This window comes from Pseudomonas sp. NFACC37-1 (assembly GCF_900101575.1).
GTDB lineage: Bacteria > Pseudomonadota > Gammaproteobacteria > Pseudomonadales > Pseudomonadaceae > Aquipseudomonas > Aquipseudomonas fluorescens_AA.
In genome coordinates this window covers 343,582-401,252 of sequence record NZ_FMUZ01000001.1, presented here as the reverse complement: position 1 = coordinate 401,252, position 57,671 = coordinate 343,582, and the positions used below count along the sequence as shown (strand labels likewise).

Here is a 57,671-nt window from a genome sequence, read left to right as displayed (position 1 = left end):
GCGTCGACGGCCAAATGGCCATCAGCCTTGCAGGGCTCTGGATCCAGGCTTTTAGGCGGGCGTTTCAGCAGCTTTACAGTCTTGATGGCAAGAACATGAAGCGGGGTTGAGTCCGGGTTTCGTGCGCGTGCACTGTTTCATAAGTGAAACAATTCAAGCGGCGGTCAGGCTTCAAGCAGTTGGGTAACGGCTGCAAACACTTGCTGCCGGCGTTGCCCCCAGTCGCCCTGAATGACCTGGAAGGGTTGCCGATGTCGCCTCAGCCAAGTCTCGATCGCTTGGAAAAATGCCAGCCGTTCTGTCAGCTCGGGCTGGCAACGCAAACCGTCGCCAGTCCATTCGACCTGCTCTGGGCTTAACAACAGGTGCAGATCGTAATGCCGGGCCAGCAGCGCCGGTTCGAGCCACTCCGGGCAATCGCCGAACAGGGTCTGGCTCCAGAGGATGTTACTCAACAGGTGAGTGTCGAGGATCAGCAGCGCCGGCCGATGGGCACGGGCCTGGTCCTCCCAGGCCAGTTGGCCGGAAGCGATGTCGGTGATGTCGGCCAGGCAGGTATCGCGCTGGGTCTGCTCCATGAAATGGCGCACGTATTCATCCACCCGCATTCCACCGAAGTGTTCCTGCAATTGCGCCGCCAGCCAGCTCTTGCCGCTGGATTCCGGGCCGGTCAGGACCACCACCTTCATGCGCGCAGGGCCGGGTCGGCGCGCCATTCGCGCCAGCCTTGTACGGCCAGCAGGGTGAACAGGGCGTAGAGTGCGGCGGTCAGGTGCAAGCCCTTGTAGATGAACAGACCCACGAAGATCACGTCCAGGGCGATCCACAGCGGCCAGCATTGCACGCGTTTTTGCGCCATCCACCACTGGGCCACGAGGCTGAACCCCGTGAGCGCGGCGTCGAGCCAGGGCTGGGCGGCGTCCGTCCAGTGGGCCATGGCGGCCCCCAACAGCACGCTGCCCGCCGCGCCGAGGGCCAGGCCGAGCAACACCGATGGCCCACCGAGGCGGCTGACCTGGCGCCCATCATGATTGCCCCCGGCACGGGTCCATTGCCACCAGCCGTAGAGTTGCAGCACCGCGTAGACAACCTGCAGCAGCATGTCCGAGTACAACTTCACCTCGAAAAAAATCCAGCTGTACAGCAGCACCATGACCAGGCCGATCGGCCAGCACCAGGGGTTCTGCTTGACGGTCAACCAGACGGCGATCACGCCGAGGGCTGCGGCAAACAGTTCAAGCCCGGACATGGCGGTTCCTTGGAAAAGAGGAGAGGGCGGCGATTGTAAACGCTATGGCGTGGAGAGCTCCAATAGCAATGTTGAATGGATTGCCGCCATCGCGGGCAAGGGATTTGTGGTGCACACCCAACCTGAGACCAGCACAACACCCATGTGGGAGCGGGCTTGCTCGCGAATGCTATCTGTCAGTTATACACCTGCCGACTGAGACACCGCATTCGCGAGCAAGCCCGCTCCCACAGGGATCATCTACCGATCTTTAGACCCGGAATTGCTTGAGCAAGCCGTTCAATTGTTCACTCAGTGCCTTGAGGCGGCTGCTTGCCTGGCTGGATTGTTCGGCGGCCATGGCGGTGCTGTGGGACAGTCCGGCGGCCTGGGTGACGTTTTGGTTGATGTCTTCCACCACATGGGCCTGTTGCAGGGTGGCGCTGGCGATGGAGGCGTTCAGGCTGTTGAGGTTGCGCAGGGCCTGGCCGATGGCGTTGAGGCTGGCACCGGCGAGGCCGGCCTGTTCGATGGTCAGTTGCGAGGCACGGCTGCTGTCGCCGATGACTTTCACGGCGGCTTCGGAATGAGTTTGCAGGCGCTCGATCATCGCCTGGATCTCGGCGGTGGATTTCTGTGTACGTTGGGCCAGCAACCGCACTTCATCGGCAACCACCGCAAAGCCTCGGCCTTGCTCGCCGGCACGGGCGGCCTCGATCGCGGCGTTGAGGGCCAACAGGTTGGTTTGTTCGGCGATGGAGCGAATCACCTCCAGCACGCTGCCGATCTGGGTGCTTTCACTGGCCAGGGTGCGAATCACTTCCACGGCTTGATCGATCGTCTGGGACAGGCGGTCGATCTGCTGCAAGCTGCCATCAATGTTGACCTGGCCTTGCTGGGCCTGGGATTCGGCGTCGCGCATCTCACTGGCCGCGTGCTCGGCATTCTTGGCCACATCCTGCACGCCATAGGTCACTTCATTGATCGCGGTGGCCACCAGTTCCATTTGTTGGGACTGCTGTTGGCTGCGTTCCTGGGCTTGAGCCGCGTCGTTGCCCAACTCGCTGGAAGATTGCCCCAGTGCAGTGGCCGACTCCTGCAACTGGCTCACCACCTGGCGCAATTTGGCGGTAAAGGCGTTGAAGTGCCGGGCCAGTTGAGTGACTTCGTCCTGGCCGTGGGTGTTGAGGGTGCGGGTCAGGTCGCTCTCGCCGCTGGCGATATCGGCCATGGCGTTTACCGTTTCCTGCAACGGACCGACGATGCTGCGTACGATCAGGGTCAACAGCAGGCCCATGACCAGGGTGATCGCCAACCCAATCAACGAAGCCTTGATCAACTGGGACCGGAATTCTGCCTGGACGTCGTCCACGTACACACCGGAACCGATGATCCAGCCCCACGGTTCGAACAATTTGACGTAGGAGGTCTTGCCGACGGGCGCTTCGGCGCCCGGCTTGGGCCAGAGATAATCGATGATCCCTGCTCCCTTGGCCTTGGCGATGGCGACCATCTCGTTGAACAGCGCAAAACCGTTCGGGTCGCGGATCGTCGAGAGATTCTGGCCTTCGAGCTTCGGGTTGGTCGGGTGCATGACCATGACCGGCGTCAGATCGTTGATCCAGAAATAGTCGCTCTGATCATAGCGCAGGCCTCGTACCGCGCTGAGGGCTTGCTTCTGCGCCGCCTCGCGGGTCAGGGTCCCAGCGGTTTCCAGGCCATGGTAGTAGCTCAGTACACCACTGGCGGTCTGCACCACATGCTGGGTCTTCTGCACCTTGGCCTGATACAGGTCCGTGTGGATCTGCTTGAGCATGAAGGCACCGAGCGTGAATAACATCACGATGGCCACGATCAGGATGAGCCACAAGCGTCGGCTGATCGACACACTGCGCAAGCTATTCATACGCTGTCACTCCGGTTTTTTATTCTTGTCATTAACGACGGCCGGCACTTTAGCGCCCGGCGGCTATCCATGATTGATCTGGGTCATAACGCGGCAGCGCTATCAGGGCTTGTCTGATAGGATTTCGGCCCCGCAGCGCAAAACCTGAGCCTGTTCTGATTTTTCATTGGGTTTTTTTGAAAGGTCGCGGTTATCGTGCAGCCGCTGCGTGTACCTGCATGACACTTGAATATTGATAAGACCTGCATGAACAGCGTCTTTTTTGGGGGATGAATGGATTTGTGGACTGCCTTTTCGGCACTGATTCTTGGCGTAGTGGAAGGCTTGACGGAATTTCTGCCGATTTCCAGCACGGGGCACCAGATCATTGTCGCCGACTTGCTCGAGTTCGGTGGCGAACGAGCGATGGCATTCAACATCATCATCCAGCTTGGCGCGATCCTCGCGGTGGTCTGGGAGTTTCGGCGCAAGATCTTCGACGTGGTGCTGGGCCTGCCGACGCAACCCGGCGCCCGCCGGTTCACCGCCAACCTGCTGATCGCCTTCCTGCCTGCCGTGGTCTTGGGCGTGCTGTTTGCAGACTGGATTCACCACTATCTGTTCAACCCGATCACCGTAGCCGCCGCGCTGGTGGTGGGCGGTGTGGTGATGCTCTGGGCCGAGAAGCGCCAGCACCAGGTGCATGCCGAAACGGTGGACGATATCTCCTGGAAGGATGCGTTGAAGGTCGGCTTGGCCCAGTGCATTGCGATGATCCCGGGCACCTCCCGTTCCGGTGCGACCATCATTGGCGGCTTGCTGTTTGGCCTGTCGCGTAAAACCGCTACCGAGTTCTCGTTCTTCCTGGCGATGCCCACCATGGTCGGCGCAGCCGTCTACTCGGGTTACAAGTACCGCGAGCTGTTCGTCCCGGCGGATTTCCCGGTGTTCGCCATTGGTTTTGTCACGGCGTTCATTTTCGCCATGATCGCGGTCAAGGGCCTGTTGCGGTTCATCGCCAGTCACAGCTATGCCGTGTTCGCTTGGTATCGCATCGCCTTTGGCCTGTTGATCCTGGCCACCTGGCAGTTCGGCTGGGTGGACTGGACCGCCGCCAAGCCATGAACGATTCAGGCGCCCGTAAACGCGCAGGGGGCAATGCCGGCGGCGCCGTGCAGCACCTGCGGCTCAAGCTGATGGTCTTTGCGCTGCTTTGCGCCTTGCCGCTGTGCGGTTCGCTGCTGTTCGGGCTGCGGGCGGTGTCGTGGGTGCCGATGGCAGCCTACGGGGTCGTCAGTGTGGTGGCGTTCCTGCTGTACTGGAGCGACAAGCGCAAGGCGCGCGCCGAGGCCTGGCGCACCCCGGAGAACGTGCTGCATGCACTGGAGCTGGCCGGTGGTTGGCCTGGAGCCTTGCTGGCCCAGCAGCTGTTTCGCCACAAGACCCGCAAAGTCTCGTTCCAAGTGGTGTTCTGGTTCATCGTGCTGTTGCACCAGGTGTTCTGGATCGACCAGTTGTTCCTGGGCGGTTATCTGTTGGCGTAGTCCTGGACAGTTCAAACCTGTGGGAGCGAGCTCGCTCGCGATGGCGGTGGTTCAGTCGCGCCGCCACTACAGCAACAACCCAACCTGGGTACGCTTCGGTAACTTGCCGACCACCAATTGGTGCGAGCGTTGCAGCAGGCCACGCAGCTCTTCGGCCCCCAGCGGGTAGGGCACCTGCATGATGACCCACTGGGCCCGTGCCAGGTAAGGCGCGGGGTGGATGCCTGGCCGGTCGCAGTGACCCAGGAACAGATCCTTGTCGACCTTGAACGCCAACGAGTCGCCCCGCAGGCCCTGGAGGGCGAACATCTTGTTCCCGGCGATGGAAAACACCCGCACGCCGCCCCATTTGTAGTCTTCCCTGGCACCGGGCAAGCCCAGGCAGAACTGCGCGACATCCTCTTCGCTCAAACTCATAGCGTTCTATCTCCACAGCCCTCGAAGGCTTCCACCAAATGATCGATCCAGGCGCGCACCGCTGGCAACATGCCGCGCCGATGGGGGTAGACCGCCTGTAGCCAGCCGTCGGGCAACGACCATCCCGGCAGCAGTTCCACCAGTGTGCCGTCCCGCAATTCCTGCTCGCAATACATGCTTGGCAATAAAGTGAAGCCGAGGCCGGCGAGGGTGCAGGCCCGACGCACAATGAAGTCATCGATGCCCAGGCGGGCCTCCAGGCTCAGTTCCACACGCTGTCCATCGCTCTTGACCAGGCGCAGATGCACCAGGCGATCGGCTTCCAAGGCCCCCAGCACCGGCAACGCCTCCAGATCGTTCGGGGTCTCGATCCGCCGTCCTTCGACGAAGGCCGGGCTGGCCACCAGCATCAGTCGTGCCCGGCGCAAACGCCGGGTCATCAACAGCGGGTCTTCGTCCCCCAGGTCGCGCACGCGCAACGCCACGTCGATGCCTTCGCCGATCAAGTCCACACGGCGGTTGAGCAGGGTCATGTCCAGTTGCACCAAGGGATATTTCACCAGGAAGGTTTCGATTACCACCGGCAGGAACTGGTGGGCCAGGCCCACCGGGCTGGACACCCGCAATCGGCCGCGGGGCTCGCTGGACATGCTCGCCACCGCTTCGTCGGCCATCTCGGCCTCCAGCAACATGGCCTGGCAATGGCGCAGATAACGTTCGCCGACCGCCGTCAATTTCAACTGGCGGGTGGTGCGCTGGAGCAGCCGGGCGCCCAGGCGCTCTTCCAGCTCGGCGATACGCCGCGACAGTCGCGACTTGGGAATGCCCAGCAAGCGCCCGGCTGCCGCGAAACCACCGGCTTCGACGACTTTGGCGAAATAGTACAAGTCATTGAGGTCTTGCATGATGAACTCGATTGTCCTGTCAGTAGGACAAACTATCGCATTTATGCTGACTTATCGATCATTGGCTTCATCGATAGGATGGTCGTCAATTGATCGCCTGGTTGCGGTCCTCATTTGGAGAGCATTGATATGAAACTGCTGCACATCGATTCGAGCATCCTCGGTGACAACTCCGCTTCCCGCCAATTGAGCCGTGAAGTGGTTGAAGCCTGGAAAGCCGCCGAGCCAGGTATCACCGTCACTTACCGTGACCTGGCCGCCGACGCCATCAGCCATTTTTCCGCCCAGACGCTGGTTGCCGCCGGTACCAGCGCTGAACTGCGTGACGCGGCCCTGAAGCATGAAGCGGATCTCAGCGCGTCGGCGATGGCCGAGTTCTTGGCCGCTGATGCGGTGGTCATCGCCGCTCCGATGTACAACTTCAGCATTCCGACCCAACTCAAGGCCTGGATTGACCGCATTGCCGTCGCCGGCCAGACGTTCCGCTACACCGAAGCCGGTCCAGAAGGCTTGTGTGGCGGCAAGAAACTGGTGATCGTCTCCACTGCGGGCGGCTTGCATGCCGGCCAACCGAGCGGCGTGGGTCACGAGGAATATCTCAAGCTGATGTTCGGTTTCCTTGGCATCACCGATATCGAATTCGTCCGTGCCGAAGGTCTGGCCTACGGTGACGACATGCGGACCAAAGCCATGGGCGAAGCCTCGTTGCAGATCGGTCAGCAGTTCGCCGCTGCGTAAAACCTGCGTAAAGGCAGCAAGCGCTTCGGGCAACCTTCGCAAAACCCTGTATTCTCGTCGTCATTGGATGGCTGGGATGCAGGGTTTTGCTGCATTCGGCGCCGAGGATTGTGGCGCAGGTTATGCACGGCCAAGTGTGCGAGCGACGGGGCCTTCCCGGGCGCTGGTGAAGGTGGAAGATTCGATGACACGTTTTGGTGCAGCGCTGCTGCTTTGCTGGTTAGCCAGTCTCGGTTCCGTGCAGGCCGCTCCAGGGCCGCATCCGCATTGGAGCGCGGGTTTCCATGAGTTGAGCTTTCTCGATCCGCTGGATCAGCAGCCGATGCACGCCATCGCCTTCTATCCGTCCACCGACCGGGAACAATCCAGCCTGCTGGGTGGCTACCAGATCGATGCCGCGCCGGACGCCCAGATCGCCATCGGCCGCTTCCCGCTATTGATGTTGTCCCATGGCAACACCGGCACGCCGTTGGCCCTGCATGACCTGGCCACCTCGCTGGCGCGCAAGGGGTTTGTCGTGGTGGCGGTGATTCATCCTGGCGACAATGCCCAGGATCACAGCCGGCTTGGTACCCTGAGCAACCTGTACGGGCGGCCGATCCAGATTTCCGAAGCCATCACCGCAACGCTCAATGATCCGATGCTGTCGCCGTTCGTCAACGCCGGGCAGGTCGGGGTGATCGGTTACTCGGCCGGTGGCGAAACCGCGCTGATCCTGTCCGGTGCGACGCCGGACCTCAATCGTCTGCGCCGCTACTGCGCGGAACGGCCGGACGATCATGACGCCTGTAACACCCAGGGCGAACTGATCGCCGACCGCGATGACCTGCAACCCGTGGCCGACCCCAGGGTCCGGGCGCTGCTGCTGATGGCGCCGTTGAGCCTGAAATTCGGTCGTCATACATTGGCCGATGTCCATGTGCCGGTGCTGCTGTACAGCGGCGATGGCGACAAATTGGTGGCTTTCGACAAGAATGCCGCCGCCTTGGCCCGCAAGCTGCCCACCGCACCGGATTTCAAGACCTTGGCCGGCGCGGGCCACTTTGTCTTCCTGGCACCGTGCACCGACGAGCAGATCGCCGCGATGCCCGCGCTCTGCACGGATGCCGACGGTGTCGATCGTAAGGACATCCACCGCACCATGATTTCCGAGGCCGGCCGCTTCTTCGGCGAGGCGCTGGGCAAGCCGACCCGGGCAGGGCTGAAGACGGCCGATCAATAAAGGGCGTTTGTCGCTCGGCGACGCAGCAGCAGGGTCAGACCCAGTCCGCTGACTGACAGCAAGGCGGCGCAGAAGAAGATCGACGAATAGCCCAGGTTCAATGCCACCGCGCCCATCAACGGGCCGGCAATCGCCAGTGCCAGGTCAAAGAACACCGCGTAGGCGCTCAGGCCCGCGCCACGACTGGTGTTGGGCACTTGCTTGATGGCCTCCACCCCGAGCGCGGGATACACCAGCGACAACCCGAAACCGGCCAATCCGGCACCGACCAGGGCGAACGGGGTGGACGGCGCCAGCCACAGCAATGCCAGTCCGAGGGTTTCGATGCTCATGCAGGCTATGGCCGAGTTGAAGCCACCGAAGCGGGCAATGCTGGAAATGAACAGTAACCGCGCGAGGATGAAGCAGACGCCGAATACCGTCAGGCACCACGCCGCGCCGGTCCAGCCGCGGCTGATGTAAAACAGTGTGATGAACGTGGTGAGCGTGCCGTAGCCGATCGACGCCAGGCTCAGGCCCGCTCCGTACGGCGCAATGCGCGCAAACACCGCCCAGAAAGGCAAGCGCTCGCCGCGAATGACCGGCACCGACGGCTTGTCGCGAATCATCAACAGCGCAGCGCCCGCCAGCAACGACAACGCAATACCCAGGCTGGCGAAACCCAGCTCACCGACCATCACCACCCCCAACGGCGCGCCAATAGCGATGGCCCCGTACGAAGCGATGCCGTTCCAGGAAATCGAGCGGGCCGTGTGTTCCACCCCCACCTGGCCCATGCACCAACTGATGGTGCCCACGCCAATCAGCCCCTGGGCCACGCCGAGCAGCAAGCGGCCGGCGATCAGAATCAACAGGCTGGGTAGCGCAAAGCTTTGCAGCAAGGTCGAGATCAGCGTCAGCACGCCACTGAGCACAATCCCCGACAGCCCGTAGACGATCGCCCGCTTGGTACCGACGCTGTCCGACAAGCGCCCGGCCATGGGGCGGCTGAGCAAGGTCGCCAGATACTGTGAACCGATGGTCAGGCCGGCCACCACCGCGCTGAAGCCTAACTGTTCATGGACATAACCGGGCAGTACGGCAATCGGCAGGCCGATGCAGAGGAAGGCGATGAAGGTGTAGAACACGATGGAGACGATCTGCAGGGTGATCGACAGGGAACTGGGGGCAGAGGCGGGCGTGGGCATGGGGCTCGTTCGCGGGCAGCGGTAAGAGAGCCTCATCATGGCGCGAGGTGGGAATAAAAGAAAGCAGGCTAACTAAATGTGTTGGGGAGACTGGGTGTTCAGGCGGGATTGATGGGGTATGTGCTGCCGCCATCGCGAGCAAGCTCGCTCCCACAGGTTTTTACCCCGCTGAAATACAAAAAAAGCCCCGTCACAGTGGACAGGGCTTTTTACTTGCCGCTTGAAGCTTGCAACTCGGAGCGGGCCTTAGAACACCACACCCTGACTGCGCAGGTAGTCGTCATAGGTGCCGCTGAAGTCGACCACGCCATCGGCGCTCAGTTCGATGATGCGGGTGGCCAGGGACGATACGAACTCCCGGTCATGGCTGACGAAGATCAAGGTGCCCGGGTAGTTTTCCAGCGCCAGGTTCAGTGCTTCGATGGATTCCATGTCCAAGTGGTTGGTCGGTTCGTCCATGACCAACACGTTTGGCTTCTGCAGGATCAACTTGCCGAACAGCATGCGGCCCTGTTCACCACCGGAAATGACCTTGACCGACTTGAGGATCTCGTCGTTGGAGAACAGCATGCGGCCCAAGGTGCCACGCACCAGTTGTTCGCCGCCCTGGGTCCATTGGCCCATCCAGTCGAACAGGTTGACGTCGTCTTCGAAGTCATGGGCGTGATCCTGTGCGTAGTAGCCCAGTTCCGCGGCGTCGGTCCATTTCACGGTACCGGCATCCGGTTCCAGTTCATTGACCAGGGTGCGCAGCAAGGTGGTCTTGCCGATACCGTTCGGGCCAATGATCGCCACGCGCTCACCGGCTTCGACGGTGAAGCTGAAGTCCTTGAACAGCGGCTTGCCGTCGAAGCCCTTGGCCATGCGTTCGACAATGACCGCCTGGCGGTGCAGTTTCTTGGTCTGCTCGAAACGGATGAACGGGCTGACGCGGCTCGATGGCTTGACCTCGGCCAGTTGGATCTTGTCGATCTGCTTGGCGCGGGAGGTGGCTTGCTTGGCTTTCGAGGCGTTGGCCGAGAAACGGCTGACGAACGATTGCAATTCGGAAATCTGCGCTTTCTTCTTGGCGTTGTCCGACAGCAGTTGCTCGCGGGACTGGGTCGCCACGGTCATGTACTCGTCGTAGTTGCCCGGGAACAGGCGCAGCTCGCCGTAGTCCAGGTCCGCCATGTGGGTGCAGACACTGTTCAGGAAGTGACGGTCGTGAGAGATGATGATCATCAGGCTCGAACGCTGGGTCAGCACGTTTTCCAGCCAGCGGATGGTGTTGATATCCAGGTGGTTGGTCGGCTCGTCGAGCAGCAGCACTTCCGGGTCGGAGAACAGCGCCTGGGCCAGCAGCACACGCAGTTTCCAGCCTGGCGACACTTCGCTCATCGGGCCGAAATGCTGCTCGATGCCAATCCCCAGGCCCAACAGCAGTTCACCGGCGCGGGATTCGGCGGTGTAGCCGTCCATCTCGGCAAATTCGGTTTCCAGCTCGGCCACGGCCATGCCGTCTTCTTCGGTCATTTCCGGCAGCGAATAGATGCGGTCGCGCTCGGCCTTGACCTTCCACAGCTCTTCGTGACCCATGATCACGGTGTCGATCACGGTGAATTCTTCGTAGGCGAACTGATCCTGGCGAAGTTTACCCAGGCGTACGTTCGGCTCGAGCATGACCTGGCCGCCGGACGGCTCGAGGTCGCCGCCGAGGATTTTCATGAAGGTCGACTTGCCGCAACCGTTGGCACCGATCAGGCCGTAGCGGTTACCCGCGCCGAACTTGACAGAGACGTTTTCGAACAGTGGCTTGGCGCCGAACTGCATCGTGATGTTAGCTGTAGAGATCAAAGGTTTATCCTGCGGAACATTCAGAGTAGCTAAGGGTGCGGCAGTACCTGTTCAGTACCTGTTTGCGCACGTTCCGACCGCGCAAAGGCGTCGTGGTCGCAAGCGCAAGGGTCCATCCGGCATAAGAGGACAGCAGCATACGGAGCGCCTGGTCCGGGTAGATGTACGCCGAAGCCGCGGTTTGCGGTATCGGCCAAAGGGGGCGCGTGATAATTGGCGGCGATTGTACTGATCTGGCCGCATAAACGATAGGGGATTGCCCGGGCAAGACAGTTTTTCACAACTTTGGGATAACTTTTGCTTACAACCTGTGGCTAAAATGCCATCTCACCCGATGCCATCTCCTTTGCCACTTGGCTGGCCTGGAGCCGCAACCTGTTCACTCCTGCATGTGACGGACTTTCGTGAAGCTCATCATTGTCGCGATCTACCTCCTCTCCATTGGCTACGTTCACCTGCGCGGACGCGTGCGGCATAAGATCGGGCGCCAGTTGAGCGATCATTCGTCTTTTCTTGCGCCGATCAATTGCCTGCTTTACCTATGCTCGAAACTGCCGAACAGGCCTTTCCTGAGCCCGGTGCAGTTCCCCGACCTGAGCCCGTTGCAGGCCCATTGGGAAGAGATCCGGGCCGAAGGCCAGAGCCTGCTGCGCGCCGGGGAGATCAAACGCTCAAATCAGTATGACGACGTGGGCTTCAACTCGTTCTTCAAGACCGGCTGGAAGCGTTTCTACCTGAAGTGGTACGGCGACAGCCATCCCTCGGCCATGAAGCTGTGCCCACGCACCACGGAACTGGTGCAAAGCATCGGTTCGATCAAGGCGGCGATGTTTGCCGAGTTGCCGCCGGGGTCGAAGCTGGTCCGCCACCGCGACCCTTACGCCGGGTCCTATCGGTATCACCTGGGCCTGGAAACCCCCAACGATGCTGGCTGCTACATCAATGTCGATGGCGAGCCTTATCATTGGCGTGATGGCGAAGCGGTGATTTTCGACGAAACGTTCATCCATTACGCGGAGAACACCACCGCCCATAATCGCATTATCCTGTTCTGCGACGTGGAGCGGCCGATGAGGTTTCGCTGGGCCACCGCCTTCAACCGCTGGTTCAGCCGTACCGTGATGGCGGCCGCCGGTGCGCCCAACGACGCGGGCGACAGGACGGGCGGCCTGAACCGTGCGTTCTCCAGGCTCTACAAGATCCGGTTGCAAGGCAAGGCCCTGAAGAAGCGCAACCGCACGCTGTATTACCTGCAGAAGTGGGCTTTTTTCGGTGGTTTACTAGCGATCTTCGTCTGGATTTGAACCCTGGATTGGGCCTCATGCCTCGGGTTTTTGCGCATCCAGTTGCTCCCACATCCTGGCGGTAATCCGCTGGCGGTGGTTATAGCCCTCCCAAGGATCGGCGCCCAAGCTTTTGGCCCGTTCCAGCGCGGTATACATGTCCCATTGCTGGGCGTTGCGCAGGGTCGACAGCTCGGCCCGGGCGATCGGCACCGAGACCGGCAGGCCTGGCCTGGCACGTACCGAATAGGCGGCTACTGTGCTGGCTCCACGGGCGTTGCGCAGGTAATCGACGAATATTTTCCCGACGCGGTTCTTCGGTCCCATGGTGGCGGTGATGCGCTCGGGCATTTGCCGGGTCAGGAACTGAGAGATGGCTTTGGCGAACGCCTTGGTGGTGTCCCAGCCTTCATTTCTCGCCAATGGTACGATCACATGCATGCCTTTGCCACCGCTGGTCTTGAGGAAGGCCTGCAAGCCCAGTTCGTCGAGCACCGCCAAGGTCATGCGGGTCGCCTCGATCATGGCGCTCCAGGGCAGTGACGGGTCCGGGTCCAAATCCAGGACAAACAAGTCAGGCGTCTCGATCCGGTCGTGGGTCGCGGCCCACGTGTGCAATTCCACCGTCCCCATCTGCGCCGCGCCGACCAGCGCGTGGATATCATCGATCTCCATCAGGGCGGCATGGCCCGGGTCCAGTTGCGGATCCAGCTGCTTGATGTGGGGAATCTCCAGGCGATCGGCGTGTTTTTGAAAGAACAGTTCTTCGCCGATACCGTCCGGTGCCCGCAGCAGCGCGACCGGGCGCAACTTGAGGTGCGGCAGGATCCAAGGGGCGATGTCCAGGTAATACTGCGCCAGCTCGGCCTTTTGCACGCCGCTGACACTGTCGATGACCCGCTCGGGGTGGGTGATCGTCACCCCGTCGACTCTGGCGGTGCCGGCTTTTTTGCGACGCTGGGGTTTTGGCGTGGAGGGCTTTATCGGCAGGGGCTGCTCCCGAACCACTGTGCTGGCGAGCGTATGGGACGGCAACCCAAGGAAAATAGCCTGCCGCACCTGGTTATCGCGGGTCCACTCGGTGAATTCCACTTCACAGGTCAGGGTCGGCTCGACCCATTGCACGCCGCGTCCCTGGGTACCGTTGAGTGGCTCAGCCAGTGGCGAGGTCTCGCGCTGCTGGGTACACAGTTGCTCATGCAATTGCTTGATTTGTACCTGGCTGAACCCTGTGCCGACCCGGCCGGCATACACCAGCCCCGTTGCTCCGTTGACGGCCAGCAGCAGCGCGCCGAAACCGCTGCGCTTGCCTTGGGGGCGGGTGAATCCGACGATGACGAAGGCTTGGCGCAACCGGCACTTGAGTTTTACCCAGTCGGCGCTCCGGCGGGACATATAAGGGCTGCCCAGGCGCTTGCCGACCACGCTGTCCAGTGAGAGCGCAATGGCGCTTTCGAACATGTCGTGCTGGCTGGCGGAAAACGACTCGGAAAAGCGCAGGCGCTTGCTGGCGTTGTTGCCGAGGGCTTTTTTCAGTGCAGCACGGCGTTCTTCCACTGGCGCCTGGCGCAGGTCGACGCCATTGAGAAAGGGCGCATCGAACAGGAAATACACCATGTCGACGGTGCGGCTGATTTCGAAGGCCTCGCGCAGGGCGGCGAAATCGCTGTGGCCGGTTTCATCGAGCAGGACCAGTTCGCCGTCCAGCCAACTGTCCCCCAGGTCCAACCCGGCCAAGGCGTCGGCATGCAGCTTCAGCCGATCGGTCCAGTCCTGGTGATTGCGGTTGTATAACCGCACTTCACCGTGTTCGATGCGGGTCAGCAGGCGATAACCGTGGAACTGGACTTCGTAGCGCCATTCACCGGTAGGCGGCTCCTCCACGGGCGTGGCCAGCTGCGGCGACAGGCGCTCGGGCAGGCGGGTGCCCGGGGCTGACTTGCCCCCTCGGCCAGGGTTGCGGGGCGTCGTTGCGTCCGACTCGGCATTGGACAAACGAGCAGATTCACTCTCGGCGTTGGCCATGACAGATTCCCTTGTATTGCACACGCCAGGGTTTTAGCCCCGGGAGGCCTTGGTGGCTTTTTTGGCAGGAGCGGATTTACCGGTTTTCGCGGATTTTGCCGGGGGCTTCCCGGCGGATTTGTCGCTGGCCTTGCCCTTGCCGCCCAGGCTGCGCTTGAGCAACTCGGTCAGGTCGATGACATCGGCGGTCTTGCGTTGTTCTTCGCCCGGATCGGTCTCCACGGCTTCGAGGCGGCCTTCGTTGGCCTTTTTCTCCACCAGTTCCATGATCTTGTCTGCGAAACTGTCCCGGTATTCTTGCGGCTCCCAGTCGGCGCTCATGTCCTCCACGAGACGCTTGGCCATTTCCAGCTCGCCCTTGGCCAGGGTCGGGTTCGTGACCTCGTCGCCCAATTCCAGGATATCCAGCTCGCGCACCTCCGCGGGCCAGCGCAGCAGCACCAGCACCAGAGCCGACTCAAGGGGCATGAGGGCGGCCAGGTGCTGGCGGGTATGCAGCACGACGTAGGCCAGGGCCACCTTGTTGGTCTTGACCAGGGTTTCGCGCAGCAGGGCGTAGACTTTGCCGCCACGCTTGTCGGGGGCGAGAAAGTAGGGCGTGTCGATGTTTTGCAGGGGGATCTCCTCGCTGTCGACAAAGGAAAAGATCTCGATGGTCTGGGTGGACTTGGGGTGGGCGGAGCGGATTTCCTCTTCGCTGAGCAGCACGTACTGGCCTTTCTGGTACTGGACGCCCTTGACGATGTCTTCCTTGGTCACTTCCTTGCCCGTGGTCTTGTTGATCCGCTTGTAGCCCACCGGGTCCATGCTGCGTTTGTCCAGCCAGTCGAAATCCACACCCTGGGAAGAGGTGGCCGACACCAGCGCGACGGGGATGTGGACCAGCCCGAAACTGATTGCGCCTTTCCAGATTGCCCGAGCCATGGTGGTGTTTTCCTTGCCGGTGGATGTCTCTCTGGTGACCTTCGCGCCTCGGGAAAAGTTTCCACAGTGGGGCGAGCAAGCTTGCTCCCAGCTGTGTTCGGAGACGCTTCGTTACATCTTCACCGGGATATTTCGCTTAACAAGGGCGAACCTGCGGCGTAGCGTGCTTTCGATATGCCTGAACCCAAGAGGTGTCCCAATGAACAGGCTGATGCTCGTCATCATGACGCTATTACTGACTGCCGCTGCCCAGGCCGCCACGCCCAGCGCAGGCCCAACGGTCCTGGCCCAGAACCTGCCGGGCAATAACAATCCTTACAACAGCCCGACACGCCGGGCCAATCCCAACAGCATGCAGGGCACCCGGCCCAACGTGCCGACGATTCATAACAATCCGACAGTGCCAATACCACGGCCACCGACCCTGGAAAATGGCGGCATCGGCAATGGCTACCCCCGTTCCGGCCAGCCGTCGGGTTCGCCGCGACCCACCATCGAGTCTCCTGCGCCACCGCGCAACAGCCAGAATGGCAACCGCTAGGCGCTGGCGCCCGTTGTTCTCTTTCAACACCGCAGAAGGAAATGTGCATGTTGCGTAAAACACTCCTGGCCGCATTCTGCGCCAGCGCTGTCCTGGCCCTTGCCAACCCGGCCAATGCCGCGCCAACCCAGTCATTCAAGAGTGAGGAGGGCACGCTGGAAGTGACCACCGTGGTCAAGGGGCTGGAGCACCCTTGGTCCGTTGCATTCCTGCCTGGCCAACAGGGCATGTTGGTGACGGAGCGAGGGGGCAACCTGCGCGTGGTCAGCCCCGACGGCCAATTGTCCGCCCCCTTGAGCGGCGTGCCAGAAGTGTGGGCCAAGGGCCAGGGCGGCTTGCTGGACGTGGTGCTGTCGCCGGACTTCAAGCAGGATCGCACCGTCTACCTGTCCTATGCCGAAGCGGGTGCAGACGGCAAGGCCGGCACCGCCGTGGGGCGGGGGCAACTGGCCGAAGACCTCAAGAGCCTGAAGAACTTCGACGTGGTCTTCCGCCAGCAACCCAAGCTGTCCACGGGCAACCACTTTGGCTCGCGACTGGTCTTCGACCGCGACGGCTATCTGTTCATTACCCTGGGGGAAAACAACGACCGGCCCACCGCTCAGGACCTGGACAAACTGCAAGGCAAGGTCGTGCGCATCTACCCCGATGGCAAGGTGCCCGACGACAACCCTTTCGTCGGCCAGAAAGGCGTGCGTCCCGAGATCTGGTCCTACGGCATGCGTAACCCCCAGGGCGCAGCCCTCAATCCTTGGAGTGGCACCCTCTGGGAAAACGAACATGGGCCCCGGGGCGGCGATGAATTGAACATCATCGAGCGCGGCAAGAACTATGGCTGGCCACTGGCGACCCACGGCATCAATTACTCCGGCGCCCCGATTCCCGAGGCCCAGGGCAAGACCGTCGAAGGCGCCCTTGACCCTCACCACGTCTGGCAGGTCTCACCGGGGCTCAGCGGTATGGCGTTCTACGACCATGGGCGCTTCAAGGCCTGGCAACACAATGTGTTCATCGGCGCCTTGGTGTCGGGGGAGCTGATCCGCCTGCAATTGCAAGACGACAAGGTCGTCCATGAAGAGCGCCTGTTGGGCGAGCTCAAGGCGCGAATCCGTGATGTTCGCCAGGGGCCGGATGGGTACCTCTATGTGTTGACGGATGAGGACGACGGAGCCTTGTACAAAGTCGGCCTCAAGTGACACAACGCCATGTAGGAGCTGTCGAGTGCAACGAGGCTGCGATCTTTCCCCAGACACTTGAGTCTCCAGCGAAAGATCAAAAGATCGCAGGCTTCGCCAGCTCCTACGTATTTGCCATTGACTTGCCGCCAACGCACCGCTAATTTCCAGGCATGAACTCAACCGTACTGCGCAGCCAGCCAAGCATTATTACCGCCATTCCTTATTTGGCGGGCTAGCTGACGGCTGCACCGAACCCGCCCTCGAGGCGGTTTTTTTCTTTCTGTCTCCTGGGCTCCGAGCGAACCAGGAGATCGTCATGACCGCTGCCCACACCGAGCAAACCCTGCTTGAGCACTATGTAAAGAAAATCCTCGCCGCGCCGGTCTACGAACTGGCCGTGCGCACGCCACTGCAAGCGGCGCCAGCACTGTCCGAGGCCCTGGGCAACCGGATCCTGCTCAAGCGCGAAGACTTGCAACCGACTTTTTCCTTCAAGATCCGCGGTGCCTACAACAAGCTCGTGCACCTGACCCCGGAGCAGCGGGCCCGGGGCGTCATCACCGCGTCAGCCGGCAATCACGCCCAGGGCGTCGCGCTGGCGGCACGGGAGCTGGGTATTTCGGCCAGCATCGTCATGCCCGTGACCACCCCCCAACTGAAAGTGCTGGGCGTGCGCAATCGCGGCGCCGAGGCCTTGCTATATGGGGACAGTTTTCCGTTTGCCTTGGCCCATGCGCTGGAATTGGCCGAGCAGACCGGGCGGGAGTTCGTCTCGCCATTCGACGATCCGGAGGTGATTGCCGGGCAAGGCACCGTCGCCATGGAAATCCTGCGCCAGCATCCCGGCCGGCTGGACGCGATTTTCGTTCCGGTCGGAGGCGGGGGGCTGATCGCCGGGATCGCGGCCTACGTCAAGTACCTGCGCCCGGAAGTTCGCATCATTGGCGTCGAGTCGCAGCACTCGGCCTGTCTCCAGGCTGCACTGATCGCCGGGGAGCGGGTGATCTTGCCCGAGGTGGGAACCTTCGCCGATGGCGTGGCCGTTGCGCAGATCGGCGCCCATGGCCTGGACATCTGCCGTTTCTGCGTCGATGAGGTGATGACCGTGACCAACGACCAGTTGTGCGTCGCGATCAAGGACATCTATGACGACACCCGTTCGATCACCGAGCCGTCAGGGGCCTTGGCGGTGGCGGGCATCAAGCAATACGTGGCGCGCACGGGCGCGCGTGGCGAGACCTTGGTAGCGATCGATTCGGGGGCCAACATCAATTTCGACAGTTTGCGCCACGTGGCGGAGCGGGCGGCGGTGGGAGCTCTTTGAGTTTTTACGCTACGTCACACTTTTTTCATGCCAGGCGACGGATGCCCGCTTTCTCCTTCGCAATAGGGGCTAATCTAGGTTGCGAACAGGATAAAAGTGATTGCAGTTTGCATGGAAAAAACCACCTTTCCTTGCACTTTGCACGAGCCCTCTGGCGCGGGACGAAGCTAAACGCTTGATTCATATCAATCTGGAAGGTCGTCAATACAGGCATATTTTTTGCGGGATGGTTCAGGAGTTCGCTTGACGAGCTTGTTAACTGAAAATGCCAAGAAAGAGAACGGCACGGTATTCATAGTCCCAGTCCGCAGGGAAGAAAACGGACGAAGATACCGCCGTCGTGAACATAAATTGGCCGCCTCAACAGGAGAGAGTCGCCATGTTTTTATCTGCCCTCGAAATGCGAAACATCATTGAAAGCAGCTTGCTGCCCAAGCGCTCGCAATGCACGTTGTCACCTGAGCTGACGATGACGATCAAGATCTTCGATGACCACAGGACCGATCATGTGGCCTTGCTCAAAACGAACATCGATGCCAGGAAACTCACCGGGTGCCGAGCCATCAACGATCTGATTGCCGAGTTGCGTACGGAGCTTGACCACAACCCTGCCGCAGGCAATCACTTTCATCAGCAACACCATCGAATGACCGGGCGCTGATTACGGCCTTGTCATTTTCCCTCTGACGCTCGGGTCCGGTGATGTCCGAACCCGGCGTCCAGCTTTTCTGTTATAACGCGCAAGTCAGGCCAGTTGCTGCCGATAGGGCAGGTCCGGCCCGGTTTTGCCGCACGTCAGTGCTGCGGCGCGAATGGCGAACTCAAGCATGGCGCTGACCTGCTCGCGGGTCAGTGTCTGCAGGCCCTCGATCGAATCCAGTTGTTGCTCAGTCAGCCACGCAATCAGCGCGGCCTGGAAGGTGTCGCCTGCACCCACGGTGTCGGCGATCTTCACCGGGCACGCGGGCAGCGACCATGTGCCGTGCTGGCGACTGAAGACCGTCGCTCCCTGGCCGCCACGGGTCAGGAAGACCACTTGGCAACGGTGCTTCAGCCAACCTTCGATGACCGCCTGGGGCTCGATCCCTGGGTAGAGCAGGCCCAGATCCTCGTCACTGACCTTGATCAGGTCTGCGTATTGCACCAGTGCCGCAATCCGCGAGCGCCACAATTCTATATCCGGTTGCGGGTTGAGCCGCACGTTCGGGTCGAGACTGATCAGGCGCCGGCCACTTTCCCGTTGCACCAGGGCCAGGAGCGTGTCGGCAATGGGCTGGACCACCAGTGAGAACGAGCCGACATGCAAACCACGCACTTCAGGGCCCAGCTCCGGTAGATGGGCCAGGCTCAGTTGCCGGTCGGCACCCCCTTCGCCGCGAAAGCTGTAGTGGGGCGAACCATTGGCGCCTACGGCAACCATCGCCAGGGTGGTCGGCGCGTCGAAGTCCAGCAGGTATCGGGTGCTGACACCTTCGTTGAGCAGCACCTGCTGCAAGCGACGGCCCAGGTAGTCGGTGGACAATCCGGTAAACAGCGCCGACTCAATACCCAGGCGGCGCAACCCCACCGCCACGTTGAACGGCGAGCCACCGGCAATCGCCTTGTAGTTCACTTGCGAGGCAGGGCCATCCGCCTCGGTTTCACTGAAAAAATCAAACAGCGCTTCACCACACACCAGATACATAGTTGCCCGCTCTCAAAGGGTTGCGACGTGTTGTCGGTAACGTTCATAGGCCTGCTGGGACGCCGTGACATGGGCGGCGATTGGCCGGGTTTCGCTGGCCGGGTCGAGCTTGACGCAGCGCTCGCACAGTTCGACGAGGCTGTCTTGCGCGCCTGAATGGCACCACGCCGCCTGGATCGCCGCACCCAACGCCGCCGCTTCGCTTTGTTCAGTGCAAATGACCGTGGTGTCCATGATGTCGGCGACGATCTGCCGCCACACCGGGCTCTTCGAGCCGCCGCCGATCAGGCGAATGCTCTGGGCCTTGAGCCCGTTGGCCCGCAACAGGTCCAAACCGTAGCGCAAACCGAAGGTCGTGCCTTCGACCACGGCGCGGCACAGGTTGGCCCGGGTCAGGTTGGTGGTGGTCAGGCCCAGCAGGCTAGCGGTGGCATGGGGCAGGGCAGGCACCCGCTCGCCGTTGAGGAACGGCAGCATGCAGACACCCTCGGCACCAATCGGGGCCTGGACGACCAGGGCGTTGAAGGCGTCGATGTCCAGGCCCAGCAACTCGCGAATCGCCCCGGTGGCGTTGGTCAGGTTCATGGTGCAAATCAATGGCAGCCAGCCACCGCTGGAGGAGCAGAACGTCGCCACTGACGGTTGCGGGCTGACCGCGGGTTCGGCGGCAAAGGCATAGACCGTGCCGGAGGAACCGAGACTCATGGTGATCACGCCGGGCTGGATATTGCCGGTGCCGATGGCGCCCATCATGTTGTCGCCGCCCCCACTGGCCACCACCGCGTCGGGGTTGATGCCCAGGTGCGCGGCAATGGCCGGCAGGATGCGTCCGACGGGCTGATGGGCCTCGATCAGCTCCGGCAGCGCCGCTTGCAAGTGCGCGCTGGGATCGATGTATTGCAACAACTGCACGTCCCATTGGCGGGTGCGCACGTTGAAATAGCCAGTCCCCGAGGCATCGCCGTATTCGCTGCAATGGCGGCCGGTGAGCCAGTAGTTGAGGAAGTCGTGGGGCAGCAGGACGCTGGCGATGCGTTCGAACACCTGGGGATGCTGCTCCCGCGTCCAGAGCAATTTGGAAACCGTGTAGCCCGGCGCGATCACCACGCCGAGGCGTTCGAGGCTACCGTCTTCACCACCCAGGTGCGCCAGGAGCCGATCGTTTTCCGGCGTCGTCTCGGTGTCGCACCAGAGCTTGGCCGGGCGCAAGACCTGGCCCTGGTCGTCAAGCAGCACCAGGCCGTGCTGCTGGCCGGACACGCCGACGCCGAGGATCGCCTGGCCATCGACCCCGGCGGCGGCCAAGGCTTGATGAGTCGCCTGGGTGAATGCATCGAGCCATTGCTGGGTGTCTTGTTCACGACGACCGTTGGCCCCGCTGATCATGCTGTGGGCAGCCGCGCCCTGGCCGAGTACCTGACCGCTGATCGCATCCAGGATCAACGCCTTGGTGCCTTGGGTGCCACAGTCGATGCCCAGGAACAGTTGTTGGTTTGCCATAGAAATCCTTGATATCAATGAACCGTCAGCACAGAACTGTTTGGACCGGGACATGGTGGACTGTGGCGAGGGGATTTATCCCCGCTGGGCTGCGAAGCAGCCCTGACACTGACGACTCGGTGTGTCAGATTCACTGAGTTGTTCGTGTCTTGGGGACGCTTCGCGTCCCAGCGGGGATAAATCCCCTCGCCACAAAAAGCGACCGCGTCCGCAAGCTCAGTCTGCGTCAGCCAATACCCGCTCAAGTGTTCGTGTTACCCCGTGCTCGCGCAAGCTGTTGCAGCACCATTCGAATGCTGCCACGAACTCCGGCGAACGTGGGATCGCCGTGCCAAAGATTTCTTCGACTTCCAACATCCGCTGGGTCACCAGCGCATCGTCAGCCACCAGCGCCTGGCAGAACGCCGCCCGTGGATCGGGGATCGAATAAGTCACGCCGTTCTCGTCCACGCCCTTCAGGTACACGGCCCAGGCCGCCACGACCAGTGCTGCACGGCGGGTTTCGCCGCCGTCGGCAATCAAACGGTTGATGGTCGGGACGGTGAATTTTGGAAACTTCGACGAGCCGTCCGAACAGACACGCTCCAACTGGTCGGCAATCGCCTGGTTGGAAAAGCGTTCCACCAGGGTGTTCTTGTAGTCGGTCAGGTCGATGCCTGGTACAGGTGCCAGTTGCGGTGTCACGTCCAGGTCCATGTAGGCGCGCATGTAACGCACGAACAGCGGGTCGTTCATGGTTTCGTGGACGAAGCGATAACCCTTGAGAAAGCCCAGGTAGGTCAGCGCCAGGTGGCTGCCGTTGAGCAACTTGATTTTCATTTCTTCATAGGGAGAAACGTCATCGGTAAACTGCACGCCGACCTTTTCCCAGGCCGGGCGACCGTTGACGAATTTGTCTTCCAGCACCCATTGCACGAACGGTTCGCAGACCACCGGCCAAGCGTCGTCGATGCCATGTTCGTCATGTAGTTGCAGGCGATGGGCGACGCTGGTCATGGGTGTGATGCGGTCGACCATGGCATTGGGGAAGCTGACGTTGCGGTCGATCCATTGCCCCAGCTCCGCGTCGCGCAACGCGGCGAAGGCCAGCAATGCCTTGCGGGTCACGGCGCCGTTGTGGGGCAGGTTATCGCAAGACATCAACGTGAACGCCGGGATACCGGCGGCGCGACGCTTGGCCAGGGCGGCGCAGAGGAAGCCGAAGACGGTTTTCGGTGCCTCGGGATGGCTCAGGTCGTGCTGGATCTGCGGCAGATGGGCCATGAATTCGCCATTGCTGTCGTCGATGCAATAGCCACCTTCGGTAATGGTCAGCGAAACGATGCGGATCTGCGGATCGGCCAGTTTGTCGATCAGCGCCTGGGCGCCGTCTTCGGCCAGCAACATGTCATTGATCGCGCCAATCACCCGGACTTCGGTGTCATCGGTGTCGCCCAGTTCGTACAGGGTGAACAGGTAATCCTGGCTGGCCAAGTCGTCCCGGGCACGGCGATCCTCGGCCCGCAGGCCCACGCCGCAGATGGCCCAGTCCAGGTCGACACCGGTGTTCATCAGCGCATCGGTGTAGTAGGCCTGGTGAGCCCGGTGGAAACCGCCGACGCCGATATGGGCGATGCCTTGGCGGATATCGCCCAACGGGTAGGCAGGCAGGGCTACGTCAGGGTTGAGGTTGTGCAGGTTTTGTCGGTTGAGTTTCATCGCAATTCTCGGCAATCAGGCAGCGGCGCGCAGCGCGCGGCTCACCGCCACGCCCTCGGCATCGAATAAGTGGCAGTGTTCGGCGTCCAGGTGCAGGTTCAGTTGCTCGCCGAAACGGCTCGCCAGGTCGCCGCGAACCCGCATGGTCAAGGCTTCGCCGGACGTCGTGACGACATGGCAGAAGGTGTCGCTGCCCAGCCGCTCGCTGACGTCGGCGGTGACTTGCAACGTGCAATCGCCCGGTTGCGCCAGGTTCAGGTGTTCCGGACGAATCCCCAGGGTCACCGCGCCGCCGACGCTCAGGTTGGCACCGCTGCGCGGCAGGTTGATACGCGTGCCGGCGTCCAGCAGCACCTCGCAGCCCTGGCTGTCCAGGGCGGTGACCTTGCCTTTGAGGAAGCCCATTTTCGGTGTGCCGAGGAACCCGGCGACAAACAGGTTGGCCGGCTGGTGATACAGCTCCAGCGGCGAGCCGACCTGTTCGATGCGCCCGCCATTGAGCACCACCACCTTGTCGGCCAGGGTCATGGCTTCGACCTGGTCGTGAGTCACGTAGATCATGGTCGCCTGCAGTTCCTTGTGCAGGCGTGCCAGTTCCAGGCGCATCTGCACCCGCAGGGCGGCGTCGAGGTTGGACAGCGGTTCGTCGAACAGGAAGATTTTCGGGTTGCGCACGATGGCCCGGCCGATCGCCACGCGCTGGCGCTGGCCGCCGGACAGTTGCTTGGGCTTGCGCTCGAGCATCGGCCCCAATTCGAGGATGCGCGCCGCTTCGTTGACCTTCTTCTCGACTTCGGCCTTGGGCACACCGGCCAGGTCGAGGGCGAAGGACATGTTCTTGCGTACGCTCATGTGCGGATACAAGGCGTAGGTCTGGAACACCATGGCCAGGTCGCGCTTGGCCGGGCTGACCTCGGTAATGTCCCGGCCATCCAGTTCGATGGTGCCGTCGCTGACCTCTTCCAGACCAGCGATCAGCCGCAGCAGTGTGGATTTGCCACAGCCCGACGGGCCGACGAAGACCACGAACTCGCGGTCGTTCACCTCAAGGTCGATGCCCTTGATGATGGAGAAGCCTTCGAAACCCTTTTGCAAATTCTTGATTTTCAGGTTGGCCATGATGATGGGCCTCCACTTGTCATTTATTCAGTTGACTGGGAAAGATCGCAGCCTCGTTGCACTCGACAGCTCCTACAGGGCTCTTGAAGGCTGTGGGCTGTGCGTAGGAGCTGGCGAAGCCTGCGATCTTTTGACGGTTCATTTCACTGCGCCGAAGGACAAACCGCGCACCAGCTGTTTCTGGCTGATCCAGCCAAAGATCAGGATCGGCGCGCAGGCCAGGGTCGAGACGGCCGACAATTTGGCCCAGAACAAACCTTCCGGGCTGGAGTAGGAAGCGATCAACGCCGTCAGGGGCGCGGCCTTGGAGGAGGTGAGGTTCAGCGACCAGAACGCCTCGTTCCAGCACAGGATCAGCGACAGCAGCACGGTGGACGCCAGGCCGCCCTTGGCAATCGGCAGCAGCACACGGACCATTTCCTGCCAGAGCGTGGCGCCATCCAGGCGCGCGGCCTCGAGGATGTCGCGAGGAATGTCCTTGAAGTAGGTGTAAATCATCCAGACCACGATGGGCAGGTTGATCAGCGTGTAGATGATGATCAGCGCGATGCGCGTGTCCAGCAGGCCAAATTGCTTGGCCAGCAGGTAGATCGGCATCAGCACGCCCACCGGTGGCAGCATTTTGGTGGAGAGCATCCACAACAACGTGCCTTTGGTGCGCTGGGTTTCATAGAACGCCATGGAATAGGCCGCCGGTACCGCGATCAGCAGGCACAGGGCGGTGGCGCTGAAGGAAATCACCACGGAGTTCCAGGCGAAGCTGAAGTAATTGCTGCGCTCGTTGATGTGCAGGTAGTTCTCCAGGGTCGGTGTGAAGATGAACTGCGGCGGCGTGGCGAACGCATCGATTTCGGTCTTGAAGCTGGTCAGCACCATCCAGAAGATCGGAAAGAAGATCAGGATCGCGATGGCCCAGGCCAGCGTGCCCAGCAGCAGGCTTTGCAGACGACGGGATTGTTGAAGAGTCATGGCGACGGCCTCAATGCTTGTCGGTGAGGTTTTTGCCGATCATCCGGACGAGGATGATGGCGGCGATGTTGGCAATGACTACGGCGATCAAGCCACCGGCCGAAGCCATGCCGACGTCGAACTGCACCAGCGCCTGGTTGTAGATCAGATAGGCAAGGTTGGTGGAGGCATAGCCGGGGCCACCGTTGGTGGTGGTGAAGATCTCGGCGAACACCGACAGCAGGAAGATGGTTTCGATCATCAGCACCACGGCAATCGGGCGGGCCAGGTGCGGCAGGGTCAGGTGCCAGAAGATCGCAATGGGGCCGGCACCGTCCAGACGAGCGGCTTCTTTCTGTTCCTGGTCCAGCGACTGCATGGCAGTCATCAGGATCAGAATCGCAAAGGGCAGCCATTGCCAGCTCACGATGATGATGATCGACAGCAGCGGGTAATGGGCCAGCCAGTCCACCGGCTGGGCGCCGAACAGCTTCCACACCGAGGCGAGGATGCCCGAGACCGGATGGAAGATCAGGTTCTTCCAGATCAGCGCACCGACGGTGGGCATGATGAAGAACGGCGAGATCAGCAGCACGCGGACGATGCCGCGACCGAGAAACTCACTGGCTTCCAGTAGCGCGCTGATCAATACCCCGAGGACGATACTGATCAACAGCACGCTGCCCACCAGCAACAAGGTATTGGTGGCGCCGGGCATGAAACCCGAGTCGGTCAGGAAATAGGTGAAGTTCTCCAGCCCGACGAATTCGTTTTCGCCGGGGTAGAGCAGGTTGTAGCGGATCATCGAGAAGTAGACGGTCATGCCCAGCGGCACGATCATCCACAGCAGCAACAAGGCCACCGAAGGGCTGACCAGGAACCAGCCGGGGTTGGCCAGGCGGATCTTGCGCGCCGGCGGCGGGGCAATCTCGATGGGGGCTTTGGCGGTTGTAGTTGAGCTATTCATGGCATTGAACCGATTTTGTGCAGGCCTACAAAAAGTCCCTGTGGGAGCGGGCTTGCTCGCGAATAGGGCAGCACATTCAACATCAATGTGACTGACAGATCGCTTTCGCGAGCAAGCCCGCTCCCACAAAAGACAGAGCGGCGGCGCGGGTTACTTGGGATACCCAGCGCGTTTCATCTCGCGTTCGGTGGTGGACTGCGCGGCGGTCAACGCCTGGTCCACGGTCTGCTGGCCGGTCAGCGCGCCCGAAAAGAATTTGCCCACCTGGGTGCCGATGGCCTGGAATTCGGGAATGGTCACCAGCTGGATGCCGATGTAGGGCACCGGCTTGAGGGTTGGCGCTTTCGGATCGGCGACTTTCAACGATTCCAGGGTCACCTTGGCAAACGGCGCGGCCTTCATGTACTCGTCGCTGTAGGTCGAGGTGCGGGTGCCTGGCGGTACGTTGGCAATGCCGTCGGTCTTGGCGACCAGTTGGCTGTACTCCTTGGACGTCGCCCACGTGGTAAAGACCGTGGCGGCTTCCTTGGCTTTGGAGCTGGTCGGGATGGCCAGCGACCAGGAGTACATCCACGAGGTACCTTTGTCGGTTTTTTCGTGGGGGGCGAAGGTGAATCCAACGTGATCGGACACCTTGCTCTGGGTCTTGTCGGTGACGAACGAGCCGGCGACGCTGGCATCCACCCAGATCGCGCATTTACCGCTGTTGAACAGCGCCAGGTTTTCGTTGAAACCGTTGCTGGAGGCGCCCGGCGGGCCGGATTTCTTCATGTTGTCGACATAGAAGTTGAGTGCGTCTTTCCACTCGGGGCCATTGAATTGCGGCTGCCACTTCTCATCGAACCAGCGCGCGCCATAACCGTTGGCCAGGGTGGTGATGAGCGCCATGTTCTCGCCCCAACCGGCCTTGCCCCGCAGGCACAGGCCATATTGCTCCTTGGATTTGTCGGTGAGTTTTTCCGCGAACTCACCGATCTGGCTCCAGGTCGGGTGTTCGGGCATGGTCAGCCCGGCGTCCTTGAACAGGTCCGTGCGGTAATAGGTGATCGAGCTTTCGGCATAGAACGGCAGGGCGTACAGCGAGCCTTTGACCGACAAGCCATCGCGCACGGAAGGGAAGACGTCGTCCAGGTCGTAGGAGGCCGGCAAATCCTTCATCGGCTCCAGCCAGCCCTTGGCGCCCCAGAGTGCTGCTTCGTACATGCCAATGGTCAGCACGTCAAACTGCCCGCCTTGGGTGGCGATGTCGGTGGTCAGGCGCTGGCGCAGGACGTTTTCTTCGAGCACCACCCAGTTCAGCTTGATGTCCGGGTGCTCGGCCTCGAAGGTTTTCGAGAGCTTTTGCATGCGGATCATGTCGCTGTTGTTGACGGTGGCAATGGTGAGGGTCTGTGCGCCGAAGCTGACGCTACTGAGGGTCATGCAGGTGGAAACAAGCAGAGCTTTTACCGAAGGTTTCATCGCGCACTCCTTTTCCGCGCCCGAAAGCTGCGGAAGGACAGTTATTGTTTTTGTGTCTTCCGGATGAAGGGAAGAATGTGCGCTGATTACAGCCTTCAATGGACGGTGTGACAAATCATCCGTCGCACTTGCACTGATACTTTTTTGCACTTAAGAAAATTTCTGGTAGGGAATTCATCTCTGGCGAGGGGATTTATCCCCGCAGGGCTGCAAAGCAGCCCCAAAAATGTATCTACCCTGGAGGCGGATCAGAAAACCCAGGGGGCCGCTTCGCGCCCCAGCGGGGATAAATCCCCTCGCCACAGGGTCAGCCCTGGTTCTGCTCGGTCAACCGCTGCACCGCCAGCCGCCGGTAGTGGGAGGGCGTCATGCCCTTGAGCTGCTGGAAACGCCGATTGAAATTGGAGATGTTGTTGAAGCCGGATTCAAAACACACGTCCGTTACCGGTTTGTCGCCGTCGGCCAGCAATTCGCAGGATTTGCTGATGCGCAGGCGATTGACGAATTCGATGAAGCAGCGGCCAGTGGCCTGTTTGAATACTCGGCTGAAGTAGGTGGGTTTCATGCCCAGGTGTTCGGCGACTTCTTCCAGGGGCAACTCCCGGGCGTAATGGGCAAAGATGTAGTCCACCGCGCGGTTGGTGCGGTCGATGCTGTGTTCGTCCGCCGTTTGCGGGGCGGTCGCGCCGGACAGCAGTTGGTAGTCATCCGTGGCGGCCAGCAGCTCCATCAGGATGAAAAAGTGCCCCAGGCGGCTCATGCCCTGGGAATCGGCAATGCGCTGCATCAGGATCATGGCCTGGCGGATGGTGCGCTTGCAGCGGAACTCGATGCCGTACTGGGCGCGTTCGAGCAGCGGTGCGACCGTCTTGAGTTCGGCGAATACCTGGTGGCCGCTTTCGAACAACTCGTCGGTGAAGTTCACCAACATGTCGCGCTTGGGCACCACTTCGTCCTCGGCCACCTGGCTGATCCAGTTGTGGGGGAGGTTGGGCCCGGTGAGAAACAGCGATTGGGGGTAGAAGTTGCCGATGTAGTCGCCAATGAACACCTTGCCGGAACTGGCGACGATCAAGTGCAGCTCGTATTCCTTGTGGAAATGCCAGCGCACCAGCGGGCAGGGAAAGCCGTGCTGGCGGTAGATGATGGACAGCCCGTTATGGTCGTCCATCAACTCGTAGGAGGGGTCGGTGACTCTGGCTGTTCGGGTCATGGGCCTGGCGCTTTTATTGTTATCGCCACTGGATAATGCCCCCTTCGCCAGGCAGGTGCCACCCTGGTGTCTAACCGTTGCGGTTTTTTTCTTCGATCCACTGGGACATGTATTGGGTGCTTTTGTGCTGGTGGTGACGCAGCATGCTGCCGGTGAAATTGTCCCGGCGTCGTTGTGCCAGGTCTGCCCGGCAAGCGTTGATGCTGTCGATCAGCGCCGGCCCATGCACCTGTTGCCGGTAGCGGCTCGCCAGCAGCGCCCGGCCGGCGTGCTGGGCCTGGGTCCAGCGCGCCTGGTCGCTATACAACTGCACCGCCGCGTCGGCGATGCCTACGGCGCTCTGGGCAATCGACCCGGGCCAGGGCATGTCGCCGTGCATGGCTTCGGCTCCCACGGGCGTGGTGACGTTGGGGGTGCCGCAGAGCATGGCGTCGATCAGCTTGCCCTTGATCCCGGCGCCGAAACGCAACGGCGCCAGGCAGATGCGTGCCGCCGACATGACCTGCAAGGCGTCCTCGGCCCAGTTCATGATGTGAAAGCCCTGGGCCGGATTGTGCAGTGCGGCGGCCTTGGGCGGGGTATAGGCGCCGTACAGGTGCAGTTGTGCGCCGGGCAATTGCTGGCGGATCAGCGGCCAGATGGCGTTCTTCATCCAGAGCACGGCGTCCCAGTTCGGCGCGTGGCGAAAGTTGCCGATACTCAGGAAATGCGCCCGGTCCTCGAACGGTGGCGACGGTTCACTGGGCAGGTCCAGCATCAGCGGGCACCAATGCAGCAGGTTGCGAGGCAGCTTGAAGTGCTCCACCAACAGTTCGATTTCAACCTCGGACACCATCAGGTTGAGGTCGCAGCGGTACAGGGCGGCGATTTCTCGCTTGGCCAGGTCGGTGTCGGCCATCCATTGGAACTCCTCGCCCAGGGCCGGGGCGAAAAGATCGCTGAAGTCCTCGCTCGCCTCATCGCGCTTCAGGCGCTCTTTCAGGCGTTGATGCCGGGCGTGACGCAGGCTTTGCAGGTCGGAGGTCTCCAGCACCCGCAGGGCCCCGGGGCAGTGCTTTTCGACGCGCCAGCCGAACTGTTCTTCCATCATGAACTGGTCGAACAGCACGATGTCCGGCGCAAGTGCATGGATGAACGCGTCGAAACTGCTGTTATTGAGCTCGATGGGCACTTCGCGGATGCCCAGCGCGACCAGGTCGGCGCGCTGCTCCCCCGGGCCGGCCGGGCTGCTGAAGGTGATGTCCCAGCCTTGGCCGAGGAAGGTGTCGAGGATCTGCATGACATGCCCACTGGCCGCCGATGAGCGCGGCTCGGGCCAGACATAGCCGATAACCAGGACTTTGGTGGCAGTCATGAGCAAGGGGTTCCTCGGAGCGAATCAGGCGCCATCGGCGCGCGGGGCGCCGATAGTGACCAAGAATGCGATCCGGCTCAAGCAAGAATGCGTTTGACCTTGTCCCGCAATTGATCGATGGAGAAGGGTTTGCCGATCACCGACATGCCTTCAGGCACATCGATGCTTTCGGCATAGCCGCTGGCAAACAGCACCGGCAGCTGTGGACGCTCGAGTCGAGCCTGCTTGGCCAATTCGCGTCCGTCCATTACCGGCAGGCCGACGTCGGTCATCATCAGGGCGATGTTCTGTTGGTGGTCACGCAAAAAACTCAGCGCTTGCTCACAGCCGTCCGCCTCCAGCACCTGGTACTCCAGTTCCTCCAGCACGTCGACGATCAACATCCGCACGATGTCATCGTCTTCGACTACCAGGATGGTGGGCTGGGTGGCGGCAGGGGTGGTGGGCATAGTCGACATTCTCGAAAGATGGGAGCGGGAGGGGCACGAAAAAAATGGCCTCATTCATGAGTAAGTGCCAAGGCGGCACAAGTTCCCTGGGTTGTACAAGAAAGGATCTATAGTACAAGAGCTGACAAGGATAGTCGCTTCCCTGCTATAAGACGGATTGTCGTGGGATTTGCCTCCTTGACTTGTCAGAAAATGTGGATCCAGGCGCGGTTTTTCGGGCAAACTCCACCGATTTCAACTGTCCACCAAGGCCCCTTTCCATGACTCCTTCGTCTTCGGTCGACGAGCAAAGTTTTCGCAAGCTCCTGAGCCGCAATATCAGCCTGCCGTTGGGCATAGGCGCCCTCAGCGCGGTGTTTTTCGTCATCCTTATCACGTACCTGCTGTCGGTGATCCAATGGGTCGGCCATACCGACAGGGTGATCAATAACGCCAACGAAGCGCTCAAGCTGAGCGTGGACCTGGAAACCGGCATGCGCGGCTACCTGTTGAGTGGTGACGAACACTTCCTCGACCCCTATGAAGTGGCCAAGCCACGGATTGCCGTGGCATTGGACACATTGCTGGAATTGACAGCCGATAACCCTGTCCAGACCGACCGCCTGCACAAGATCCAAGCACTCCAGACGGAGTGGGCCAATTACGCCCAAAGCATGATCGACCTGCAACGCAGCAGCGGCGATTACCGGGGGGCGGTGAAGGCCGGGCGCGGTAAGCGCCTGACCGACGAAATTCGCCAGTCCTTCGAAGAGGTCGTCGAGACCGAGCAACAATTGCGTGCGGCGCGCAACCAGGACGTGCGCACCACGACCGTCTGGAGCATTGCCTTTTACCTGTTGTTCGTCGCAGCGGTCAGCGGGCTTCTGGCCTATGTCGGTCGCCGGGATCTGTTGAACCTGTCCGAAAGCTACAGTGCCAGCCTGAAAGTCCAGCAACGCAGCGCCTTGCACTTGGAAAAGCAGGCCTGGCTGCGAAGCGGCCAGACGCAACTGGCCGAGCAGGTCCTGGGGCAATTGTCGCTGAACCTGTTGGGCCGCAATATCCTGCAGTTCTGTGCGAAGTACCTGGGTGTCGCTGTCGCTGCGCTTTATGCGCGGGAAGAAAGTGGCGTCTTAAGGCGTGTCGCCACCTACGGGCTCTCCCGGGAGGATGAAGAACAACAGCAAGTGATCGTCGCCGGCGAAGGCATCGCTGGTCAGGCCGTGCAGCAGGGGCGCCTTATCCGTCTGGACGATGTACCGGACGATTACCTGAAAGTCAGCTCCGGATTGGGGCAAGGTCTGCCCAACAGCGTGCTGGTAGTGCCCACCAGTGACGATGACCGGATCAACGGTGTCATTGAACTGGGATTCCTGCGGCCATTGACCGAGCGTGACATCGAGTTGCTGGAACTGATCGCCGGTAATATCGGCACTTCCATCGAAGCCGCCCGTTATCGCCAGCGTCTGCAGGAAGTACTGGCCGAAACCCAGCAGTTGAACGAAGAGCTGCAAGTCCAGCAGGAAGAACTCAAGACCGCCAACGAAGAGCTGGAAGAACAGTCGCGCATCCTCAAGGAGTCCCAGGCCCACCTGGAAGCCCAGCAACAGGAACTGGAGCAGACCAACGAGCAATTGGCCGAGCAGCGCGACGCCATGGACCAGAAGAACAGCGAATTGAACCTGGCCCAGATCCAATTGCAGGAGCGCGCCGAAGAGTTGCAGCGCTCGAGCAAGTACAAGTCCGAGTTCCTGGCCAATATGTCCCACGAGTTGCGCACGCCGCTCAACAGCTCGCTGATCCTGTCCAAGCTGCTGGCGGAGAACCCGCAGCACAACCTCAGCGAGGAGCAGGTCAAGTTTGCCGAGTCGATCTACTCCGCCGGCAACGACCTGCTGAACCTGATCAACGACATCCTCGACATCTCCAAGGTCGAGGCCGGAAAGCTGGAAGTGCGTCCGGAAAACACCAGCGTGCAGCGTCTGGTGGAAGGGCTGCAGGATATGTTCAAGCCGTTGGCGGCGGACAAGGGCCTGAATTTCGAGGTCCAGGTGCTGCCCGATGTGCCGGCGATGCTCTACACCGACCGCCAGCGCCTGGAGCAGGTGATCAAGAACCTGCTGTCCAACGCCGTGAAGTTCACCGAGCAAGGTTCCGTCAGCCTGTCCGTGGCCGGTCAGCCAGGCTCGGGCATCGCGTTCATGGTGCGGGACTCCGGGATCGGCATCGCCGCCGATCAACAGCAAAGCATTTTCGAAGCGTTCCGCCAGGCCGATGGCACCACCAACCGTCGCTACGGCGGCACCGGCCTGGGGTTGTCGATTTCCCGGGACCTGGCCATGTTGCTGGGCGGCTCGATTTCGGTCTCCAGCGAGCCGGGGCAGGGCAGTGTGTTTACGCTGGTATTGCCTGAGCGTTATGTCGAGCCCGGTGATATGCCGATAGCGCCGATGACCTTCACCCCGACGGCCTCCGCGCCGGCGCCTGTTGCGCCAAAAGCCGCACCGGCGCCGCTGGTCGCCGACGTGGACACGACGCCGATTACCCGGTTCGCCGACGACCGCGACAAGGCGCCGTTCGACACCCGATGCATCCTGGTGATCGAAGACGAGCCCAAGTTCGCCCGCATTCTGTTCGACCTGGCCCACGAGCTCGGTTACCAGTGCCTGGTGGCCCACGGTGCCGACGAAGGTTTCGACTTGGCTCTGCAACTGGCTCCCGACGCGATCCTGCTGGACATGCGCCTGCCGGACCATTCCGGACTGACGGTGTTGCAGCGACTCAAGGAACAGGCCGAAACCCGGCACATCCCCGTGCACGTGATTTCCGTCGAAGACCGTGTCGAAGCCGCGATGCACATGGGCGCCATCGGCTATGCCGTCAAGCCGACTACCCGTGAAGAACTCAAGGACGTGTTCGCCCGCCTGGAGGCCAAGCTGACCCAGAAGGTCAAGCGGGTGCTGCTGGTGGAAGACGATGATCTGCAGCGCGACAGTATTACCCGCCTGATCGGCGACGATGACATTGAGATCACCGCCGTTGGCTTGGCCCAACAGGCCCTGGACCTGCTGCGGACCAATGTCTACGACTGCATGATCATCGACCTGAAGTTGCCGGATATGCTCGGCAATGACCTGCTCAAGCGCATGTCCAACGAAGACATCTGTTCCTTCCCGCCGGTGATCGTCTACACCGGGCGCAACCTGACACGGGACGAAGAAGCCGAACTGCGCAAGTATTCACGCTCGATCATCATCAAGGGCGCCCGTTCGCCAGAGCGCTTGCTGGACGAGGTGACACTCTTTTTGCACAAAGTCGAATCCCGGTTGTCCCATGAACGACAGCGGATGCTCAAGACCGCCCGCAGCCGCGACAAGGTGTTCGAAGGCCGCAAGGTACTGTTGGTGGACGACGATGTGCGCAACATCTTTGCCCTGACCAGCGCCCTGGAGGCGAAGGGGGCGATCGTGGTCATCGGCCGTAACGGCTTGGAGGCGATCGATCGCCTGAATGAATTCGACGACATCGACCTGGTGCTGATGGATGTGATGATGCCGGAGATGGACGGTTTCGAAGCCACCACGCTGATCCGCAAGGATCCGCGCTGGCGCAAGCTGCCTATCATCGCCGTGACGGCCAAGGCCATGAAGGACGATCAGGAACGCTGCCTGGCGGCGGGTTCCAATGACTACCTGGCCAAGCCGATCGATCTGGATCGTCTGTTCTCGCTGATTCGCGTGTGGTTGCCGAATATGGAAAGAATTTAGTGGAACGTGACACTGACATTGAACTTCGTTTGTTGATCGAAGCGATTTACCTCAAGTACAGCTACGATTTTCGCGATTATTCCGGGGCCTCCATCAAGCGCCGGGTCCACCATGCGTTGAGTCAGTTCGAGTGCAAGACCATTTCGGCCTTGCAGGAGCGCGTGCTGCACGACTCGGGTGTATTCATGCAGTTGCTGCAACTGCTGACGATCCCTGTCAGCGAGATGTTTCGCGACCCCTCGCATTTCCTGGCGATACGCGAGGAAGTCGTACCACTGCTCAGGACGTACCCCTCGATCAAGATCTGGATCGCCGGTTGTAGCACGGGAGAGGAGGTCTACTCCATGGCGATCCTGCTGCGAGAAGAAGGCCTGCTGGACCGCACATTGATCTACGCCACCGATATCAATCCGCGCTCGTTGGAAAAAGCCAAGCAGGGCATTTTCTCCCTGGAAAACGTGCGCAACTATACGCAGAACTACCAGAATGCTGGAGGACGGCGATCGTTTGCCGATTACTACACAGCCGCCTACGATTACGCGATGTTCGATAAAACCCTGTGCGAGAACGTGACCTTTGCCGATCACAGCCTGGCGACCGACAGTGTTTTTTCAGAAACTCAATTAATTTCGTGTCGCAATGTATTGATATATTTCAATAAAAAGCTGCAAGATCGTGCGTTTGGACTGTTCCATGAGTCCCTTTGTCACCGTGGTTTCCTGGTATTGGGCAGTAAGGAGACATTGGATTTTTCGGCTTACGGTCATCGATTCGAGCCGTTGGTCAAACAGGAACGGATCTATCGCAAGTTATGAATCAGACCAAGGACAGATCCAACCCGCCCATCGAGGCCATTGTCGTCGGTGCATCGGCCGGCGGCGTCGAAGCGTTGCTCAGGGTATTCGGACACCTGCGCAAAGGTTTCGGCCTGCCCATCCTGGTGGTATTGCATTTGCCGAATGAGCGCGACAGCCAGCTGGCCTCCGTGCTCGGCCATCGCCTGGCGGTGCCGGTGGAGGAGGCCCGGGACAAGCTGGACATCGCACCGGGTACCTTGTACGTCGCCACGCCCGGCTATCACTTGTCGGTCGAGGCCGACCGTTGCCTGTCGTTGAGCCTGGAGGAGCCCGTACATCATTCGCGACCGTCCATCGACGTGCTGTTCGAGTCGGCCGCCGATGTCTACGGCGAGAAGTTGCTGGCCGTGGTAATGACCGGTGCCAATGGCGATGGCGCCCGGGGCCTGGCGAAGGTCAGGGCGCTGGGTGGCATCACCGTGGTCCAGGACCCCGCTGAAGCCCAAGTCGCGACCATGCCCGAAGCGGCGCTGGCCCTGCATGAGCCCGACCATATCCTTACTTTGCAAGGCATCGGCCAATTGCTGGCCGGGCTGGAATGAACCACATGCCAAGAGATGTTCAAGCCAAACTGCTGATCGTCGACGATCTGCCTGAGAATCTGTTGGCCCTGGAAGCGTTGATCAGGGGGCCTGACCGCGAGGTCTTCAAGGCCCTGTCGGCGGACGAAGCACTGTCCCTGCTGCTGCAACACGACTTTGCCCTGGCCATCATCGATGTGCAGATGCCCGAGATGAACGGTTTCGGGCTGGCCGAGCTGATGCGCGGCACGGAGAAGACCCGCAGCATCCCGATCATTTTCGTCAGCGCCGCCGGTCGTGAACGCAACTATGCCTTCACCGGTTATGAAACCGGCGCGGTGGACTTCCTGCACAAGCCGCTGGACACCCAGGCCGTCAAGAGCAAGGTCAATGTGTTCGTCGAGCTGTATCGCCAGCGAAAGGCCATGAAGGAGCAAGTCGTTGCCCTTGAGCAGAGCCGGCGGGAACAGGAGGTCCTGTTGCAGCAACTGGAGGCCACCCGCGGCGAGCTGGAGCAAGCAGTGCGTATGCGTGACGACTTCATGTCCATTGTCGCCCACGAGGTGCGCACGCCCCTCAATGGCCTGATTCTCGAGACCCAACTGCGCAAGATGCACCTGGCCCGGGACAATGCCGCGGCCTTCAGCCTGGACAAGGTACGGGCGATGGTCGAGCGCGATGAGCGCCAGATCAAGAGCCTGATCCGGCTGATCGAGGACATGCTGGATGTGTCGCGGATTCGTACTGGCAAGCTGTCGATCCGTCCGACCCGCTTCAACTTGACGGCACTGGTGGAAAACCTGCTGCGCAACTTCCAGCCGCAGTTTGCCATCGCCGAGTGCTCATTGACCTGCCTGGCCGAGCCGGCGGTGGAGGGGCTGTGGGATGAGTTTCGCATCGAACAAGTGGTGTCGAACCTGTTGACCAATGCGCTGCGCTACGGTGGCAAGAGCCCGATCGAAGTGCGCGTCTACCGGACGCCCGAGCATGCCTGCATCGAGGTCCGGGACCACGGCATCGGCATCAGCGAGGAGAACCAGAAACGTATCTTCCAGCAGTTCGAGCGCGTATCGTCCAAGGCGGCCGCTTCAGGCCTGGGGCTGGGGCTGTTCATCTCCGAGCAGATTGTCACGGCCCATGGCGGGACGATCACGGTCGACAGTCGCCTCAATGAGGGGGCGTTGTTTCGTGTTTGCCTGCCCTTGCAGAAAACTGTCTTGGACAAAACCGCCGAACAGACGCAACCTCTGAGAGACCCTAAGGTCGTATCAGCAGCTATTGATCGAACAAAGGCTTCTCATGAGTGAAGATGCGCAAGATGTTGTATTGATCGTCGAGGATGACCCGTCGATCCTGATGGTGCTGTCGGCCTACCTGTCGGGCGAGGGATATCGGGTGCTGCAGGCCGAAAACGGTGACCAGGCGTTCGAGATCCTGGCGAGCAAGCCGCATCTGGACATGATGATTACCGACTTCCGCCTGCCGGGCGGTATTTCCGGGGTGCAGATCGCCGAGCCTGCGGTCAAGCTGCGACCCGAACTGAAGGTCATCTTCATCAGCGGCTACGCGCAGGAAGTGCGCGACACCGATAGCCCCATTACCCGCAAGGCCCCGATCCTGGATAAACCGTTCGACCTGGATGAGCTACAGCGCATCATGCAGTCGATGTTGTCGTAGTAGGCCGGGTGCGGGAGCATGTCCCGGCAGATCAGGCAAAACCCTGCGGCGAGGGCGCTTGCTCCCGCTGGGCTATGTAGGAGCTGGCGAAGCCTGCGATCTTTTGATCTTTAGCTTGAGACTCAAGTGTCCGGGGAAAGATCGCAGCCTCGCTCCGCTCGACAGCTCCTACCGCGCCCCCCCCTTGCGGAAGCCAGCTTGCTCGCCACAACGCCTGCCCATCACCTCAGACCTTGATCATCTCCCGTACCTTGGCCGTCAACAAATCAAACGTGAACGGCTTGGTGATCATCTGCATCCCCGGGTCAAGGAAGCCGCCGCGTACCGCCGCATGCTCGGCGTAGCCGGTGATGAACAGCACCCGCAGGTCCGGGCGTACCTGCCTGCCGATTTCCGCCAACTGCCGACCGTTCATGCCCGGCAGGCCTACGTCGCTGATCAGCAGGTCGATGCGTTGGCTTGACTGGAGAATCGGAACCGCGCCATTGGCGTCGGCCGCTTCCACAAAGGCATAACCCAGTTCGCTCAACACCGCGCTCACCAGCACCCGCACCGCCGGATCGTCCTCGACGATCAGTACGGTTTCGCCGTCCTGCGCATACGGCGCATGTTGGGTGGTGACCTGGGGCTCGTGGACTTCTTCACCGCGGAAGCGCGGCAGGTACAGGTTCACGGTGGTGCCTTTGTCGACTTCGCTGTCGATGGTCACATGTCCGCGCGATTGCTTGCTGAAGCCATAGATCATCGACAGGCCCAGCCCGGTGCCCTGGCCGATCGGTTTGGTGGTGAAAAACGGGTCGAAAGCGCGGCCGATCACCGCTTCGGGCATGCCATAACCGGTGTCCTGCACGCTCAGCACCACATAGTCGCCGGGCTCCAGGTTGCTGTAGGCATCGGTGAAGTCGGCGTCCAGGTGTCGGTTGCAGGTCTGCACCACCAGGTTTCCGCCGTTGGGCATGGCATCCCGGGCGTTGAGCACCAGGTTGAGCAGGGCGCTTTCCAGTTGGTTGGGGTCGGCTTCGGCGATCCAGAGCTGTTCATCCAATCGCATGTCCAGGCGAATGCTTTCGTTGAGGCTGCGTTGCAGCAACTCGCCCATGGACAGCACCAGCGTATTCATCTGGACGGCCTTGGAGTCCAGCGATTGCCGTCGGGAAAACGCCAGCAGGCGATGGGTCAGGCCGGCGGCGCGGTTGGCCGAGGTCACGCCCAGGTCGATCAGGCTGTCCAGGTCCTCGGTACGGCCCCGGGCCAGGCGCCGACGCAGCAGTTCGAGGCTGCCGATGATCCCGGTGAGCATGTTGTTGAAGTCGTGGGCGATACCGCCGGTCAACTGGCCGACCGCTTCCATTTTTTGCGATTGGCGCAGGGCCTCCTCATTGTGGCGCAACTGGGCGGTACGTTCTTCTACCTGCTGCTCGAGGGTTTCAAGGGTGGTCTGCAGGCGCAGTTCACTGTTGCTGAGGTCGATCAGGCGGTCGCGGGCTTCGTACTGCCTTCGACGACCCCGCAGGGCGGTGGTCACCAGGCTGATCAGGGTCACTGGATGGAAAGGACGCTCGAGAAAGGTCACGTTGCCCAATTGCGTACCGACCCGGGCCGCCGGGTTCTGTTCCGGCCCGCCGTGATGGGTCAGCAAGACAATGGGCAGGTCGGACCAGGCTGGCTGCTGTTCGATTTGCTGGAACAGCGTTTCCAGTTCGGGCCCTACCAAGGCTTCCGAAGAAATCACCAGCAGGCCGGCACCGCTTTCCAACTCTTCGCACAAATGGCCCAGGTGACGGCAGATGAGGCCGGCAAAACCGGCTTCATTGAGGATCATCAAGGCAATCTGGCTGTCCCGTCCCAGCGGCGCGAGGATCAGCGCCCGCTCGGCCAGCGGCTCGGCCAGCGTCACCGGTGTTCATCCTTGAGCAGCGGGTTGCTCTCGCCCATGTAGGTGGGGACCCCGCGCAAGACACCTTGGAACGCCTCCAGTGGCTCGCCGATGGTCATGCCCACGCCGCTGATGCGGTATTCGCGGATGGTCGACTCGTGGCTGCCGGTGCGTTTCTTGATGATGGAGATCGCCCGGCGAACCTTGCCCAGTGCTTCGAAATAACGCAACAGAATCACCGTGTCGGCCAGATAAGTAATGTCCACGGGCGCCTGCATGTCGCCGACCAGGCCGTGCTGGGCGACGGTCATGAAGGTCGCCGCGCCCTTGCGGTTGAGATAGAGCAGCAATTCATGCATGTGCAGCACCAGGGCGTTCTCTTCCGGCATGGCCGCCTGGTAGCCGTTGATACTGTCGATGACCACGGTCTTGATGTTGCCCTCATCGACGCAACGGCGCACGCGGTGTGAGAACTCGCCGGGGGACAACTCGGCGGCGTCGACCTGTTCGATCAGCAGGTTGCCGGTCTCTAGCAGGGCTTGCAGATCGATGCCGATGTTTTTCATGCGCTCGAACAGCAAGCCCAGCTCTTCGTCGAAGATGAACAGCGCGGCCTTCTCGCCGCGCTGTACGGCGGCTGCGGCAAAAATCAGCGCGATCAGCGACTTGCCGGTACCCGCCGGGCCCAGGATCAAGGTACTGGACCCCGTCTCGATACCGCCGCCCAGCAACGCGTCCATTTCGCCTATGCCGCTGGAGAGTTGCTGGCGCAGGTACTGCCCACGGTGTTCGGCGGCTACCAGGCGCGGGAAGACGTGCACGCCGTCGCCCATGATGGTGAAATCATGGTAACCGCCGCGGTATTTCTGTCCGCGATACTTGACCACCCGGATCCGCCGCCGTTCGGCGCCGTAGCTGGGGGTCAGTTCCTCCAGGCGAATCACCCCGTGGGCGACGCTGTGCACGGTCTTGTCCAGGGATTCGGTGGTCAGGTCGTCGAGCAACAGGACCGTGGCGTCGTAGCGCACGAAATAATGCTTGATTGCCAGGATCTGGCGACGATAGCGCAGGGAGCTTTGCGCCAGCAGACGGATCTCCGACAGGCTGTCGAGCACGACCCGGGTCGGCTTGACCCGTTCGACCACTTCGAAAATCTGCCGCGTCGCTTCGCCCAGTTCCAGGTCCGAGGAGTACAGCAGGCTCTGCTGGTGCTCGGCATTGAGCAGGCTTTCGGGCGGTGTCAGCTCGAAAATATGAATATTGTCATCCAGCGTCCACCCGTGGGAGGCCGCGCCCTGACGCAGTTCACGCTCGGTTTCCGATAGCGTGATGTACAACGAGCGCTCGCCAGCCTTGGCGCCGGCTAACAGAAAATGCAACGCGACCGTGGTCTTACCAGTCCCAGGCTCCCCCTCTAGCAGGAACACATGGCTGCGGGACAAACCACCGGAAAGGACATCGTCCAGTCCTTCGATACCGGTGGCGGCTTTTGCACTGATCAACTCGTTAGATGTAGACAAAAATAGCCCTCTCATGACTAGGGAAGTGGGCAGCAGGCGGGGTAACGCCTGAAATCGACTGCCTGAACACTTGACCTTTGGCGGTGATGGCGGTTCCGCTTACATCGACAAAACGCGGTGTACTGCACAACTTTTGTAGGAGCTGTCGAGCGAAGCGAGGCTGCGATCTTTCTCCAGGCAATTGAGTCCTCCAGGCAATTGAGTCGCAGTTGAACAATCAACAAAAAGATCGCAGCCTTCGGCAGCTCCTACAGACCTTGTTGCAGTGCCGGGTCATCGGGGTTCAATTGTTCCAGTTTCGCCAACAGGATTTGAACGTTCTGCAGCTGACCGGTCTCCTTCCAATAGTTGATCAGCAACACTCGTGCCTTGCGGTCGGCGGGGTAGCGCTGGACGATTTCCTGCAACTGTTTCTGCGCGGCTTCCACTTCCTGTTCGGCGTGCAAGGTGGTCGCCAGGTCATAGCGGTAATGCCGGTTCTCGGGTTCCAGTTCCACGGCTTTTGCCAGGCCGAGCACCGCATACTCGCTCTGGCCGTGTTGCAGCAGCCACATGCCCAGCGCATGTTGCAGATAAGCGGACTGTGGTTGGGTTTGCAACTGTCGGGCGAGCAATTGTCGTGCGGCTTCGCTCTGGCCTTGTTTGTCCAGCACTTCGATCTGCATGACCAGCGCCGGGAGATTGTCCGGTTGCAAGCGCAAGGCTTGCTCAAGGGCCAATTGGGCTTTCTTCAATTCGGCGTTGTGCAGGTGCAGCCGGGCCAGCTGGTAGTGGGCGTCCGCGGTTTTCGGGCCATCCTCGAGCACCTGCTCCCAAGTATCGATGGCGATCTGCATCGCACCGAAATACAAACCGAGGTCATCCGGCGAGAGGCCCAGCAGCGCATTCACGGCAGCAAAGCGGACATTCGGGTCGTCATCATCCAGAAGCGGGCCGAGCAACAGGCTGCGCTGGCCCGTCGGCACCAGCCCGACGACGCTGCCGATGGCGGCCCGACGCACGTCCGGTGATTCGTTGTGCAGGTCAGCATCGGCCAGTTTCAGGGCTTGCGGGCTGGGGTAGTTGGGCAGTTCGGCGTGCAGCCACACACGGCGCTTGGGCGAGAGGTCCGGACGCCCCAGTTGCTGGTAAAGCATGCGCGCCGCCCCCGGCTGTCCGTTGCGGGCGCTTTCCAGGGCTTCACTGTAACCACGCTTGATCGCTTCGGGGATTTGCGGCGTAGTGCTGCGTAGCCATAGCGCGACAAGACCGATCAACAACAGGACACAGAGGCTTAGGAGCAGATAGCGGCGGCGAGGCGAGGGCATGCAGGGAATCCATTACCAGAAGCGTGAAATGTCGCAAGCTTCGGTCAGGTGGCGGCTTGAGTCAAACCTTGTCACAGCGGTAGCGGACCTGTGGGAGCGAGCTCGCTCGCGATGGCGGTTGAGCCGCCGACATCACCGCCAACTGATCCACCGCTATCGCGAGCAAGCTCGCTCCCACGATGGGCTCTTTCACGGTGGGTTGTGGGCGATAGGCAAAAAAAGCCCCGCGTCCAAATGAGCGCGGGGCAAAGAATTGGTTGGTTGCGGCCAACCAAAGGAGCTCGGTTGAGCAGGGCGGGTCAGTTGCTGGCAACGGTTTCTGGTTTCCAGCCGCCACCCAGGGCCTTGTAGATCGCGACGATGCCGCGGTACAGGTCCACTTCGGCCTGGGCCTGGGTGTCTTCGGCGGCCAGGCGTTCACGTTGGGCATCGAGCAGCACGAGGAAGTCCACGGTGCCTTCGCGATAGCGAATCTCGGCCAGGTCGGCGGCGGCGCGGCTCGATTCACTCTGACGGATCAGCGAAATCAGCCGTTGCTGGCGCTTGCCGTAGTCACTGAAGGCATTTTCCGATTCTTCCAGGGCCAGCAGCACTTGCTGTTCGTAAGTCGCCAGGGCGCCGTCCGCCTCGGCGTCGGCACCGCGCAAGCGCGCCCGCACGCTGCCCAGGTCGAAGGCGGCCCAGGTAATGCTCGGGCCCAGCGCCCAGGCGTTGGCGGCCGAGGAGCCGATCTGCGAACCGCGTCCAGCCGTGAAGCCAAGGAAACCGCTCAGGCTGACCCGGGGGAACAGATCGGCCTTGGCCACGCCGATGCGCGCCGTGGCGGCGGCCAGTTGGCGTTCGGCACTGAGAATGTCCGGGCGTCGTTGCAGCAGTTCACCCGGATCGCCGATGGGCAGGGCCTTGGCGATGGCCGGCAACTGTTTCGGGCTCAGGTCCACACTGAGTCTGTCCGGGCGCTCGCCCAGCAACGTGGCGATGCGATTGCGTTGGCGCACCTGTTCGGCCTGCAGTTGCGGCACGCTGGCTTCTACAGACGCCAGGCGGGCATCGGCACGCACCACATCGAGCTGATCGCCGACGCCGGCATCACGCAGGCTTTCGGTGATCTTGCGCGAATCCTGCTGGTTCTTCAGGTTGGCCAAGGCGATCTTTTCCCGCAGTTGCGCGCCGCGCAGTTGACCGTAGGCGTCCACCAGTTCGGCGATCATCGTCACCTGCAACTGATAGAGGTCGGCTTCGACCGCCTGCTGATCGGCATCGGTGGCTTCCAGGTTGCGCCGGATGCGGCCGAACAGGTCCAGCTCCCAGGCCATGTCCAGGCCCAGGTCGTAGCGCTCGGTGTTGACCCGGTCGGTGGTCTGCCCGGGAATCTGGCCTTTGCCCAGGTCACTGCTGGCACGGCTGGTGATGGTGGGCATGACGTCATTGCTGGCGTCATCGCGAATCGCCCGGGCGGCCCGCAAGCGGGCGAAGGCCACACGCAACTCGCGGTTGCCTTCCAGTGAGCGAGTCACCAACGCGTTGAGCGTCGGATCTTCGAACTGCTGCCACCAGACCCCTTCGAAGCGGGCCCGGTCGAAATTCTTCTGGCCGGCGGCACCGTCGGTGGCGGTGGTGATGGTCGCCGCCTCCGTTTGTGGTGCCTTGTAGTCCGGACCCACGGCGCAGGCGCTCAACGCCAGGGCCAGCAAGCTCGGAACGAACGCTTTCAAACTCATTGTTGCGCCTCCAGTTTCAAAGCCCGGGCCGCCTTGCGGGCCTCGCTGCGTTCGACGAAGTTGCGGATCAGTACATAGAACACAGGGGTGAGCAGCAGACCGAAGAAGGTCACGCCGAGCATCCCGGAGAACACCGCCACACCCATGGCATGGCGCATTTCCGCACCTGCACCGCTGGAGAACACCAGGGGCACCACGCCCATGATGAAGGCGAAAGAGGTCATCAGGATCGGCCGCAGACGCAGGCGGCATGCTTCGAGGACCGCCGCCAGCGGGTTCATGCCTTCGAGCTGTTTATCCTTGGCGAACTCGACGATCAGAATCGCGTTCTTGCAGGCAAGTCCCACCAGTACGATCAAGCCGATCTGGGTAAAGATGTTGTTGTCGCCACCGGAGAGAATCACCCCGGTAATCGCCGACAGCAGGGTCATCGGTACGATCAGGATCACCGCCAATGGCAGGCTCCAGCTTTCGTACTGGGCCGCGAGCACCAGGAACGCCAGCAGTACGCAGAGCGGGAACACGAACAGCGCGGTGTTGCCCGAGAGGATCTGCTGGTAGGTCAGGTCGGTCCACTCGTACGTCATGCCGTTGGGCAGTTCGTCCTTGAGCAGTTTCTCGATGGCCTTTTCAGCCTGGCCGGAGCTGTAGCCCGGGGCAGCGGCACCGTTGATTTCAGCGGTGATGAAGCCGTTGTAGTGCATTACACGGTCTGGCCCCGAGGTGTCGCTGACCTTGATGAAGGTCGCCAGCGGGATCATCTCGCCACGGTTGTTGCGCACCTTGAGCTGGCCGATCTGGTCCGATTCGAGACGGAACTGCTGCTCGGCCTGGACGTTGACCTGGTAGGTGCGACCGAAGCGGTTGAAGTCGTTGGCATACAGCGAACCCAGGTAGATCTGCAGGGTGTCGAAGATGTCGCTGACGGCCACGCCGTGGGTCTTGGCTTTTTCACGGTCGATGGCGGCATCGACCTGGGGCACGTTCACGGTGTAGCTGGTGAACAACCCGGCCAGTTCCGGCACGCTGCGGCTCTTGGTGATGATGTTCATGGTTTCTTTGTACAGCTCGTCGTAGCCCAGGTTGCCCCGGTCCTCGATTTGCAGGCGGAAACCACCGATCGTGCCCAGGCCCTGTACCGGCGGCGGCGGGAAGATCGCCATGTAGGCTTCCTGGATCTCCGAGTACTTGCCGTTCAAGGCACCGGCGATGGCGCCGGCCGACATGCTCGGGTCCTTGCGCTCGTCGAAGGGCTTGAGGGTCACGAACACGATGCCGGCGTTCGGGCTGTTGGTGAAACCGTTGATCGACAGGCCAGGGAAGGCCACGGCGCTCTCAACACCCGGTTGCTTGAGGGCCAAGTCGGACATGCGCTTGATTACGTCTTCGGTGCGATCCAGGCTCGCGGCGTCCGGCAATTGGGCGAAGGCCACCAGGTATTGCTTGTCCTGGCCGGGCACGAAGCCGGTCGGGGTGGTGGAGAAGCCGAAGAACGTCAGCACCATCAGGCCGGCGTAGAGCACCAGGGCGATGCCGCTGCTGCGGATCACCCGCGCGACGGTGCCCACGTAGCCATGACTGGCACGCTCGAAGAAGCGGTTGAACGGACGGAACAGCCAGCCACCGAACACCTTGTCCAGGAACTTGGAGAAACGGTCCTTGGGCGCGTCATGGCCCTTGAGCAGCACCGCGGCCAAGGCCGGCGACAGGGTCAGGGAGTTGATCGCCGAGATGACCGTGGAGATGGCAATGGTCAGGGCGAACTGTTTATAGAACTGGCCGGTCAGGCCGCTGATGAACGCCGCCGGAACGAAGACCGCGCACAGCACCAGGGCGGTGGCGATGATCGGGCCGGTCACTTCGCCCATGGCGCGTTTGGTGGCCTCCACGGGGGTGAGCCCCAGCTCGATGTTTCGCTCGACGTTCTCCACCACCACGATGGCATCGTCCACCACGATACCGATGGCCAGAACCAGGCCGAACAGCGACAGGGCGTTCAACGAGAAGCCGAACAGGTGCATCACCGCGAACGTACCGATCAGCGATACCGGCACCGCCACCAGAGGAATGATCGAGGCACGCCAGGTCTGCAGGAACAGGATCACCACCAGCACCACGAGGATCAACGCTTCGAACAGGGTGTGAACCACGGCCTCGATGGAGCCACGGACGAAGATCGTCGGGTCATAGACGATGCTGTAGTCCATCCCGGCGGGGAAGCCCTTCTTCAGCTCTTCCATCTTCTCGCGAACGTCATTGGAGATCTGGATGGCGTTGGAGCCCGGACGCTGGAAGATCGGGATCGCCACGGCTGGCTGGTTGTCCAGCAACGAGCGCAGGGCGTATTGGCTGGAACCCAACTCGACCCGGGCGATGTCCTTCAGGCGCGTGATCTCGCCGTCGGCGCCGGAGCGAATGATGATGTTCTCGAACTCTTCCTCGTTCACCAGGCGGCCCTGGGTGTTGATCGACAGCTGGAACGCCTGGGCATTCGGCGCTGGCGGCGCCCCCAGGGCACCGGCCGCCACCTGGCGGTTCTGTTCACGGATCGCGGTGACCACGTCAGTGGCGGTCAGGTTGCGCGAAGCGGTCTTGTTCGGATCCAGCCAGACCCGCAGGGAGTAGTCACCCATGCCGAACAGTTGCACGTCACCTACGCCACCCAGGCGCGCCAGCTCATCCTTGATGTTGAGCAGGGCGTAGTTGGACAGGTAGAGCATGTCGTAGCGTTTGTCCGGGGAGGTCAAGTGCACGACCATGGTCAGGTCGGGCGATGCCTTGTCCACCGTGATGCCGATCCGGGTCACTTCTTCCGGCAGCTTGGGCTCGGTCCGGGTGACACGGTTCTGCACCTGCACCTGGGCGTTGTCCAGGTCGGTGCCCAGGGCGAAGGTGATGGTCAAGGTGATCTTGCCGTCAGCGGTAGACTGCGAGGACATGTACAACATGTTCTCGACGCCGGTGATGGCTTGTTCCAGGGGCGCGGCCACGGTTTCGCCGATGACCTTGGGGTTGGCGCCGGGGAAGTTGGCACGTACGACCACGGTCGGCGGTACGACTTCCGGGTATTCGCTGATCGGTAGCTGGAACAGCGAGATGGCGCCGGCGATCAGGATCAGCAGTGAGAGCACTGCTGCGAAGATCGGCCGCGAAATGAAGAACTGGGAAAATTTCATCTTGGATTCAGTCCCTTAACCGCGTGGGGTCGCAGCGGCCAGTTTGCCTGCCGAGCCTGACGCTGCCTTGGATGGCGCGACTTGGGGCAGGTTGCTGGCTTCGAGCGCTTTACGTTGTTGTGCCAGGGCGGCAATGGTTTCGTCGCTGGCCATCGGCACGGTTTCAGGCGTGACCGGTGCACCCGGACGAGCCCGTTGCAGCCCCTTGACGATGATGGTGTCGTCCTTGCTCAGGCCGCTGCGCACGATGCGCAGGCCTTCGATCTTCGGCCCCAGCTCGACGGCGCGGTAGGCCGGCTTGTTGTCGGCGTCCATCACCAGCACGAATTTCTTGCCCAGGTCGGTGCCCACGGCTTCGTCGTTGATCAGCACGGCGGCGTAAGTGCCGCTGCCTACCAGCTTCAGGCGGGCGTACAGGCCTGGGGTGTAGGCGCCGTCCTTGTTGTCGAACACGGCGCGACCACGGATGGTGCCGGTCTGCGGGTTGACCTGGTTGTCGACGAAGTTCATCTGGCCCAGGTGCGGGTTGCCGTCCTCGTTGGACAGGCCCATGTAGACCGGCGTGGCCTGGCCGCGCTGGCCCTGGCGGGCGAGTTGGGTGTACTTGAGGAAGACGCGCTCGTCGGCGTCGAAGTAGGCGTAGACCTTGTCGGTGGATACCACGCTGGTCAGCCGTGTGACGTCGGCGGTCACCAGGTTGCCGGCGGTGATGTCCGCCCGACTGACGCGACCGCTGATGGGCGAGGTGACGCGGGTGAAGCTCAGATTCAGCTTGGCCAGGTCCAATTGCGCCTGGATAGCCGCGACGGCGGCACGGGCTTCCTGGGCGGTGGTGGTGCGCGAATCCGCCAGCTCGGCGGAAATGGCGTTGCTCAAGCGCAGGCGCTCGCCACGCTGGGCTTCGTTCTCGCTGCGGGTAGCGGTGGCGCGGGCTTGGGCCAGTTGGGCTTCGAGACGACGCACTTCAGCCTGGAAGGGGCGTGGGTCGATCTGGAACAGCAGGTCGCCTTTCTTGACCAGTGCGCCTTCGGTGAAGGCCACTTCGTCGATCTGCCCGGAAACCCGCGGGCGGATCTCGACGGTTTCTGGCGCCTCGAGGCGGCCGGTGAACTCATCCCATTCGTTGACGGGCTGCTCCAACACCTTGGCCACACTGACTTTGGCCGGCGGCATGGACGCTGCCGTGTCGGGAGTCTTGCCGCAGGCGCTCATCACCAGCACCGCCAGCAGCGCGAGGGGAAAACGCAGTTTTGAAAGTGAATGTTCCATGGATAGCATCCGCCAATGTATTGAGAATGGGCGGATGATGCGTGGCGCCAGGCACAGGAACGAATCGAATGAAGCAAAGGTAACTATCATTCAGAATGATATAAGCCATCGATGAGGGCTCTAGTCCGGCTTCCCTCGCCACAGCCTATTGCGGCAAATAAAGGTCATGGACACGCTTGACGGTCCCATCCGCGCGAAGCGCTTCGACCGCGTCGCGCAAATGCTCGACCATTTCCGGCGAGCATTGCTTGGAGCAGGCCAGGTAAAGGTCGGCGTTGCTGCCAACCGAACTCATGAGCAGTTTGCGCTTGGACACCTTCGGCCAGATGTAACGACTCTCCGGCACGCCGTTGAACCAGGCATCGATACGTCCCATCAGCAGCATCTGGGCGGGATTGTCGCCGATGGCCAACGGATAGATCTGCTCATCGCTGAACCCTTCGCTGTGCAGGATATCTTCCTGTGCACTGCCCAGGCCGACACCGATCTTGCGGTAGGTTTCTTTCGCTTGGGCGAAGCTGCTCACCCGCCGCTCGAGGCTGAAAAAGGCGCGCTCCATGGGCATGATCGAGGCGATCCAGGTAAAGCGATCCTCACGAGTGGGGATGCGCGACAGGGGGGTGATCAAGTGGTCATGTTCTTCACTGACATGCTTTTGTGCCCGGGCCCAGGGAAGCACATGGATCTTTACGGTGTACCCGGCCCTGGTCATCGCCGCCACGGCGACATCGCCGACGATGCCGTGGCCCCTGGGATCGTTGACGAAGGTCAGCGGCGGTGCGTCGGGAATGTGCAGTTCAATGACCGGAGGCTCAGCGCTTGCCTCATGGCTAGCCAGCAGCAGTAACAGACAAAGCCGGTAAAGCGCTTTGGTTGATGCGTTCAAAACGCGTGTGGTCTGGCTCATGGACGATACTTCAGGCATTGAAAGGGGTGCGCCAATCCCGGCGTACGGGGCGCCGGGAACAACGTCTACAGGCCAGCTTCTTATATAAGGCAGCGCATGATGCAGCGATCCAGCGGGATTCGCCACAACCGCTCCATCCCATCACGTCAGTGCCGCCTTGGCCCGACTGTGCTTCTGAAGGTATAGATCATTTGCTCGGCGCAAGCCGTCAATTTGGATGTGTACCTGCACGGCGGACCTGCGCTGCAAGGTCCTGCCGCGAAAAAACCGTCCTCTCCCAGCGTCGCTTGGACACGGTCTGTAGGGTTTTCTTGCTGCAAGCGCGGCGCTACGATGGCCCAACCTCACACGTCAAGAGGATTCTCGATGAGCCTTTCTCCGTTCCACCTGGCGATTCCGGTCTACGATCTTGCCGCCGCCCGTACTTTCTACGGTGAAGTGTTTGGCCTGGAAGAAGGCCGTTCCAGCAGCCAGTGGGTCGATTTCAATTTCTACGGGCACCAACTGGTGATTCATCAGCAACCCAAGACCGCTTACCAGGAAAACGCCCAGAGCAATCCGGTGGACGGGCACGATGTGCCGGTCCCGCACTTTGGTGTTGTTTTGGCTTGGGAGGCGTGGGAGGCACTGGCTGAACGACTGAGATCTTTCGGCGCGGAGTTTGTGATCGAACCCTACGTCCGCTTCAAAGGGCAGGTTGGTGAGCAGGCCACGATGTTCCTGTTCGATCCTTGTGGCAATGCCCTTGAATTCAAGGCGTTCAAGGATATGAGCCAGCTTTTTGCCAAATGACACGGACAAATCGAAGCCCTTGTAGCGAGGGGGCAAGATGTGTAACTGACGGACGGCTGTTTTGTGACGATATTCATAGGTGGTCACAAGTTGTCATCCCCTGCGGGGATGCGTAAGCTGCTCCCATGAATCAGCCAACATTACCTTCGCCCAGCACTCGCGGCCCAGCCGATCATGACATTCGCGACCAGATTGTCGCGGCGGCCAACGAGCATTTCAGCCAATATGGCTACGCCAAGACCACCGTGTCCGATCTGGCCAAGGCCATCGGCTTTTCCAAGGCGTACATCTACAAGTTCTTCGATTCCAAGCAGGCGATTGGTGAAGCCATTTGCTCCGGCTGTCTTGCGAAGATCGTTGCGGCCGTGGAGGAGGCCATCAGCGAGGAAGGGCTTTCTTCGACCGAGCGCTTTCGCCGCCTGGTCAAGACCCTGATCACCACGGGGATCGACCTGTTCTTCAATGATCGCAAGCTCTACGACATTGCCGCATTCTCCGCGTCGGAACGCTGGCCCAGCTCCCAGGTGTATGACGCACGGATCAAGCAGTTCGTGGTGCAGGTCGTACGGGAAGGGCGCGAAAGCGGTGAGTTCGAACGCAAGACGCCCTTGGATGAAACCGTTGAGGCGATACACCTGACCCTCCGGCCTTTCGTCAATCCTCTATTGCTGCAGTACAGCCTCGATCATGTCGAGGTGGCGCCGACGCTCACCGCCAACCTCATCCTGCGTAGCCTGATGCCCTGAGGGACGGCTGCGACGAGCAGCCGTCCCGCTTCAAAAACGACTTCCTTGCATTCGGGTTGTACCTGACCGAGTGGTCTCTTTTTGTCTGTTGAGTGACTATTGGAACAAATGGTCACATGAATAAGTATGGCATCGACTTCCAAGTGATCCCTCTTGCGAGGCTTCTGCGGGTTCACGTTCAGGCCGTCGGAGGACGTCTAAATGACCAGCTTTGCTCAGGTGCTGGCGCAGTTTGATCCGAGCGTGCCGTTCGTTGCTCCAGCCAATTGGCAGCAGGGTCGCACGATCTTCGGTGGCATTTCGGCGGCGTTGTCGTTGGAGGCGGTTCTGCGCGAGCGCCCACAGGGCTTTCCTCCGTTCAAGTCTGCGCAGGTGTCATTCATAGGTCCGGTCACGCAAGCCCAGACATTCGATACAAGCGTGTTGCGCGAAGGGCGATCCGTGACTTCGGTGTCTGTCGACTGCAAGTCGGGCGATGAGCTGGCGTTGCGCACGACCTTGCTGTTCGCTCAACCACGAGCCAGCAGGATTACCCATGAAGCGTGGGGATGCCCGTTGCTGGAGGAGGCGTCGCGGTACACCACGCTGGCGCTGGACAGCACCATTGCGCCTGCCTGCGCCTTCAACTTCGAAATGCGTCCCGCAGGTGGGTCACGTCAGCTATGCCTTCAATGACAAGGTGTCGATCGGGTTTGGTCCGACCATCAGCCGGATCAGCGGTGAGATCTCCGGGATGGTGCCCAATCCCCTCAGTCCCGGCAGCAACGATGGGAAGTTGAAAAGCAACGGCGACGATACGGCGCTCGGCTTCAACGCCGGCATCCTGGTGCAGGCGACGGACCGGACTCGCCTGGGGCTCACTTACCACTCCAAGGTCAGTTATCACCTGGATGCCAAGTCCAAGCTCACCGGCGGCATTTTCAGTCTGTTGGGGGTAAGTGGCCGCAGCTACGACGCGTCGTTGGACGTGGATACTCCAGAGTCCGTGGACATCTCGGTCACTCATCAGCTCAATGTCGACTGGACAATGTACCTGGGAAGTACCTGGACGCGCTGGAGCCGCTTCAAGGAGTTGACCATCGAGAACTCCGGCCTGCCTGCGCTGCTGAGCGGTGCGCTGGGCACCGTCAGTGAAGAACAGAACTGGCATGACACCTGGGCCCATGCCATCGGTGCCGCGTATAGGCTCAACGATCAATGGCTCCTGCGCGCGGGCTTGTCGGTCGACCAGTCGCCCGCCAATGACACCAACCGTGGGCCTCGGATACCAACCGGTGACCGAACGGTGCTCAGCTTCGGTGCCGGCTGGACGCCGCTGGAAGAGGTGACGATCGACGTGGCTTACTCCTACTTGCAGGAAGAGAGCGTGCGCATCAACGAAACCTCATCGACCCGTGGCGCATACAGTTCCAAATACCGGAACAGTGCCAGCGGTTTTGGTACTTCAGTCAGTTATCGCTTCTAACGCAATAGGGCGTGTGCCGGGAACTCTTGCAGCTCCAGGTCCTTCGCAGCAGCGCATTCATGCCCCCATGACATTCGCCATGAGACGCTGGTGAAATCGGCGTGGCGTGGCCCAGGTCAACACCGTGAGCGCCTTGTTGCCGAAGCCGGGTACCACACTCATGCGCCCGGCTTGCAGGGCACGGATGCCTGCGCGAACCACTGGCTCGGGTTGCATCATCACCATTTTCAGCGCTGGCGTGAGGGTCTGGTTGGCACTCTGCGCAAACCCGGTATCCGACATGCCTGGGCACAGTGCGGTCACGACGACACCGTCGCCCTTGAGCTCCTGATGCAGTGCTTCGGAGAAGCGCAGCACGTAGGCCTTGGCCGCTGAATAGACCGCGAAATTTTTCACGCCTTGATAGGAAAGCAAGCTGGCGACCTGCAAAATGTGGCCGCGGCGGCGGATGCGCATGTCCTGGGCAAAGAGGCGAGTCATGGTGGTCAGGCTGGCGATATCCAGATCGATCATTGCCAGGGATTGGTCAATGGCGTGGTCCAGGAACGGGCCCTGCAATCCATGGCCGGCGTTGTTGATGAGCACATCAACCGCAATACCTTGTTGAACCAGCCGCTTGTGCAGCGCGATGACTGCCGGAATCGAAGACAGGTCGACTAGTTCGTTGATCACCTCGATGCCAAAACGCTCACGCAGTTCTTTTGACAGCGCTTCTAGTTTCTCCAGCCTGCGGGCTACCAGAACAAGGGATTTTCCCTGCGCTGCGTATTGCCGGGCGAACTCCTCGCCAAAGCCGCTTGAAGCGCCCGTGATGAGCACCCAGGAATTCTCGTTGGTTTTCATGTGGCTGGACTCCGGTGGTAAAGATTGAAAAAGCTGTGTTTGCCTGATCGCGAGCAAGCTCGCTCCCACAGGGAATGAGCGCTAACCCTGTGGGAGCGAGCTTGCTCGCGATGAAGGCCTGATTCAGGTCAGATCATCGGCTCGCTACCGGCGGTGGTGGTTGCGGCGCTTGCCAGCCGCCACCGAGGGCCCTGAATGCCGCGACCGCTGCCCGTGCCGATTCCGTCCGTGCTTGTGCCCGGGCATCGGATGCCTGGAGCAGCGTCTCGTCGGCGTTGAGGACATCGATCAGGCTGGCCGTGCCTTTCTGATAGGCGATAAAGGATGATCGACGCGCCTCGCTCAATGACGCTTCGCCCGCGCTGAGCGTGGTGGCCTGGGCTTCTCGGTTGACCAAGGCGGAGAAGGCATTCTCGACATCCTCGGTGGCGCGCAAGGCGGACTGGCGGTAAGCGGCCAGGGCCTCGGCTTCCTGTCCCTTGGCCTGGTCGATCTGGGCGTTGATCCGGCCAAAATCGAACAGCCTCCAGCGCAGTCCCAGCGCCCCCGACGCCTGACTGGCGCCGCCGGAGAAAAGGTGCCCGGCAGAGACCGTAGTGGCGCTGCCGAGCAACGCGCTGAGGGAAAATTTCGGATAGTACTCAGCGACGGCTTCACCGATGCGGGCATTGGAGGCGGCGAGACGGCGCTCGGCGACAATGAGGTCCGGCCGTCGGCGCAGCAGATCGGCCGGCGTACCCATCTCGCTGATTTGTGGGGGCAGGGGAATGCTAGCCGTCTCGGTCAGTTGCGGGCGGTGGGTGCCTGGCGGCGTGCCGAGCATGACATCCAGTGCATTCATGGCGGCATCCAGCCCGGTTTGCAGGAACGGTACCGTTGCCTGGACCTGGGCAAGCGCGCCCTCGGTCTGGCGGACCTGATAGCTGGCTGCGAGCCCTTTGCTGTAAAGCAACTGGACTTTTTCCAGCAGGTCCTGCTGGGTCTTGACCTGGTGGTTCGCAATATCCAGCCGCGCTTGCAAGCCGCGCAGGGTGATGTAGATGTCAGCGGTCTGCGCGGCGACGGCCAGCCTTGTCGCCGCGGCTCCGGCCTCGGAGGCCTGGTACTCGGCCAATGCAGCTTCGCGTCCGCGTCGCAGGCCACCAAATACATCCAGCTCCCAGCTCGCGCCCAGGTCCATCGAGTAGGTATTTCCATATCGATCATAGCCGGGGTTTGAATCGAGCACCTGGCCCAGCGGCGTCTCGACGGATTGATAGGTCCGTGCGGCCTGGCCGCTGATGTTTCCCGACGGCAGCAAGGCGGCGTTGGCGGCACCGAGACCTGCCCGCGCCTGGGCAACGCGCGCTGAGGCCTGGGCAAGGTCGAGGTTCTGCTCCAGCGCCTTGGTGATGAAATCGGTCAGCACCGGGTCGCCAAACCCCTCCCACCAGACTGTGAGATTGGTCCGCGCGGTGCCGGTCCTTTGTTCGACAGATGACTGGCCCAGGAAACGATCCGAAAGCGCGGCATCGGGGCGCTGATAGTCCGGACCGACCGCGCAGCCGGTCATCAAGCTGGCGCTTACTAAAAAAGCAAGGGGGCGCAGGGGTGGCATTGAAGTTTCCTTGGGGTCGATAATGGTGACCATATTATATGGTGGTCACACTCTGTCAATTGGTGGTGGAGGTAGCCTTTTGGATATAAGTGGCAGTGTTTACTGTGTGTCCATTAAAAAATTGATACTTAGGAAATTCGCGCCGATATGTGACCATTGACAGTATTGGTCACGAGCGCAAGAATGAGTTCCCAATCCTCCGTTCAGTAAAGGGAACCTATGCTCCGGCTTCGACCTGTCACCCTTGCCGCTTGCTTGTTGCCTCTTGTCCTCACGGCGTGTGACGACTCATACACCGCCACCGATCCACGCACGCTTGCTCCTCTGGTGAGGGTTGCGCAAGTACAGGGTTCCTCCGCCGGCGCGCGTTCCTTCACCGGCGTCGTGGCGGCCCGCGTCCAGAGCGACCTGGGCTTTCGTGTGTCGGGCAAGGTCCTGGAGCGGTTGGTGGATGCCGGTCAGACCGTCAAGAAGGGCCAGCCGCTGATGCGTCTGGACCCCATCGATCTGGGCTTGCAGGCGCGAGCCCAGCAGGAAGCTGTCACGGCCGCACGCGCCCGGGCCAAGCAGACCGCTGACGATGAAGCTCGATATCGCGAGCTGGTGGCCGCCGGGGCGATTTCGGCGTCGGGTTATGACCAGATCAAAGCCGCCGCCGATACCGCGAAGGCGCAGCTCAGCGCCGCCGAGGCGCAAGCCGACGTGGCCCGCAATGCGTCCGGCTATGCGGTGCTTCTCGCCGACGCCGATGGCGTGGTGATGGAAACGCTCGCCGAGCCGGGGCAGGTCGTCAGTCCGGGTCAACCGGTGGTCCGACTGGCCCGAGCCGGGCAGCGCGAAGCCGTCGTGCAACTGCCCGAGACCCTGCGGCCAGTCGTCGGGTCCAGTGCCCAGGCGACGCTGTATGGCAACACCAGCGGGGCGGTCGCTGCCAGGCTCAGGCTGCTTTCCGATTCGGCTGACCGGGTGACCCGTACCTTTGAAGCGCGCTATGTCCTGGAGGGCGCCCTGGCGAATGCACCGCTGGGCTCGACCGTCACACTGCGTATCGCCGAGGGCGTGGCCCAGGGGCCGGTGCTGCAAGTGCCGATTGCGGCGCTGTACGACCCCGGCAATGGCACTGGCGTGTGGGTCATCGACGGCGAGCCGGCAAAAGTGACTTGGCGTCCCGTCCAGGTCTTGGGCTTGAGCGACGACGCGGCGCGCGTTGCAGGCCGTCTCAACGTTGGTGAGCGGATTGTCGCCCTGGGTGCACATCTGCTGCGTGAAGGCGAGCCCGTCCGGCTGCTTGCACAGGGCGATGTGAACGTCGCGGGGACTCGCCAATGAGCTTCAATCTTTCGGCGCTCGCCGTGCGCGAGCGCGCTATCACGGTATTTCTGATTTTCCTGATCGCCGTCGCCGGGACCCTGGCGTTCTTCAAGCTTGGCCGCGCGGAGGATCCGCCATTCACGGTCAAGCAACTGACCGTCATCACGGCATGGCCGGGGGCGACGGCGCAGGAGATGCAAGACCAGGTCACCGAGCCCCTGGAAAAACGCCTGCAGGAACTGAAATGGTATGACCGTTCGGAAACCTACACCCGACCCGGCCTGGCTTTCACCATGGTCTCGCTGCTGGACCGCACGCCACCCTCGCAGGTGCAGGAAGAGTTCTACCAGGCGCGCAAGAAGCTCGACGACGAAGCCACCAAGTTGCCGGCGGGGGTGATCGGGCCACTGGTCAACGACGAGTACTCGGACGTGACGTTTGCGCTGTTTGCCCTCAAGGCCAAGGGTGAGCCGCAGCGCCTGCTGGTGCGTGATGCCGAGGTTCTGCGCCAGCGCCTGTTGCATGTGGCGGGTGTCAAGAAGGTCAACATCATCGGCGAACAGGCCGAGCGCATTTTCGTTTCCTTCTCCCATGACCGGCTGGCGACCTTGGGTGTTTCTCCCCAGGACATCTTCGCCGCACTGAACAGCCAGAACGTACTGACGCCTGCCGGCTCCATCGAAACCAAGGGGCCGCAGGTTTTCCTGCGGGTGGAGGGCGCCTTCGATACCTTGGAGAAAATCCGCGATACGCCGCTGGCCATCCAGGGGCGCACGTTGAAACTCTCGGACGTGGCGACGGTTGAGCGTGGCTATGAAGATCCGGCCACCTTCCTGGTGCGCAACAACGGCGAAGAAGCGTTGTTGCTGGGCGTGATCATGCGCGAGGGGTGGAACGGCCTCGATCTGGGCAAGGCGCTCGATGCCGAGACGAGCAAGATCAATGAAGACATGCCGCTGGGCATGACGCTGACCAAGGTGACCGATCAGGCGGTGAACATCAACTCGGCGGTCGACGAATTCATGATCAAGTTCTTCGTGGCCTTGCTGGTGGTGATGGTGGTCTGCTTCATCAGTATGGGCTGGCACGTCGGTATCGTGGTCGCGGCGGCAGTACCCTTGACCCTGGCCATGGTGTTTGTGGTGATGGCGGCCACCGGCAAGAACTTCGACCGGATCACGCTGGGTTCGCTGATTCTGGCCCTCGGGCTGCTGGTGGATGACGCCATCATCGCGATCGAAATGATGGTGGTGAAGATGGAGGAGGGCTACGACCGGATCAAGGCCTCTGCGTACGCCTGGAGCCATACGGCCGCACCGATGCTCTCCGGTACGCTGGTGACGGCGATCGGCTTCATGCCCAACGGCTTCGCCCAGTCCACTGCTGGCGAATACACCAGCAACATGTTCTGGATCGTCGGCATTGCCCTGATTGCCTCCTGGGTGGTCGCAGTAGCGTTCACCCCCTACCTGGGGGTGAAGATGTTGCCGGACATCAAGAAGGTCGAAGGCGGACAGGCGGCCATCTACGACACCCCACGCTACAACCGCTTCCGGCGAATCCTGACGCGGGTGATCGCCCGCAAATGGCTGGTGACCGGCACTGTCATTACACTGTTTGTGGTCGCCATCCTGGGCATGGGCCAGGTCAAGAAGCAGTTCTTCCCGACCTCGGACCGTCCCGAGGTCATGATCGAAGTACAAATGCCCT

The 57,671-nt window shown here is 61.3% G+C and carries 47 protein-coding genes and 1 pseudogene (1 of these 48 running past the window's edge); 20 read left to right on the top strand and 28 right to left on the bottom strand.

Going from position 1 to position 57,671, the window contains the following annotated elements:
• Nucleotides 1-164: 164 nt before the first annotated feature.
• From BLP82_RS01705 to BLP82_RS01695, 3 genes are all read right to left on the bottom strand, one after another.
• The gene (locus BLP82_RS01705; protein WP_092165019.1) at nucleotides 165-689 is read right to left on the bottom strand and encodes an AAA family ATPase; all 525 of its coding nucleotides are present in this window, start codon (nucleotides 687-689) and stop codon (nucleotides 165-167) included.
• Nucleotides 686-1,249 carry a nicotinamide riboside transporter PnuC gene (pnuC, locus tag BLP82_RS01700; RefSeq protein ID WP_092164798.1) on the bottom strand — a complete coding sequence of 188 codons (564 nt, stop codon included), beginning with the start codon at nucleotides 1,247-1,249 and terminating at the stop codon, nucleotides 686-688. The genes BLP82_RS01705 and pnuC overlap by 4 nt, the downstream gene beginning before the upstream one ends.
• 250 nt (nucleotides 1,250-1,499) lie before the next feature.
• Nucleotides 1,500-3,134, bottom strand: coding sequence for a methyl-accepting chemotaxis protein (locus BLP82_RS01695; RefSeq protein ID WP_092164797.1), 1,635 nt, complete (start codon nucleotides 3,132-3,134; stop codon nucleotides 1,500-1,502).
• A gap of 273 nt (nucleotides 3,135-3,407) precedes the next feature.
• Between BLP82_RS01695 and BLP82_RS01690 the strand changes: the two genes are divergently transcribed.
• Complete coding sequence (locus tag BLP82_RS01690; protein WP_092164796.1) at nucleotides 3,408-4,238, top strand: undecaprenyl-diphosphate phosphatase; 831 nt, start codon at nucleotides 3,408-3,410, stop codon at nucleotides 4,236-4,238.
• On the top strand, nucleotides 4,235-4,657 hold the full coding sequence (locus BLP82_RS01685; protein ID WP_092164795.1) for a DUF1294 domain-containing protein: 423 nt from the start codon (nucleotides 4,235-4,237) through the stop codon (nucleotides 4,655-4,657). The genes BLP82_RS01690 and BLP82_RS01685 overlap by 4 nt, the downstream gene beginning before the upstream one ends.
• A gap of 66 nt (nucleotides 4,658-4,723) precedes the next feature.
• Here BLP82_RS01685 and BLP82_RS01680 read toward each other — a convergent pair whose 3' ends face one another.
• Together BLP82_RS01680 and BLP82_RS01675 are read right to left on the bottom strand one after the other, a co-directional pair.
• The gene (locus BLP82_RS01680; protein WP_060742546.1) at nucleotides 4,724-5,074 is read right to left on the bottom strand and encodes an MmcQ/YjbR family DNA-binding protein; all 351 of its coding nucleotides are present in this window, start codon (nucleotides 5,072-5,074) and stop codon (nucleotides 4,724-4,726) included.
• Entirely contained in the window at nucleotides 5,071-5,979 is a 909-nt protein-coding gene (locus BLP82_RS01675) for a LysR substrate-binding domain-containing protein (RefSeq protein ID WP_092164794.1), read from the bottom strand. Before BLP82_RS01675 ends, BLP82_RS01680 begins: the two co-directional genes overlap by 4 nt.
• A 129-nt stretch (nucleotides 5,980-6,108) precedes the next feature.
• On the opposite strand from BLP82_RS01675, the gene BLP82_RS01670 reads away from it, so the two are divergent.
• The gene (locus BLP82_RS01670) at nucleotides 6,109-6,717 is read left to right on the top strand and encodes an FMN-dependent NADH-azoreductase (protein ID WP_092164783.1); all 609 of its coding nucleotides are present in this window, start codon (nucleotides 6,109-6,111) and stop codon (nucleotides 6,715-6,717) included.
• Nucleotides 6,718-6,901: 184 nt separating this feature from the next.
• A complete protein-coding gene (locus BLP82_RS01665; RefSeq protein WP_060742543.1) occupies nucleotides 6,902-7,939 on the top strand; it encodes an alpha/beta hydrolase family protein in 1,038 nt (345 codons plus the stop codon).
• Here BLP82_RS01665 and BLP82_RS01660 read toward each other — a convergent pair.
• Together BLP82_RS01660 and BLP82_RS01655 are read right to left on the bottom strand one after the other, a co-directional pair.
• Nucleotides 7,933-9,126 (bottom strand): MFS transporter, encoded by a 1,194-nt coding sequence (locus tag BLP82_RS01660; protein WP_092164782.1) that lies wholly within the window; start codon nucleotides 9,124-9,126, stop codon nucleotides 7,933-7,935. The genes BLP82_RS01665 and BLP82_RS01660 overlap by 7 nt on opposite strands.
• Before the next feature lie 246 nt (nucleotides 9,127-9,372).
• Nucleotides 9,373-10,962 carry an ABC-F family ATPase gene (locus BLP82_RS01655; RefSeq protein ID WP_003181279.1) on the bottom strand — a complete coding sequence of 530 codons (1,590 nt, stop codon included), beginning with the start codon at nucleotides 10,960-10,962 and terminating at the stop codon, nucleotides 9,373-9,375.
• Nucleotides 10,963-11,366: 404 nt separating this feature from the next.
• Between BLP82_RS01655 and lpxO the strand changes: the two genes are divergently transcribed.
• Nucleotides 11,367-12,266 (top strand): lipid A hydroxylase LpxO, encoded by a 900-nt coding sequence (gene lpxO / locus BLP82_RS01650; RefSeq protein ID WP_092164781.1) that lies wholly within the window; start codon nucleotides 11,367-11,369, stop codon nucleotides 12,264-12,266.
• 15 nt (nucleotides 12,267-12,281) lie between these two features.
• Here lpxO and ligD read toward each other — a convergent pair whose 3' ends face one another.
• Together ligD and BLP82_RS01640 are read right to left on the bottom strand one after the other, a co-directional pair.
• Nucleotides 12,282-14,270: a DNA ligase D gene (gene ligD / locus BLP82_RS01645; RefSeq protein WP_092164780.1), complete on the bottom strand. Its 1,989-nt coding sequence runs from the start codon at nucleotides 14,268-14,270 to the stop codon at nucleotides 12,282-12,284.
• Between the two features lie 33 nt (nucleotides 14,271-14,303).
• On the bottom strand, nucleotides 14,304-15,194 hold the full coding sequence (locus tag BLP82_RS01640) for a non-homologous end joining protein Ku (RefSeq protein ID WP_092164779.1): 891 nt from the start codon (nucleotides 15,192-15,194) through the stop codon (nucleotides 14,304-14,306).
• A 199-nt stretch (nucleotides 15,195-15,393) separates the two neighbouring features.
• Here BLP82_RS01640 and BLP82_RS01635 point away from each other — a divergent pair, with 199 nt between their 5' ends.
• The 4 genes from BLP82_RS01635 to BLP82_RS01620 all read left to right on the top strand — a co-directional run bounded on the left by BLP82_RS01635 (nucleotide 15,394) and on the right by BLP82_RS01620 (nucleotide 18,898).
• Entirely contained in the window at nucleotides 15,394-15,735 is a 342-nt protein-coding gene (locus tag BLP82_RS01635; RefSeq protein ID WP_092164778.1) for a hypothetical protein, read from the top strand.
• 47 nt (nucleotides 15,736-15,782) lie between these two features.
• Nucleotides 15,783-16,931, top strand: a complete 1,149-nt coding sequence (locus tag BLP82_RS01630) for a PQQ-dependent sugar dehydrogenase (protein WP_092164777.1) — start codon at nucleotides 15,783-15,785, stop codon at nucleotides 16,929-16,931.
• A 298-nt stretch (nucleotides 16,932-17,229) separates the two neighbouring features.
• The gene (gene ilvA, locus BLP82_RS01625) at nucleotides 17,230-18,237 is read left to right on the top strand and encodes a threonine ammonia-lyase, biosynthetic (protein WP_092164776.1); all 1,008 of its coding nucleotides are present in this window, start codon (nucleotides 17,230-17,232) and stop codon (nucleotides 18,235-18,237) included.
• Nucleotides 18,238-18,616: 379 nt separating this feature from the next.
• Complete coding sequence (locus tag BLP82_RS01620; RefSeq protein WP_060742536.1) at nucleotides 18,617-18,898, top strand: DUF1652 domain-containing protein; 282 nt, start codon at nucleotides 18,617-18,619, stop codon at nucleotides 18,896-18,898.
• A gap of 84 nt (nucleotides 18,899-18,982) precedes the next feature.
• Here the strand turns inward: BLP82_RS01620 and BLP82_RS01615 are convergent, their stop codons facing one another.
• The 10 genes from BLP82_RS01615 to BLP82_RS01570 form a co-directional block, all read right to left on the bottom strand.
• On the bottom strand, nucleotides 18,983-19,921 hold the full coding sequence (locus BLP82_RS01615; protein WP_092164775.1) for a carbohydrate kinase family protein: 939 nt from the start codon (nucleotides 19,919-19,921) through the stop codon (nucleotides 18,983-18,985).
• A gap of 12 nt (nucleotides 19,922-19,933) precedes the next feature.
• A complete protein-coding gene (xylB, locus tag BLP82_RS01610; protein ID WP_092164774.1) occupies nucleotides 19,934-21,421 on the bottom strand; it encodes a xylulokinase in 1,488 nt (495 codons plus the stop codon).
• Between the two features lie 216 nt (nucleotides 21,422-21,637).
• Nucleotides 21,638-23,119, bottom strand: coding sequence for a mannitol dehydrogenase family protein (locus tag BLP82_RS01605; RefSeq protein WP_092164773.1), 1,482 nt, complete (start codon nucleotides 23,117-23,119; stop codon nucleotides 21,638-21,640).
• A 15-nt stretch (nucleotides 23,120-23,134) separates the two neighbouring features.
• A complete protein-coding gene (locus BLP82_RS01600) occupies nucleotides 23,135-24,238 on the bottom strand; it encodes an ABC transporter ATP-binding protein (RefSeq protein WP_060742532.1) in 1,104 nt (367 codons plus the stop codon).
• A gap of 138 nt (nucleotides 24,239-24,376) precedes the next feature.
• The gene (locus BLP82_RS01595) at nucleotides 24,377-25,207 is read right to left on the bottom strand and encodes a carbohydrate ABC transporter permease (protein ID WP_060742531.1); all 831 of its coding nucleotides are present in this window, start codon (nucleotides 25,205-25,207) and stop codon (nucleotides 24,377-24,379) included.
• Between the two features lie 10 nt (nucleotides 25,208-25,217).
• On the bottom strand, nucleotides 25,218-26,153 hold the full coding sequence (locus BLP82_RS01590; RefSeq protein ID WP_092164772.1) for a carbohydrate ABC transporter permease: 936 nt from the start codon (nucleotides 26,151-26,153) through the stop codon (nucleotides 25,218-25,220).
• 150 nt (nucleotides 26,154-26,303) lie between these two features.
• Entirely contained in the window at nucleotides 26,304-27,614 is a 1,311-nt protein-coding gene (locus BLP82_RS01585; RefSeq protein WP_092164771.1) for an ABC transporter substrate-binding protein, read from the bottom strand.
• A 307-nt stretch (nucleotides 27,615-27,921) separates the two neighbouring features.
• Entirely contained in the window at nucleotides 27,922-28,827 is a 906-nt protein-coding gene (locus BLP82_RS01580; protein WP_092164770.1) for an AraC family transcriptional regulator, read from the bottom strand.
• A gap of 70 nt (nucleotides 28,828-28,897) precedes the next feature.
• Nucleotides 28,898-30,181, bottom strand: coding sequence for a glycosyltransferase (locus BLP82_RS01575; RefSeq protein ID WP_092164769.1), 1,284 nt, complete (start codon nucleotides 30,179-30,181; stop codon nucleotides 28,898-28,900).
• A 77-nt stretch (nucleotides 30,182-30,258) separates the two neighbouring features.
• Complete coding sequence (locus tag BLP82_RS01570; protein WP_092164768.1) at nucleotides 30,259-30,639, bottom strand: response regulator; 381 nt, start codon at nucleotides 30,637-30,639, stop codon at nucleotides 30,259-30,261.
• Nucleotides 30,640-30,890: 251 nt separating this feature from the next.
• Here BLP82_RS01570 and BLP82_RS01565 point away from each other — a divergent pair, with 251 nt between their 5' ends.
• The 5 genes from BLP82_RS01565 to BLP82_RS01545 are packed head-to-tail and all read left to right on the top strand — an operon-like array spanning nucleotide 30,891 to nucleotide 37,431.
• Nucleotides 30,891-34,376, top strand: a complete 3,486-nt coding sequence (locus tag BLP82_RS01565) for a response regulator (protein ID WP_092164767.1) — start codon at nucleotides 30,891-30,893, stop codon at nucleotides 34,374-34,376.
• Nucleotides 34,376-35,191, top strand: a complete 816-nt coding sequence (locus BLP82_RS01560; RefSeq protein ID WP_092164766.1) for a CheR family methyltransferase — start codon at nucleotides 34,376-34,378, stop codon at nucleotides 35,189-35,191. The genes BLP82_RS01565 and BLP82_RS01560 overlap by 1 nt, the downstream gene beginning before the upstream one ends.
• Nucleotides 35,188-35,775 (top strand): chemotaxis protein CheB, encoded by a 588-nt coding sequence (locus BLP82_RS01555; RefSeq protein ID WP_060742524.1) that lies wholly within the window; start codon nucleotides 35,188-35,190, stop codon nucleotides 35,773-35,775. Before BLP82_RS01560 ends, BLP82_RS01555 begins: the two co-directional genes overlap by 4 nt.
• A gap of 5 nt (nucleotides 35,776-35,780) precedes the next feature.
• Entirely contained in the window at nucleotides 35,781-37,061 is a 1,281-nt protein-coding gene (locus BLP82_RS01550) for a hybrid sensor histidine kinase/response regulator (protein ID WP_092164764.1), read from the top strand.
• On the top strand, nucleotides 37,054-37,431 hold the full coding sequence (locus tag BLP82_RS01545) for a response regulator (RefSeq protein WP_060742522.1): 378 nt from the start codon (nucleotides 37,054-37,056) through the stop codon (nucleotides 37,429-37,431). The genes BLP82_RS01550 and BLP82_RS01545 overlap by 8 nt, the downstream gene beginning before the upstream one ends.
• A gap of 226 nt (nucleotides 37,432-37,657) precedes the next feature.
• On the opposite strand, the gene BLP82_RS01540 is transcribed toward BLP82_RS01545, so the two are convergent.
• From BLP82_RS01540 to BLP82_RS01510, 7 genes are all read right to left on the bottom strand, one after another.
• Complete coding sequence (locus BLP82_RS01540; protein WP_092164762.1) at nucleotides 37,658-39,328, bottom strand: response regulator; 1,671 nt, start codon at nucleotides 39,326-39,328, stop codon at nucleotides 37,658-37,660.
• The gene (locus BLP82_RS01535) at nucleotides 39,325-40,827 is read right to left on the bottom strand and encodes an ATPase domain-containing protein (protein WP_092164760.1); all 1,503 of its coding nucleotides are present in this window, start codon (nucleotides 40,825-40,827) and stop codon (nucleotides 39,325-39,327) included. The genes BLP82_RS01540 and BLP82_RS01535 overlap by 4 nt, the downstream gene beginning before the upstream one ends.
• Nucleotides 40,828-41,075: 248 nt before the next feature.
• Nucleotides 41,076-42,134, bottom strand: a complete 1,059-nt coding sequence (locus BLP82_RS01530) for a tetratricopeptide repeat protein (protein WP_092164758.1) — start codon at nucleotides 42,132-42,134, stop codon at nucleotides 41,076-41,078.
• Between the two features lie 299 nt (nucleotides 42,135-42,433).
• Nucleotides 42,434-43,855: an efflux transporter outer membrane subunit gene (locus tag BLP82_RS01525; protein ID WP_092164756.1), complete on the bottom strand. Its 1,422-nt coding sequence runs from the start codon at nucleotides 43,853-43,855 to the stop codon at nucleotides 42,434-42,436.
• On the bottom strand, nucleotides 43,852-47,031 hold the full coding sequence (locus BLP82_RS01520) for an efflux RND transporter permease subunit (protein ID WP_092164754.1): 3,180 nt from the start codon (nucleotides 47,029-47,031) through the stop codon (nucleotides 43,852-43,854). The genes BLP82_RS01525 and BLP82_RS01520 overlap by 4 nt, the downstream gene beginning before the upstream one ends.
• A gap of 15 nt (nucleotides 47,032-47,046) precedes the next feature.
• The gene (gene mexE / locus BLP82_RS01515) at nucleotides 47,047-48,300 is read right to left on the bottom strand and encodes a multidrug efflux RND transporter periplasmic adaptor subunit MexE (RefSeq protein WP_092164752.1); all 1,254 of its coding nucleotides are present in this window, start codon (nucleotides 48,298-48,300) and stop codon (nucleotides 47,047-47,049) included.
• Nucleotides 48,301-48,445: 145 nt separating this feature from the next.
• Nucleotides 48,446-49,207: a substrate-binding periplasmic protein gene (locus tag BLP82_RS01510; RefSeq protein ID WP_092164750.1), complete on the bottom strand. Its 762-nt coding sequence runs from the start codon at nucleotides 49,205-49,207 to the stop codon at nucleotides 48,446-48,448.
• A gap of 366 nt (nucleotides 49,208-49,573) precedes the next feature.
• On the opposite strand from BLP82_RS01510, the gene BLP82_RS01505 reads away from it, so the two are divergent.
• The 4 genes and pseudogenes from BLP82_RS01505 to BLP82_RS01490 form a co-directional block, all read left to right on the top strand.
• Nucleotides 49,574-49,999 (top strand): VOC family protein, encoded by a 426-nt coding sequence (locus tag BLP82_RS01505; protein WP_092164748.1) that lies wholly within the window; start codon nucleotides 49,574-49,576, stop codon nucleotides 49,997-49,999.
• A 125-nt stretch (nucleotides 50,000-50,124) separates the two neighbouring features.
• A complete protein-coding gene (locus tag BLP82_RS01500; protein ID WP_092164746.1) occupies nucleotides 50,125-50,745 on the top strand; it encodes a TetR/AcrR family transcriptional regulator in 621 nt (206 codons plus the stop codon).
• A gap of 201 nt (nucleotides 50,746-50,946) precedes the next feature.
• Entirely contained in the window at nucleotides 50,947-51,420 is a 474-nt protein-coding gene (locus BLP82_RS01495) for an acyl-CoA thioesterase domain-containing protein (RefSeq protein ID WP_256574232.1), read from the top strand.
• Nucleotides 51,401-52,210, top strand: a pseudogene (locus BLP82_RS01490) (OmpP1/FadL family transporter); the annotation flags it as partial. The gene BLP82_RS01495 and the pseudogene BLP82_RS01490, both read left to right, overlap by 20 nt.
• 57 nt (nucleotides 52,211-52,267) lie before the next feature.
• On the opposite strand, the gene BLP82_RS01485 reads toward BLP82_RS01490, so the two are convergent.
• Both BLP82_RS01485 and BLP82_RS01480 read right to left on the bottom strand, forming a co-directional pair.
• Nucleotides 52,268-53,053, bottom strand: a complete 786-nt coding sequence (locus tag BLP82_RS01485; RefSeq protein WP_092164744.1) for an SDR family NAD(P)-dependent oxidoreductase — start codon at nucleotides 53,051-53,053, stop codon at nucleotides 52,268-52,270.
• Between the two features lie 133 nt (nucleotides 53,054-53,186).
• Nucleotides 53,187-54,650: an efflux transporter outer membrane subunit gene (locus BLP82_RS01480; protein ID WP_092164742.1), complete on the bottom strand. Its 1,464-nt coding sequence runs from the start codon at nucleotides 54,648-54,650 to the stop codon at nucleotides 53,187-53,189.
• Nucleotides 54,651-54,869: 219 nt separating this feature from the next.
• On the opposite strand from BLP82_RS01480, the gene BLP82_RS01475 reads away from it, so the two are divergent.
• Both BLP82_RS01475 and BLP82_RS01470 read left to right on the top strand, forming a co-directional pair.
• Nucleotides 54,870-55,979, top strand: a complete 1,110-nt coding sequence (locus tag BLP82_RS01475) for an efflux RND transporter periplasmic adaptor subunit (protein WP_092164740.1) — start codon at nucleotides 54,870-54,872, stop codon at nucleotides 55,977-55,979.
• Nucleotides 55,976-57,671 carry the 5' portion of an efflux RND transporter permease subunit gene (locus BLP82_RS01470; protein ID WP_092164729.1) on the top strand. It continues 1,385 nt past the right edge of the window, so 1,696 of the gene's 3,081 nt are visible here — the first part of the coding sequence; it begins with the start codon at nucleotides 55,976-55,978; its stop codon lies off the right edge, out of view. The genes BLP82_RS01475 and BLP82_RS01470 overlap by 4 nt, the downstream gene beginning before the upstream one ends.

Bases quoted from the DNA above. Each gene is read 5' to 3' on its own strand.
- xylB (WP_092164774.1), bottom strand. From the start codon at position 21,421: ATGGCAAACCAACAACTGTTCCTGGGCATCGACTGTGGCACCCAAGGC.
- BLP82_RS01705 (WP_092165019.1), bottom strand. From the start codon at position 689: ATGAAGGTGGTGGTCCTGACCGGCCCGGAATCCAGCGGCAAGAGCTGG.
- BLP82_RS01665 (WP_060742543.1), top strand. From the start codon at position 6,902: ATGACACGTTTTGGTGCAGCGCTGCTGCTTTGCTGGTTAGCCAGTCTC.
- BLP82_RS01585 (WP_092164771.1), bottom strand. From the start codon at position 27,614: ATGAAACCTTCGGTAAAAGCTCTGCTTGTTTCCACCTGCATGACCCTC.
- BLP82_RS01615 (WP_092164775.1), bottom strand. From the start codon at position 19,921: ATGTATCTGGTGTGTGGTGAAGCGCTGTTTGATTTTTTCAGTGAAACC.
- BLP82_RS01480 (WP_092164742.1), bottom strand. From the start codon at position 54,650: ATGCCACCCCTGCGCCCCCTTGCTTTTTTAGTAAGCGCCAGCTTGATG.
- mexE (WP_092164752.1), bottom strand. From the start codon at position 48,300: ATGGAACATTCACTTTCAAAACTGCGTTTTCCCCTCGCGCTGCTGGCG.
- BLP82_RS01500 (WP_092164746.1), top strand. From the start codon at position 50,125: ATGAATCAGCCAACATTACCTTCGCCCAGCACTCGCGGCCCAGCCGAT.
- BLP82_RS01530 (WP_092164758.1), bottom strand. From the start codon at position 42,134: ATGCCCTCGCCTCGCCGCCGCTATCTGCTCCTAAGCCTCTGTGTCCTG.
- BLP82_RS01550 (WP_092164764.1), top strand. From the start codon at position 35,781: ATGCCAAGAGATGTTCAAGCCAAACTGCTGATCGTCGACGATCTGCCT.
- BLP82_RS01475 (WP_092164740.1), top strand. From the start codon at position 54,870: ATGCTCCGGCTTCGACCTGTCACCCTTGCCGCTTGCTTGTTGCCTCTT.
- BLP82_RS01600 (WP_060742532.1), bottom strand. From the start codon at position 24,238: ATGGCCAACCTGAAAATCAAGAATTTGCAAAAGGGTTTCGAAGGCTTC.
- BLP82_RS01485 (WP_092164744.1), bottom strand. From the start codon at position 53,053: ATGAAAACCAACGAGAATTCCTGGGTGCTCATCACGGGCGCTTCAAGC.
- BLP82_RS01575 (WP_092164769.1), bottom strand. From the start codon at position 30,181: ATGACTGCCACCAAAGTCCTGGTTATCGGCTATGTCTGGCCCGAGCCG.
- BLP82_RS01685 (WP_092164795.1), top strand. From the start codon at position 4,235: ATGAACGATTCAGGCGCCCGTAAACGCGCAGGGGGCAATGCCGGCGGC.
- BLP82_RS01555 (WP_060742524.1), top strand. From the start codon at position 35,188: ATGAATCAGACCAAGGACAGATCCAACCCGCCCATCGAGGCCATTGTC.
- BLP82_RS01595 (WP_060742531.1), bottom strand. From the start codon at position 25,207: ATGACTCTTCAACAATCCCGTCGTCTGCAAAGCCTGCTGCTGGGCACG.
- BLP82_RS01670 (WP_092164783.1), top strand. From the start codon at position 6,109: ATGAAACTGCTGCACATCGATTCGAGCATCCTCGGTGACAACTCCGCT.
- pnuC (WP_092164798.1), bottom strand. From the start codon at position 1,249: ATGTCCGGGCTTGAACTGTTTGCCGCAGCCCTCGGCGTGATCGCCGTC.
- BLP82_RS01660 (WP_092164782.1), bottom strand. From the start codon at position 9,126: ATGCCCACGCCCGCCTCTGCCCCCAGTTCCCTGTCGATCACCCTGCAG.
- BLP82_RS01690 (WP_092164796.1), top strand. From the start codon at position 3,408: ATGGATTTGTGGACTGCCTTTTCGGCACTGATTCTTGGCGTAGTGGAA.
- ligD (WP_092164780.1), bottom strand. From the start codon at position 14,270: ATGGCCAACGCCGAGAGTGAATCTGCTCGTTTGTCCAATGCCGAGTCG.
- BLP82_RS01510 (WP_092164750.1), bottom strand. From the start codon at position 49,207: ATGAGCCAGACCACACGCGTTTTGAACGCATCAACCAAAGCGCTTTAC.
- BLP82_RS01505 (WP_092164748.1), top strand. From the start codon at position 49,574: ATGAGCCTTTCTCCGTTCCACCTGGCGATTCCGGTCTACGATCTTGCC.
- BLP82_RS01590 (WP_092164772.1), bottom strand. From the start codon at position 26,153: ATGAATAGCTCAACTACAACCGCCAAAGCCCCCATCGAGATTGCCCCG.
- BLP82_RS01675 (WP_092164794.1), bottom strand. From the start codon at position 5,979: ATGCAAGACCTCAATGACTTGTACTATTTCGCCAAAGTCGTCGAAGCC.
- BLP82_RS01605 (WP_092164773.1), bottom strand. From the start codon at position 23,119: ATGAAACTCAACCGACAAAACCTGCACAACCTCAACCCTGACGTAGCC.
- ilvA (WP_092164776.1), top strand. From the start codon at position 17,230: ATGACCGCTGCCCACACCGAGCAAACCCTGCTTGAGCACTATGTAAAG.
- BLP82_RS01545 (WP_060742522.1), top strand. From the start codon at position 37,054: ATGAGTGAAGATGCGCAAGATGTTGTATTGATCGTCGAGGATGACCCG.
- BLP82_RS01635 (WP_092164778.1), top strand. From the start codon at position 15,394: ATGAACAGGCTGATGCTCGTCATCATGACGCTATTACTGACTGCCGCT.
- BLP82_RS01580 (WP_092164770.1), bottom strand. From the start codon at position 28,827: ATGACCCGAACAGCCAGAGTCACCGACCCCTCCTACGAGTTGATGGAC.
- BLP82_RS01520 (WP_092164754.1), bottom strand. From the start codon at position 47,031: ATGAAATTTTCCCAGTTCTTCATTTCGCGGCCGATCTTCGCAGCAGTG.
- BLP82_RS01495 (WP_256574232.1), top strand. From the start codon at position 50,947: ATGACCAGCTTTGCTCAGGTGCTGGCGCAGTTTGATCCGAGCGTGCCG.
- BLP82_RS01695 (WP_092164797.1), bottom strand. From the start codon at position 3,134: ATGAATAGCTTGCGCAGTGTGTCGATCAGCCGACGCTTGTGGCTCATC.
- BLP82_RS01620 (WP_060742536.1), top strand. From the start codon at position 18,617: ATGTTTTTATCTGCCCTCGAAATGCGAAACATCATTGAAAGCAGCTTG.
- BLP82_RS01630 (WP_092164777.1), top strand. From the start codon at position 15,783: ATGTTGCGTAAAACACTCCTGGCCGCATTCTGCGCCAGCGCTGTCCTG.
- BLP82_RS01570 (WP_092164768.1), bottom strand. From the start codon at position 30,639: ATGTCGACTATGCCCACCACCCCTGCCGCCACCCAGCCCACCATCCTG.
- BLP82_RS01640 (WP_092164779.1), bottom strand. From the start codon at position 15,194: ATGGCTCGGGCAATCTGGAAAGGCGCAATCAGTTTCGGGCTGGTCCAC.
- BLP82_RS01525 (WP_092164756.1), bottom strand. From the start codon at position 43,855: ATGAGTTTGAAAGCGTTCGTTCCGAGCTTGCTGGCCCTGGCGTTGAGC.
- BLP82_RS01680 (WP_060742546.1), bottom strand. From the start codon at position 5,074: ATGAGTTTGAGCGAAGAGGATGTCGCGCAGTTCTGCCTGGGCTTGCCC.
- BLP82_RS01565 (WP_092164767.1), top strand. From the start codon at position 30,891: ATGACTCCTTCGTCTTCGGTCGACGAGCAAAGTTTTCGCAAGCTCCTG.